The 41,291-nt window shown below is 44.9% G+C and carries 36 protein-coding genes, 1 pseudogene and 1 riboswitch (1 of these 38 only partly in view); of the genes and pseudogenes, 35 read left to right on the top strand and 2 right to left on the bottom strand.

The window, feature by feature from the left end; genetic code table 11:
- Window positions 1–141: 141 nt before the first annotated feature.
- The 24 genes and pseudogenes from GPK60_RS15175 (at window position 142) to GPK60_RS15060 (ending at window position 24,148) form a co-directional block, all read left to right on the top strand.
- The gene (locus GPK60_RS15175; protein ID WP_173896502.1) at window positions 142–1,506 is read left to right on the top strand and encodes a DUF512 domain-containing protein; all 1,365 of its coding nucleotides are present in this window, start codon (window positions 142–144) and stop codon (window positions 1,504–1,506) included.
- Window positions 1,499–2,827, top strand: coding sequence for a ribosome biogenesis GTPase Der (gene der, locus GPK60_RS15170; RefSeq protein WP_147631688.1), 1,329 nt, complete (start codon window positions 1,499–1,501; stop codon window positions 2,825–2,827). Before GPK60_RS15175 ends, der begins: the two co-directional genes overlap by 8 nt.
- 3 nt (window positions 2,828–2,830) lie before the next feature.
- A complete protein-coding gene (plsY, locus tag GPK60_RS15165; RefSeq protein WP_173865766.1) occupies window positions 2,831–3,481 on the top strand; it encodes a glycerol-3-phosphate 1-O-acyltransferase PlsY in 651 nt (216 codons plus the stop codon).
- A gap of 36 nt (window positions 3,482–3,517) precedes the next feature.
- Window positions 3,518–4,528 (top strand): NAD(P)H-dependent glycerol-3-phosphate dehydrogenase, encoded by a 1,011-nt coding sequence (locus tag GPK60_RS15160; protein WP_215661000.1) that lies wholly within the window; start codon window positions 3,518–3,520, stop codon window positions 4,526–4,528.
- Window positions 4,529–4,668: 140 nt separating this feature from the next.
- Window positions 4,669–5,730, top strand: coding sequence for an ABC transporter substrate-binding protein (locus tag GPK60_RS15155; protein ID WP_022119443.1), 1,062 nt, complete (start codon window positions 4,669–4,671; stop codon window positions 5,728–5,730).
- A gap of 185 nt (window positions 5,731–5,915) precedes the next feature.
- On the top strand, window positions 5,916–6,839 hold the full coding sequence (locus GPK60_RS15150) for an ABC transporter permease (RefSeq protein ID WP_215660995.1): 924 nt from the start codon (window positions 5,916–5,918) through the stop codon (window positions 6,837–6,839).
- On the top strand, window positions 6,832–7,626 hold the full coding sequence (locus GPK60_RS15145; RefSeq protein ID WP_022119441.1) for an ABC transporter ATP-binding protein: 795 nt from the start codon (window positions 6,832–6,834) through the stop codon (window positions 7,624–7,626). The genes GPK60_RS15150 and GPK60_RS15145 overlap by 8 nt, the downstream gene beginning before the upstream one ends.
- 95 nt (window positions 7,627–7,721) lie before the next feature.
- Window positions 7,722–8,111, top strand: a complete 390-nt coding sequence (locus tag GPK60_RS15140; protein ID WP_215660992.1) for a hypothetical protein — start codon at window positions 7,722–7,724, stop codon at window positions 8,109–8,111.
- 152 nt (window positions 8,112–8,263) lie between these two features.
- On the top strand, window positions 8,264–8,581 hold the full coding sequence (locus tag GPK60_RS15135; protein ID WP_173896500.1) for a cobalt transporter: 318 nt from the start codon (window positions 8,264–8,266) through the stop codon (window positions 8,579–8,581).
- A gap of 14 nt (window positions 8,582–8,595) precedes the next feature.
- Window positions 8,596–8,787, top strand: a complete 192-nt coding sequence (locus tag GPK60_RS15130; protein WP_022119438.1) for a CooT family nickel-binding protein — start codon at window positions 8,596–8,598, stop codon at window positions 8,785–8,787.
- Between the two features lie 41 nt (window positions 8,788–8,828).
- Window positions 8,829–9,761, top strand: a complete 933-nt coding sequence (locus GPK60_RS15125) for a methylenetetrahydrofolate reductase (protein ID WP_147631693.1) — start codon at window positions 8,829–8,831, stop codon at window positions 9,759–9,761.
- Window positions 9,762–9,788: 27 nt separating this feature from the next.
- A complete protein-coding gene (locus tag GPK60_RS15120) occupies window positions 9,789–10,559 on the top strand; it encodes an AAA family ATPase (RefSeq protein ID WP_147631694.1) in 771 nt (256 codons plus the stop codon).
- 118 nt (window positions 10,560–10,677) lie between these two features.
- Entirely contained in the window at window positions 10,678–12,570 is a 1,893-nt protein-coding gene (gene cooS, locus GPK60_RS15115) for an anaerobic carbon-monoxide dehydrogenase catalytic subunit (RefSeq protein ID WP_215660989.1), read from the top strand.
- A 68-nt stretch (window positions 12,571–12,638) separates the two neighbouring features.
- Window positions 12,639–13,421, top strand: a complete 783-nt coding sequence (locus GPK60_RS15110; RefSeq protein WP_173865772.1) for a carbon monoxide dehydrogenase accessory protein CooC — start codon at window positions 12,639–12,641, stop codon at window positions 13,419–13,421.
- Between the two features lies 1 nt (window position 13,422).
- Window positions 13,423–15,546, top strand: a complete 2,124-nt coding sequence (acsB, locus tag GPK60_RS15105; protein ID WP_215660986.1) for an acetyl-CoA decarbonylase/synthase complex subunit alpha/beta — start codon at window positions 13,423–13,425, stop codon at window positions 15,544–15,546.
- A 346-nt stretch (window positions 15,547–15,892) separates the two neighbouring features.
- Window positions 15,893–16,834, top strand: coding sequence for an acetyl-CoA decarbonylase/synthase complex subunit delta (gene acsD, locus GPK60_RS15100; protein ID WP_173865774.1), 942 nt, complete (start codon window positions 15,893–15,895; stop codon window positions 16,832–16,834).
- A 27-nt stretch (window positions 16,835–16,861) separates the two neighbouring features.
- The gene (gene acsC / locus GPK60_RS15095; RefSeq protein ID WP_215660983.1) at window positions 16,862–18,205 is read left to right on the top strand and encodes an acetyl-CoA decarbonylase/synthase complex subunit gamma; all 1,344 of its coding nucleotides are present in this window, start codon (window positions 16,862–16,864) and stop codon (window positions 18,203–18,205) included.
- A gap of 32 nt (window positions 18,206–18,237) precedes the next feature.
- The gene (gene acsE, locus GPK60_RS15090) at window positions 18,238–19,023 is read left to right on the top strand and encodes a carbon monoxide dehydrogenase/acetyl-CoA synthase methytransferase subunit (RefSeq protein WP_022119429.1); all 786 of its coding nucleotides are present in this window, start codon (window positions 18,238–18,240) and stop codon (window positions 19,021–19,023) included.
- A 3-nt stretch (window positions 19,024–19,026) separates the two neighbouring features.
- Window positions 19,027–20,949 (top strand): corrinoid activation/regeneration protein AcsV, encoded by a 1,923-nt coding sequence (acsV, locus tag GPK60_RS15085; protein WP_022119428.1) that lies wholly within the window; start codon window positions 19,027–19,029, stop codon window positions 20,947–20,949.
- Between the two features lie 34 nt (window positions 20,950–20,983).
- A pseudogene (locus tag GPK60_RS15080) lies at window positions 20,984–21,613 on the top strand (DUF3786 domain-containing protein); the annotation flags it as partial.
- A 45-nt stretch (window positions 21,614–21,658) separates the two neighbouring features.
- Window positions 21,659–22,288, top strand: a complete 630-nt coding sequence (locus tag GPK60_RS15075) for a cyclodeaminase/cyclohydrolase family protein (RefSeq protein ID WP_147631816.1) — start codon at window positions 21,659–21,661, stop codon at window positions 22,286–22,288.
- 16 nt (window positions 22,289–22,304) lie between these two features.
- Window positions 22,305–23,162 carry a bifunctional 5,10-methylenetetrahydrofolate dehydrogenase/5,10-methenyltetrahydrofolate cyclohydrolase gene (locus GPK60_RS15070; RefSeq protein ID WP_022119426.1) on the top strand — a complete coding sequence of 286 codons (858 nt, stop codon included), beginning with the start codon at window positions 22,305–22,307 and terminating at the stop codon, window positions 23,160–23,162.
- 5 nt (window positions 23,163–23,167) lie between these two features.
- A complete protein-coding gene (locus tag GPK60_RS15065) occupies window positions 23,168–23,701 on the top strand; it encodes a nitroreductase family protein (RefSeq protein WP_022119425.1) in 534 nt (177 codons plus the stop codon).
- Between the two features lie 114 nt (window positions 23,702–23,815).
- Window positions 23,816–24,148, top strand: a complete 333-nt coding sequence (locus GPK60_RS15060) for a cupin domain-containing protein (RefSeq protein WP_173865809.1) — start codon at window positions 23,816–23,818, stop codon at window positions 24,146–24,148.
- Window positions 24,149–24,344: 196 nt separating this feature from the next.
- Here the strand turns inward: GPK60_RS15060 and GPK60_RS15055 are convergent, their stop codons facing one another.
- The gene (locus GPK60_RS15055) at window positions 24,345–24,947 is read right to left on the bottom strand and encodes a hypothetical protein (RefSeq protein WP_022119423.1); all 603 of its coding nucleotides are present in this window, start codon (window positions 24,945–24,947) and stop codon (window positions 24,345–24,347) included.
- Between the two features lie 414 nt (window positions 24,948–25,361).
- A riboswitch (cobalamin riboswitch) is annotated at window positions 25,362–25,550 on the top strand.
- A gap of 368 nt (window positions 25,551–25,918) precedes the next feature.
- Window positions 25,919–27,424 (bottom strand): 4Fe-4S dicluster domain-containing protein, encoded by a 1,506-nt coding sequence (locus GPK60_RS15050; RefSeq protein WP_215660980.1) that lies wholly within the window; start codon window positions 27,422–27,424, stop codon window positions 25,919–25,921.
- 514 nt (window positions 27,425–27,938) lie between these two features.
- Here GPK60_RS15050 and GPK60_RS15045 point away from each other — a divergent pair.
- The 11 genes from GPK60_RS15045 to GPK60_RS14995 all read left to right on the top strand — a co-directional run.
- Window positions 27,939–28,415, top strand: coding sequence for an NAD(P)H-dependent oxidoreductase subunit E (locus GPK60_RS15045; protein WP_022119224.1), 477 nt, complete (start codon window positions 27,939–27,941; stop codon window positions 28,413–28,415).
- Window positions 28,415–30,295 (top strand): NADH-ubiquinone oxidoreductase-F iron-sulfur binding region domain-containing protein, encoded by a 1,881-nt coding sequence (locus tag GPK60_RS15040; RefSeq protein WP_215660977.1) that lies wholly within the window; start codon window positions 28,415–28,417, stop codon window positions 30,293–30,295. The genes GPK60_RS15045 and GPK60_RS15040 overlap by 1 nt, the downstream gene beginning before the upstream one ends.
- Before the next feature lie 11 nt (window positions 30,296–30,306).
- Window positions 30,307–31,995 carry a [FeFe] hydrogenase, group A gene (locus tag GPK60_RS15035; RefSeq protein WP_173896413.1) on the top strand — a complete coding sequence of 563 codons (1,689 nt, stop codon included), beginning with the start codon at window positions 30,307–30,309 and terminating at the stop codon, window positions 31,993–31,995.
- A gap of 51 nt (window positions 31,996–32,046) precedes the next feature.
- Window positions 32,047–33,516 carry a stage IV sporulation protein A gene (gene spoIVA / locus GPK60_RS15030; protein WP_173865778.1) on the top strand — a complete coding sequence of 490 codons (1,470 nt, stop codon included), beginning with the start codon at window positions 32,047–32,049 and terminating at the stop codon, window positions 33,514–33,516.
- Window positions 33,517–33,922: 406 nt separating this feature from the next.
- Complete coding sequence (locus GPK60_RS15025; RefSeq protein WP_173865779.1) at window positions 33,923–35,353, top strand: helix-turn-helix domain-containing protein; 1,431 nt, start codon at window positions 33,923–33,925, stop codon at window positions 35,351–35,353.
- Between the two features lie 167 nt (window positions 35,354–35,520).
- Window positions 35,521–36,801, top strand: coding sequence for an AAA family ATPase (locus GPK60_RS15020; RefSeq protein ID WP_173865780.1), 1,281 nt, complete (start codon window positions 35,521–35,523; stop codon window positions 36,799–36,801).
- Window positions 36,802–36,812: 11 nt separating this feature from the next.
- Entirely contained in the window at window positions 36,813–37,481 is a 669-nt protein-coding gene (locus tag GPK60_RS15015) for a hypothetical protein (protein ID WP_022119217.1), read from the top strand.
- 188 nt (window positions 37,482–37,669) lie between these two features.
- Window positions 37,670–39,097: a hypothetical protein gene (locus GPK60_RS15010; protein ID WP_215660974.1), complete on the top strand. Its 1,428-nt coding sequence runs from the start codon at window positions 37,670–37,672 to the stop codon at window positions 39,095–39,097.
- Between the two features lie 251 nt (window positions 39,098–39,348).
- Window positions 39,349–40,398, top strand: a complete 1,050-nt coding sequence (gene cobT, locus GPK60_RS15005) for a nicotinate-nucleotide--dimethylbenzimidazole phosphoribosyltransferase (protein ID WP_215660972.1) — start codon at window positions 39,349–39,351, stop codon at window positions 40,396–40,398.
- Window positions 40,399–40,411: 13 nt separating this feature from the next.
- Window positions 40,412–40,924, top strand: coding sequence for a bifunctional adenosylcobinamide kinase/adenosylcobinamide-phosphate guanylyltransferase (locus tag GPK60_RS15000; protein WP_022119214.1), 513 nt, complete (start codon window positions 40,412–40,414; stop codon window positions 40,922–40,924).
- Window positions 40,925–41,018: 94 nt separating this feature from the next.
- On the top strand, window positions 41,019–41,291 hold the start of the coding sequence (locus GPK60_RS14995; protein ID WP_252191422.1) for an adenosylcobinamide-GDP ribazoletransferase. It continues 456 nt past the right edge of the window; 273 of the gene's 729 nt are visible here — the first part of the coding sequence; it begins with the start codon at window positions 41,019–41,021; its stop codon lies off the right edge, out of view.

Genomic DNA, 41,291 nt, shown 5'->3' with positions numbered 1-41,291 from the left:
GCAAGCAGTATTGGTGTCATGGACGCACCCTGAAAAAAGACGGTATCCCGCCAGATTTCAGATGCTCTGGTAACTCAGTTGCCGAGTAGTTCACAAAGTGCAGAAAAGATATTTCTGACAGAGAGAGAAAAGGAAAAAAGTATGAGAAAAAAAGGCAAACATATCGTATCAAAAGTACTGCCGGGAAGCATTGCAGAAGAACTGGAAATTGAACCGGGAGACGAACTGGTTTCTGTAAGCGGGAAAGAGATCGAAGATATTCTGGATTATCATTATCTGATGAATGATGAATATGTAGAGCTTCTGATACGCAAATCGAACGGGGAAGAATGGGAGCTTGAGATAGAAAAAGAATATGAAGATGATATCGGGATTGAGTTTGAAAATGGTCTGATGGATAACTATCGTTCTTGCCATAACAAATGTATTTTCTGCTTTATTGATCAGATGCCAAAAGGTATGCGTGATACACTTTATTTTAAAGATGATGATTCCAGGCTTTCTTTTTTGCAGGGAAATTATGTCACACTGACAAACATGTCGGATCATGACATTGATCGCATTGTATATTATCATATGGAACCAATGAATATTTCGTTTCAGACGATGAACCCGGATCTTCGATGCAAAATGCTGCACAATCGATTTGCCGGGGAGGCTCTGAAAAAAGTGGACCGTTTCTATGAGGCAGGGATTCATATGAACGGCCAGATCGTTCTGTGCAAAGGCGTCAATGATGGAGCAGAGCTGGATTTCAGCATACGTGAGCTGACAAAATACCTTCCGTACCTGCAAAGTGTTTCTGTCGTTCCGGTTGGGCTGTCAAAGTATCGGGACGGGCTTTTTCCGCTGGAACCTTTTGATAAAGAAGATGCAAAGAAAGTGCTGGATCTGATCCATGGATGGCAGGAAAAGGTCTGTCAGGAATACGGCATCCATTTTATCCATGCATCGGATGAATGGTATATTTTGGCCGAACAGCCGTTTCCACCGGCCGAACAGTATGATGGCTATCTTCAGCTGGAGAATGGCGTCGGAATGATGCGGCTGCTCCTTGATGAAGTAAAAGAAGAGATGGAAAACCGGACAGGCGATGACCGGAAACATACCGTTTCCCTTGCAACCGGACTGCTGGCGGCACCTGTCATACAGCAGATCGCAGACCAGCTCTGCGAAAAATATCCGAACGTGACCATCCACATCTATCCGATCGTCAACGAATTTTTCGGTGAAAAGATCACGGTCTCCGGACTTCTGACTGGACAGGATCTGAAAAAACAGCTTACCGGCAAAGAACTTGGAAAGCAGCTGCTGCTTCCGTGCAATATTCTCCGTACCGGATACGATGTTTTTCTGGATGATGTGACGGTGGGGGAACTGGAAAAATCTTTACAAGTGAACATTAATATTGTAAAATCAAGCGGTCGGGCACTGATCGAGGCCCTTTTATTGGAAACAGAGACAATCGAACATTCCTATACAGATGAGGTGAATAAATATGAGTAAACCAATCGTAGCTATTGTGGGGCGGCCAAACGTAGGAAAATCCACACTCTTTAATATTCTTGCCGGAGAAAATATTTCTATCGTCAAGGATACACCGGGCGTGACACGTGACCGTATTTATGCGGACGTAGAGTGGCTTGGCAAAAATTTTACCATGATCGATACCGGCGGTATCGAGCCGGACAGCAGCGATATCATTCTGTCACAGATGCGTGAACAGGCACAGATCGCGATCGATACCGCAGATGTGATCATTTTTATGACGGATGTAAGGCAGGGACTCGTAGATGCAGATGCACGTGTCGCAGATATGCTCCGCCGTGCGAAAAAGCCGGTGATCCTCGTCGTGAACAAAGTTGACAGTTTCCAGAAATTTATGGCAGATACTTATGAGTTTTACAATCTCGGTATCGGCGATCCGATCCCGATCTCGGCATCTTCCAAACTGGGGATCGGCGATATGCTTGATGAAGTGATCCGCCATTTCCCGGAACATGATACCGAGGAGGAAGAAGATGACAGACCGCGTATCGCCGTTGTCGGCAAGCCAAATGTCGGCAAGTCTTCAATCATAAACAGACTGCTGGGGGAGAATCGCTGTATCGTATCCGATATTGCCGGAACGACACGTGATGCGATCGATACGGCTGTTACCTGGAACGGCAAAGAATATGTCTTTATCGACACTGCAGGACTGCGAAGGAAAAGCAAGATCAAAGAAGAACTGGAACGCTACAGCATCATCCGCACGGTCACAGCTGTGGAACGTGCCGATGTTGTTGTTATGGTGATCGATGCCGTAGAGGGGATTACAGAACAGGATGCCAAGATTGCAGGTATTGCCCATGACAGAGGCAAGGGCATTGTGATCGTAGTCAATAAATGGGATGCAATCGAGAAAAATGATAAAACAATTTATAAATATACGAACGAAGTAAGAAATACACTTTCTTATATGCCATATGCGGAAATTATGTTTGTCTCCGCACTGACCGGACAGAGACTGGTAAAACTGTTTGACATGGTCGATACGATCATTGAAAATCAGACCATGCGTGTACAGACCGGTGTGCTCAACGAGATCATGACAGAGGCAGTGGCCATGCAGCAGCCGCCTTCAGATAAAGGCAAACGTCTGCGTCTGTATTACATTACACAGGTAGCGGTAAAACCACCTACATTCGTGATTTTTGTCAATGACAAAGAACTGATGCATTTTTCTTATACAAGATATCTGGAAAACAAGATCAGGGAAGCATTCGGGTTCCGCGGAACTCCGCTGAAATTTATTATCAGAGAACGTGGAGAAAAGGAGAAATAAAATATGATACGTCTGTTATGCCTTGCAATCGGATATCTGTTCGGATTGTTCCAGACAAGCTATATTTTAGGAAGAGTACATGGGATCGATATCCGGGAATACGGAAGCCACAATGCCGGTACGACCAATATGCTGCGTACCATGGGACTCAAAGCAGGTCTTCTGACTTTTGCCGGGGATTGTGGCAAGTGTATTCTGGCCGTGGTGCTGGTGAGAGTCGTATTTGGAAAAACACATGCGGATATTCTGCCATTGCTTGAGTTTTATGCGGCGGCAGGGACGATCCTGGGACATAATTATCCGTTTTATCTTGGATTTCGTGGCGGCAAAGGGATTGCAGCCACAGCCGGTCTTGTCCTGTCAGTGAACTGGATCATGGCGATCTGCGGCATCATCACTTTTTTTACTACTTTTTTTGTGACACACTATGTTTCTCTTGGCTCACTCCTTGTCTACGTCGGAATTGTGATCGAAGTGATCGTACTTGGACAGAACGGCTTTTTCCATATGACACAGCCGCACCTGTATGAACTGTATGCAGTTGCTATTTTTCTTGCTGTGCTGGCATTCTGGAAACATCGTGAAAATATCAAGAGACTGTTATCCGGAACAGAGCGTAAAACATATCTTTCATCAAAAAATAAAAAGAAATAAAAAGAAAAGCAAAATAAAAACAGAGGGGGTTTTCTTATGGCAAAAATTGGTATTATCGGAGCCGGAACATGGGGGACAGCACTTGCAGTGCTGCTGAACAACAATGGTCATGAAGTGACGATCTGGTCTATTATCCCGGAAGAAGTAGAAATGCTCCGCGCAAAAAGACAGCATGAGAAAAAACTGCCGGGTGTTATTTTGGCACCGAATATTGATGTCACCGGTGATCTTGAAGGTGCCATGACAGACAAAGATATTCTGGTCTTGGCGGTTCCTTCCCCATTCACAAGAAGCACGGCGCACAGTATGCGTGCTTTCTGCAAAGAAGGACAGAAGATCGTGGATGTGGCAAAAGGGGTCGAAGAAAAGACATTGATGACATTGTCTCAGATCATTGAAGAAGAGATTCCGCAGGCAGACGTGGCAGTGCTTTCCGGCCCGAGCCATGCAGAAGAAGTCGGAAAATGTATTCCGACAACCTGCGTTGTGGGGGCTCACAGCAGAGAAACGGCAGAATATCTGCAGAATATTTTCATGAGCAAGGTCTTCCGTGTATACACAACACCGGATATGCTTGGTATGGAACTGGGCGGTGCATTGAAAAATGTGATCGCACTGGCTGCCGGTATGGCAGACGGACTGGGATACGGTGACAACACGAAAGCGGCACTGATTACCAGAGGAATTGCTGAGATCGCACGCCTGGGGATCAAGATGGGCGGTATACCGGAAACCTTTTACGGACTGACCGGTATCGGTGACCTGATCGTGACCTGTGCAAGCGTCCACAGCCGCAACCGCAAAGCCGGATATCTGATCGGACAGGGCAAAAGCATGCAGGAAGCAATGGATGAAGTCGGCATGATCGTAGAAGGGGTTTATTCTGCAAAAGCAGCGATCCGCCTTGCACAGAAATATCAGGTAGAACTTCCAATCATCGAGCAGGTAAACAAGATCCTGTTTGAGGACAAAAAGGCGGCTGATGCCTTAAATGATCTGATGCTGCGTGACCCGAAGACAGAATCGGATGCCGGAGCCTGGAAGTAAAAGAAAAACATTGACGAAGAGCTCTCCTGGGTGTAGAGTATTATTCATAAGCAAACACTTTATCAGGTGAAAGCGTGAAAGCATAAAAGCGTTAAACCGGTAAAATGTTAAAAAATGAACAGAAACAGGAGAGGAAAAATATGAAAAAAACACTGGCATTTTTATTATCACTGGGATTGACTGTCTCCATGCTCGCAGGATGCGGAAGCAAGACAAACGAGACAACTGCGGCAACCGATGCACAGACAGAATCTGCTGCCGGTACAGAAAAGAGTACAGCAGACGATGACGCAGCAGCAACTACGACATCCGACAAAACATATAAGATCGGCGTTCTTCAGTATGTGCAGCACGATGCACTGGATGCTTCCAACGAAGGATTTTTCGCAGCACTGGATGACCTGGGGATAAAATATGACGCCGATCAGCAGAATGCTGCAGGTGAGGCTTCTTCCTGTCAGACAATTTCTGAGACTCTTGTAAATGACGGAGATGATCTGATCTTTACAATCGCAACACCGGCAGCACAGTCCGTAGCAGGTGCTACCTCAGATATTCCGATCCTGCTGACAGCCGTAACAGATCCGGCAGAATCCGGTCTGGTAGAGTCAAACGATGCACCGGGCGGAAATGTAACTGGTACTTCTGATATGACTCCGGTAAAGGAGCAGATCGATCTTCTGAAAAAACTGATCCCGGATGCAAAGACAGTCGGAGTCCTGTATTGTTCGGCAGAATCGAATTCTGTACTGCAGGCAGATATGGCAAAAGAAGCATGCAAGGCGGCAGGACTGGAAGCAGCAGATTATACCGTCTCAAGCTCAAATGAAATCCAGACGGTTGTAGAATCTATGATCGGAAAAGTAGATGTTATTTATGCACCGACTGATAACATGATTGCAGCGGGTATGGCAACCGTGGCAATGATCGCAAACGAAAATAAAATCCCGATTATCTGCGGCGAAGAAGGCATGGTAAAAGAGGGTGGACTGGCAACTTATGGAATTAATTACTATGAGCTTGGTTATAAAACAGGTGAGATGGCCGCAAAAATCCTGACAGAAGGTGCTGATCCGGCTTCTATGCCGATTGAATATCTTTCCACAGAAGAATGTTCCCTGCTGATCAACAAAGAGACTGCGGATACACTTGGCATTGATGTCTCTTCTTATGATGCAGATTCACTTTATACTGCAGAATAAGATGGTGAGGATTGTGGGAGTGCGACGCACGGAATAATCCGCAGGCATCATAGTTGGGGACTTTTGATCCCAACATCATAAGATAGGATTCTTACAAAAGCATCTCAGATTCAGACAAATAAATAACAATAAAAAAGACAAGGGAGGCAAAGGCTTCCCTTATCTTGGTGAATATGGAGGACAGTATGAGTGGTGTAGCACTTGCAATGCTTGGAGCAGTGTCTCAGGGTGTGCTCTGGGGCCTGATGGTTCTTGGCGTTTATATAACTTATAAAATATTGGATATTGCCGATCTGACCGTGGACGGCAGTTTTGCACTTGGCGGATGTGTCTGTGCGGCGATGATCGCAAACAAAGGCATGAATCCGATTCTGGCAATTCTTATCGCACTGCTTGCAGGACTTGCAGCCGGTGCAGTGACTGGATTTTTACATACCGTATTTGATATACCGGCCATCCTTTCCGGTATCTTGACACAGATTGCACTGTGGTCGATCAACCTGCGTATTATGGGCGGAAAATCCAATGTTCCGCTTCTGAAAGCACAGACTATTTTTTCAGAAGTTGTAAAAGCTACCGGACTGACACAGTCTCAGGTTTCTCTGATCGTCGGACTGATCATAGCGGCACTGATGATCGTTTTCCTCTACTGGCTGTTCGGAACGGAGATCGGTGCGGCACTGCGTGCGACCGGCAACAATGAAGCAATGATCCGTGCTCTCGGTGTTGATGCCAGAAAAACAAAAATGATCGCACTGATGCTCAGTAACGGTCTGGTGGCCGTATCTGGGGCACTGGTATGTCAGAGTCAGAAGTTCGGTGACATCAATATGGGAACCGGTGCCATCGTAATCGGTCTGGCTTCCATCGTGATCGGTGAAGTACTTCTTGGAAGACTGCGTTCTTTCGGAAGCCGTCTGATATCCGCAGTTGTCGGATCTGTGGTATATTTCCTGATCCGTGCGATCGTACTCCAGCTTGGTATGGATGCAAACGATATGAAACTCCTTTCTGCCGTGATCGTTGCACTTGCACTTTGCGTTCCGGTTGCCATCAACAAATGGAAGATCAGAAGTGCCTATAAGGAAGGAGGAAGTGACAATGCTTGAACTTCATAACGTAAAAAAGACCTTTAATAAAGGAACGATCAACGAGAAAAAAGCCCTGCAGGGGCTGGAGCTGACACTTCAGTCCGAAGATTTTGTGACGATCATCGGCGGAAACGGTGCCGGAAAATCAACGATGCTGAATATGATCGCAGGCGTTTATCCGATCGATGAAGGAAAGATCATTCTGGATGGAACCGATATTTCAAGAAAACCGGAATATGCCAGGGCAAAATATCTGGGAAGAGTATTTCAGGACCCGATGAAAGGTACTGCAGCCGGCATGGAGATCCAGGAAAATCTGGCACTTGCATACCGCCGCGGTAAAAAGCGTGGATTGAAATGGGCAATCGGAAAAGATGAGCAGGTATTTTATAAAGAACAGTTAAAAGCCCTGGATCTTGGGCTGGAAGACCGTATGACAAGCAAAGTCGGTCTGCTTTCTGGCGGTCAGCGTCAGGCACTGACACTTCTGATGGCTTCTCTTCAGAAACCGCAGCTGCTTCTGCTGGATGAGCATACCGCAGCACTGGATCCGAAAACGGCTGCAAAAGTACTGGCACTTACCGAAAAGATCATTGCGGAGCATCATCTGACAGCCATGATGGTAACACATAACATGAAAGATGCGATCCGTCTTGGAAACCGTCTGATCATGATGCATGAAGGCCGGATTATTTATGATGTGGCCGGAGAAGAAAAGAAAAACCTTCAGGTCAGCGATCTGCTTGCCAAGTTTGAACAGGCAAGCGGCGGAGAATTTGCAAATGACAGAATGATGCTTGCGTAAGAAAAACGCAAAAAGCTTGCTGATTTCACGATAATGTCTTATCATGGAATCAACAGGCTTTTTCTTTTTGCCTGAGTGGAAATGGAGGGATGCAGATGCAGTGCAAACGTTGTAAAACTTTTTTCAAATATGATAAATACGATGGGATCTGTCCGCAGTGTGCTTATTTCAACAGACCGCCCGGAATGGAAGAAGTAGATCTTTTTGAAGATGATAAACGGTTTCAGACGGAAAACTATGTGCTTCCGCAGATGGAAGGAATCCACATGGAACTGCATAAAAAATACGACAGTGATAAAAAGCCGCATAAAAAGAAAAAAACGGCAAAAAATAATGCCGGACACTTTTCAGATTATCTGGAAATAAAATCAAAGAAAAATATGGAAACAAAAAAAGATGCTGCAAACAGCAGGGTGCGTATCATTGTTTGCCTGATCGTGGCGATTATAGCTATATTATTTCAAATTTTTGAGAATATGATGTAAATTTTAGAAGAGGATATACTTTCGTCGATATCCCTGATATTATTAAAAAAAATACATCATCTCTTGTTGAGAATTCATAAACGCTGTGTTATAATGTTGTCAATATAAGGGTATTTGCGTAATTTTGCAGGTACAGAAAGGAGTAGATATCAGTGCATATCATAAAAGATGAGAATGGCAATGTTTGCCCTCATGGTCATGAGCACGGACATGCACATACACACGACGGTGTATGCCAGGAAGGCTGCAGCGGCTGTGAGTCACATGATCCGAAAAAAGAAAACATTGCACTTTTAACATATATGCTGCAGCACAATGAACATCATGCAGCAGAACTGGATCAGATGGCAGACAAATTGCGGAAAGCCGGAATGGATACAGCGGCGGAACAGATACGGAAAGCGGTTGATGAATTCCAGAAAGGCAACCTGTATCTGAGTGTAGCACTTGCCACTGTAAAAGAAAATTAACAGGAGGCGGAATTATGTGTCTTGCAGCAGTATACAAAGCTCAGGATCCGGAGACAAAACTGTTTGAATTTGTAAGCAGGATCGATGTTGACGGAGAGACAATCACCCTTACGGATGTAATGGGCGAGCAGAAAGTTCTGGAAGGTACTATCGTAATGGTAGACCTTGCAAACAGCATTGTGAAGATCAACTGCACGGAATCTTAGCAGTTATCAAATAAATTAAAATAAAATGGAGGTATGTTACTATGAAATTATCGGAAAAGATGAAAGAGAAACAGCTTCTCTCTTTTGAATTATTCCCACCAAAAACAGAGAAAGGTATGGCAAATCTGCCAGGAACGATCGAACATCTGATGGAGTTCAAACCGGAATACATTTCCTGTACTTACGGAGCTGGCGGCGGAAACGTTGGAGCAAACCGTGAAGTATGTCAGATGATCAAGAAAGCAGGTTCCATCCCTGTAACACATTTCACCGTAATCAAAAATACAAAAGAAGGTATCAGAGAACAGCTGGATCAGTACCTGGAAGAAGGGGTTGACCATATGCTGGCACTGCGCGGCGACTTCCCGATGGGTGAGACAAGCACCATGGGAGATTTCGATTACGCTACCGACCTGGTGAAATTTGTCCGTGACCAGTACGGCGATAAATTCGAAATCGCAGTAGCAGGTTCACCGGAAGGCCACATTTCCTGCAGAAGCCTGGAAGCAGATATCGCTGTTCTGAAACAGAAACAGGACAATGGTGCAGACTACATCATGACACAGCTCTGCTGGGATATGGAACAGTTCAAATACTGGCTGGATGCAATCCGAAAAGCAGGTGTTACCATGCCGGTAGACGTAGGAGTTATGCCAATTCTGGATCAGGCAGCTACGATCAATATGGCACTGTCACGTAACGGCTGTGTAATGGATCGTGAACTTTCCAGACTGATCTCCAGACACTGGCTGTTCCCAAATCCATTTGCAGCAAAAGATGCAGAGGGCAAACCTTTTGATTTATTCTATGATAAGAAAATCGCAGAATTCAAAGAAGAAGGTATCGAATACACGATCAGACAGATCGATACATACCGTGCACTGGGCGTTGAGGGCATCCATCTGTATGCTTTGAACAAATGGAAAGATGTTTCTGAAATCATCAATCGTTCCGGTCTGCGTACACTGGTATAAAGAGACAGGCAACAGGAGGAAATATTTATGGCACAGGTAATAGCCGTTGCAGGAAAAGGCGGCGTGGGAAAGACAACGCTGTGCGGGCTTTTGATACAGTATCTTTGTGAGAAGGGGAAAACACCGGTTCTTGCAGTAGATGCAGATGCCAATTCCAACTTAAACGAAGTACTTGGCGTTGAAGTGGAGATGACACTCGGTGAAGTTCGTGAGCAGATTGAAAATGCAGCGAACAGTGCAAAAAGTCCGATCCCGCCAAGTATGTCAAAAGCAGACTATGCAGAGATCATGATGAATCGCTGCCTGGTCGAAGAAGATGACTATGATATGCTCGTCATGGGCAGGACACAGGGCAAGGGATGCTACTGTTTTGTAAATGGTCTGCTTCAGGCACAGGTACAGAAACTGACACCGAACTACAAATACATGGTCGTAGACAATGAAGCAGGAATGGAGCATATCAGCCGTGGCATTTTGCCAAAAGTTGATACGATCATTCTTGTGAGCGACTGCTCCAGACGAGGTGTTCAGGCAGTTGGACGTATTGCCGGACTGGTGAAAGAGTGCGGACTTAATCCAAAACAGATCGGACTGATCGTAAACCGTGCACCGGAAGGCAAACTGAACGACGGAACAAAAGAAGAGATTGAGAAACAGGGTCTTACACTTTTTGGTGTCGTTCCGCAGGATCAGGAAGTCTATGAGTATGACTGTGACGGAAAGCCAATGACAGAGCTTCCGAAAAACGCAGCGGTAAAAACTGCACTGTATAAAATACTGGACTCTATCAGCTTATAAAACACAGCCCCTTGCGGGAAGCCGTGAGGGGATTTATTTCAAAACCCCATATCCCATGGGGGCGGATAGGATATGAGAAAACCTGTGGGATAGGAACCCATAAACAAGGAGGTAGATGATGGGAAACTTTAAATTGACAACCGTTGAAGAATTCGAAGCGGCTACAGAGAAACTTCTGGAAACAGGAAAAAAAGTAGGAGCAGATGCATGGCAGTACCGTGCAGCAAAACAGACCCCACACTGTAAATTTGGTGAGCAGGGTGTCTGCTGCCGTATCTGTGCAATGGGACCTTGCCGTATCACACCGAAGGCACCAAGAGGTATCTGCGGATGCGACGTACACGGTATCGTAGGACGTAACTACCTGAAATTTACAGCAGGCGGAGCGGCAACGCATTCTGATCACGGCCGTGAGATCTGCCACACACTGTACTGTGCAAAACCAGAAGGACCTTACAAGGTAAAAGATCCTGAGAAGCTGCTCCGTATCGCAAAAGAATGGGGTGTTGAGACAGAAGGAAAAGATATTTACGATCTGGCACATGAAATGGCATATCTTGGATTGAGCGAATACGGCAAAGTATTCGGCACACAGAACTTCTTAAAGAGAGCTCCTCAGCATACACAGGAGATCTGGGAGAGAGAAGAAATCGCACCAAGAGCAATCGACCGCGAAGTATCATGTTCTTTACATATGAGCCACATGGGATGTTCTTCCCTTCCTGAGGCACTGATCCGTCAGTCCTTAAGAGCCGGTCTGTCTGATGGCTGGGGAGGTTCCATGGCAGGTACGGAGTTCTCAGACGTTCTGTTCGGAACACCGAAACCGATCGAAACCGAAGCAAACCTTGGTGTTATGGTTGCTGAAAACGTAAATATTGTTGTTCATGGACATGATCCTTCACTGTCTGAGATGATCTGTGAATATGCAGATGATCCGGAAATGATCGCTTACGCAAAAGAAATGGGAGCAAAGGGGATCACCGTATCCGGTGTGTGCTGTACTTCAAACGAAGTTGCAATGCGTCGTGGTATTCCGATGGCAGGTAACTTCCTGCAGCAGGAAAACGTAGTATTGACCGGTGCATGTGAAGCAATCGTTGTAGACGTTCAGTGTATCTTCCCGGCACTTGGCCCTCTGAGTAAATGTTTCCATACTAAGTTTGTGACCACTTCTCCGATCGCACAGATGCCGGATGCTGAGTACATTCGTTTCAATGCAGAGACAGCAGGAGAAAATGCAAAAGCGATCGTTAAGATGGCGATCGAAAACTTCAAGAACAGAAAACCGGAACTGGTACATATTCCGGATATGAAACAGAAAGCAACCGTTGGATATTCTGTAGAAGCAATCGTAAAAACTCTGGATGGCGTTGCAAACTCTCAGGTTGATGAGATGGGAACAACAAAACCGCTTCTGGAGTGTATCACATCCGGTGTTATCCGCGGTGCAGTTGCCATGGTTGGATGTAACAACCCGAAAGTAAGACCGGATACAGCCCATATCGAGCTGATGAAGAAAATGATCGCAAACGATATCATTATCATTGCTTCCGGATGTTCTGCACAGGCTGCTGCAAAAGCAGGTCTGATGGACAAAGAAGCAAAAGAACTCTGCGGAGCAGGTCTGAAGAGAGTATGTGAACTGGCGGATATCCCACCGGTACTGCATATGGGATCCTGTGTAGATATTTCCCGTATGATGATCCTGGCAGCAGAGCTGGCAAAAGATTCCGGACTGAACATTTCTCAGCTTCCGGTTGTCGGATGTGCACCGGAATGGATGTCCGAAAAAGCAGTATCCATCGGTAACTATGTAGTAGCTACCGGTATCGATACGTTCCTGGGCGTTGATCCGTATGTATCCGGTTCTGACCAGATCGCACAGCTGCTGACAGAAGGCGTACGTGACTGGGTAGAAGCCGCATACACCGTAGAGAAAGATATCGACAAACTGGGCGATGCTATGATCGCAAGAATCGAAGAGAAGAGAACTGCACTGGGAATCTAATCTTTATGAAAACAAACGCAGGGCGGTTTTATCCGCCCTGCAAAGAAAAATAGAAGGCGGATAGTGATATGAAAATTGCAGTTACCGGAAAAGGCGGTGTCGGAAAAACAACATTTGCAGCCACACTTGCCAGATTGTATGCACAGGAAGGCAAGCATGTTCTTGCTGCAGACGTAGATCCGGATGCAAATCTTGGACTGGCACTTGGATTTTCAGAAGAAGATCTGGATTCAATCGTGCCGATCACCAGGATGCGAAAGCTGATTCAGGAACGTACAGGTGCGAATGATCAGAATCAGTTTTACAAGCTGAATCCGAAAGTGGATGATATACCAGATGCTTATTCAAAAACCTGTAATGGCGTAAAACTTCTGGTTCTTGGTACCGTTGAAACAGCAGGAAGTGGCTGTGTGTGTCCGGAGCATGTGATGTTGAAGCGCATCATCAATCATCTGGTGTTAAGGAGCAACGATGTTGTAATTCTTGATATGGAGGCTGGGCTTGAGCATCTTGGCCGTGGAACGACAGAAGGCATGGACCAGTTCATTGTTGTGATCGAACCAGGGGCAAGAAGTATCCAGACTTATAAAAATGTAAAGAGACTTGCAGCGGAACTTGGAGTTCGCCAGGTACGCGTGGTTGCCAACAAAGTAAGGAACGAGGATGATGAAGCATTTATCCGTTCCAAAATACCACAGGAAGATTTGCTTGGATTTATTCATTACAATTCAGAAATAATCGATGCAGACCGTCAGGGAAGATCACCGTTTGATGTAAGCCCGAACGCAAAAGCAGAGATTTCAATAATAAAAAGCAGGATAGACGCAGATCTGTCCAAAGGAGGTAAATAAAGTGACATTATTTGATGTTGTATTCAGTGGAAATGATACCGTATATGGCCTGACAGAGGGTGCAATCGATGCTGCGATCGAAAAACATGGTGCAGATAAAGCGATTGCTTTCCCGGATACGGCTTACAGCCTGCCATGTTATTATGCAGTAACCGGTACAAAGGTTGCTACACTGGGACAGTTAAAAGAAGCTCTGGGCGTTGTAAAAACCCTGATGACAAGAGAGCAGAAATTAAATGATGCATTTATGTCCGGTATTGCAACCGCTCTGTGTGCAGAATTTATCGAGGTACTGAAATATATTGACGGAGCTGCACCATACGAAGCTCCGTGCTACGGACATCTGGCAGATGCAGTGATCCGTGAACTTGGTGTACCGCTGGTAACAGGTGATATCCCGGGTGTTGCAGTTATCCTTGGTGCTGCACCGACTGCACAGGAAGGCGTTGACCTGGTAAAGAGCTATCAGTCACAGGGTATCCTGGTTACACTGGTTGGCGGTATCATTGATCAGTGTGAAGAACTTGGCTACAAAACAGGTGCAAACGTACGTGTGATCCCTCTGGGCAAAGATGTTACAAGTGTAATACATGTTGTATCCGTTGCAGTAAGAGCAGCTCTGATCTTCGGTAACATTCAGCCGGGTGATGCAGCAGGCCTGATGAAATACACCATGGAACGTGTACCGGCATTTGTAAATGCATTTGCACCGCTTGATCCGGTTATCGTTGCATGTGGAGCAGGTGCGATCGCACTTGGTTTCCCAGTAATCACAAACGAAGATACTTTCAAAGTTCCAAAGAGCCTGATCGTTCAGCCGGACGTTTCCAAATTCAACGCAACTTCTCTGGAAGCAAGAGATATCAAGATCAAGATCACAAACATTGACATTCCGGTTGCATTCGCATCTGCATTTGAAGGTGAGATCATCCGCCGCGGCGATATGCAGGTTGAGTTCGATGGCTCCCGTGTAGACTGCTGTGAGCTGGTTATGACAAAGGATGCATCTGAGATCGAAGATCACAAGATCACACTGATAGGACCGGACATCGACGAAATGCCGGTAGGAAGCAAACAGAGCATCTGTTATGTAGTAGAAGTAGCAGGAAAGAGTATGCAGTCCGACTTTGAGCCGGTATTCGAGCGTAAATTCCACTCATACCTGAACTGTGTAGAAGGTATGATGCATACCGGTCAGCGTGATATGATCCGTATCCGTGTAAGCAAAGAGACATTTGAAGCAGGCTTCCGTGCAAAACATATCGGTGAAGTTCTGTATGCAAAAGTAAAGAGCGAATTCGCAGCCGTTGTAGATAAATGTCAGGTAACAATCTACACAGACCCTGCAGAATGTACCAGAGTCCGTCATGAAGTAGCTATGTCGCTGTTTGACAAACGTGATGAGCGTCTGAACACACTGACAGACGAAGGCGTTGATGTATATTACAGCTGTATCATGTGCCAGGCATTTTCCCCATCCCACGTATGCGTGGTTACACCGGAAAGACTGGGACTTTGCGGAGCTGTTTCATGGCTGGATGCAAAAGCAACCAACGAGCTGGATCCTCAGGGACCATGTCAGGTTATCACAAAAGAAAGACCGATCGATGAACGTATCGGTGAATACGAAGACGTAAACGAAGCAGTTCAGAAATTATCCCAGGGTGCGCTGGAAGACGTATCCCTGTACTCTATCATTGAAAAACCGATGACATCCTGTGGATGCTTCGAGTGTATCTGTGGTATCGAGCCGCTGTCAAACGGTGTCTGCATCGCAAACCGTGAATATGCAGGCATGACTCCGATCGGTATGACATTCTCAGAACTGGCTTCCATGACAGGTGGTGGTGTACAGACTCCTGGATTTATGGGACATGGAAAACATTTCATTGCTTCCAAAAAATTCATGAAAGCAGAAGGCGGAGTAGCACGTATCGTATGGATGCCAAAAGAACTGAAAGAACAGGTAGCAGAAAGACTGAACGCAACAGCAAAAGAGCTGTACGGCATCGATAACTTCTGTGATATGATTGCAGATGAGACTATCGCAGAAGATCCGGAAACACTGCTGGCCTACCTCGAAGAAAAAGGACATCCGGCTCTGACCATGGAACCGATGATGTAATGATGCAAGGGAGAAAAGATCATGGATTTCATGCTTGCATGGAAATCCATGAGTTTGGATCCCGCAAAAATATGAGAAAGTAGCCCGACAGGGCGGATTTCGAATATTTTCAGATTGTGAGAGCATGAAATGCAAAGCAATCTGGAGCATCATGCTTGAAACGGCGATTAACGACAGAATCATCTTAAAAAAGTAACAAATATCGGCTTTCTGGCTTTATGCGGATCGTCCGGAAAGCCGAATTTTATAATTTATTGTTAAATAATTGATTTTTACAGGCTGCTGTTGTAAAATAGAAGTAATGTTTTTATAACAGTCTAAAAAGCATGAAGGAGGATTTTTAGAAATGCCATTTACAGCAAAATCAGGAAAATTCAATGCCAGCATCAACACTGTTGAGTTTGGTACTGGCGATAAAGCAGTGAAAATCGGAGGCGAGAATGTATTCCCGCTGTATTCTTTTGATGCTGCAATCGAAAATGCACCGAAGGTAGGTATCGAGATCACAGATTTCGGTATGGAACATGAGCCGGAGTGCATCAAAAAATATTATGAAGGTTGTGCTACTCTGGCAGATATGGCCAGAAAAGCAGCTTCTATGGAAGGTGTAGACTTTTTAAGTTTCCGTATGGAAGGCGGAGATCCAAACGGAGCAAACAAATCTACAGAAGAACTGATCGGTGAACTGAAAGAAATCGCAGATGCAGTTGATCTTCCACTTGTAGTATGCGGATGTAAAAATGTTGAGAAAGATGCAGAACTGTTCTCAAAAGCGGCAGAAGCCCTGAACGGTAAAAATGCAGTCATCCTCTCAGCAAAAGAAGAAAATTACAAGACAGTAGGTGCAGCAGCAGGCCTGGCTTACAAACAGATAGTAGGTGCTGAATCAGCTGTTGATATCAACCTGGCTAAACAGCTTAACGTACTGATCTCTCAGCTTGGTGTTGACAGCAAGAGTGTCGTTATGAACGTAGGTAGTGCAGCAGTTGGATACGGTTTTGAGTATGTTATCTCTACTATGGATCGTGTAAAAGCGGCAGCTCTGCAGCAGGGCGATGCAAATCTGCAGATGCCGATCATTACTCCGGTAGCATCTGAGGCTTGGGGTGTAAAAGAAGCTATGGCTTCTGAAACAGATGCTCCTGAATGGGGCTCACAGGAAGAACGTGGAATCGATATGGAAGTAGAAACTGCAATGGCAGTTATCGCTGCCGGTTCCAATGCGGTAATCCTGAAACATCCGGAATCCATCAAGATCATTTCTGGTCTGATGAAAGAATTAGTCTAAGAGTTGCGTTAAGGAGGAGATGTAATTATGGCACTTAAAGGTCTTGATATTTTTAAATTATCACCAAAGAAAAACTGTAAAGAATGTGGATGCCCGACATGTATGGCATTCTCTATGAAGGTTGCACAGGGTGCAGTTGATATCGCTGCTTGTCCGTATTTCGCACCGGAAGCACTGGCTAAACTTTCAGCAGCTACCGAGCCGCCAATGAAAACGATCAAAGTTGGTGCAGGCGATGCAGAGCTGTCTTTGGGCGGCGAAACCGTTCTGTTCCGTCATGAAAAAACATTCGTAAGCAGAACAAGATATGCAATGTCTCTTTGCACATGCATGGATGATGAGACAGTTGCACAGAAACTTGAGGACATTAAAAAAGTTGATTATGAACGTATCGGCGAGCGTATGTTCGTTGAGATGGTATATGTAAATTACAGTGCAGATGGCAAACAGGATTATGTTGAGCTGGTGAAAAAAGCAGCAGAGACAGGACGTATCCTGATCCTTGACTGTAAGGATGCAGAAATTGCAAAAGCAGCACTGGAAGTATGCAAAGATGGAAAACCGATCCTGAATGGTGCAGATGCTTCCAACTACGAAGCAATGAACGCTGTTGCCACAGCAGCAGGTGTTGTACTTGGCGTAAGCGGAGCAGATCTGTCTGAAATCCACGATACAGTAGAAAAGCTGGAAGGTCTTGGAAACAAGAATCTGGTGATCGATGTAACCGGAGCAGAGGTAAAAGAGACATTCAAAAATGCAGTTCAGATCCGTAAGGCAGCAATCAAAGACGGTGACAGAACATTCGGATATCCTTCTATTGTAAATCTGCACAAAATTGCAGCAGGTGATCTTCACAAACAGGCAGCACTGCTGTCCCTGTTCACAATGAAATATGGTTCCGTAATCGTTGCAGAACATATCGGTTATGCAGAAGCTCTGCCTCTGTATGGTCTGCGTCAGAACCTGTTCACCGATCCTCAGAAGCCAATGAAAGTGGAACCGGGCGTCTATCCTCTGAACGGAGCAGATGAAAACTCTGTATGCCTGACAACCGTAGACTTCGCACTGACTTACTTCCTGGTTTCCGGAGAGCTGGAACGTTCCGGTGTACCGGTAAACCTGATTATCAATGATGCTGGCGGTCTTTCCGTACTGACATCATGGGCTGCTGGTAAATTCTCTTCTTCTTCTATCGCCAAGTTCTTCCAGGAACAGGATATCGAAGGAAAGATTAAGAGCAGAAAACTGATCATCCCTGGTAAAGTAGCTGTCCTGAAGGGCGAGCTGGAAGCAAAAATGCCGGGCTGGGAGATCATCATTGCTCCAAACGAAGCAGTTCAGCTTGTTAAGTTCATGAAAGACTTTGCATAAACTAAATATACAAGCAAAAGGAGAACAAAATAATGGGAAAATTCGTTACAATCGGAGAAAGACTTTCAACAACAGCTCCAGCAGTAAATAAAGCGTTTCTGGAAAGAGATCCGGAACCGATCTTAAAAAGAGCAAAACAGCAGCTGGATGCAGGAGCTACATATCTGGATGTAAACATCGGACCGGCAGAAGGATATGGCCCGGATCTGATGAAATGGGCAGTTGAATTGCTGCAGGGTGAATTTGACAACGTACCTCTGGCACTGGATACATCCAATAAAGCAGCCATCGAAGCCGGTATCGCTGTATACAACCGTTCTAAAGGAAAACCGATCGTAAACTCTGCAGATGCTGCAGGAAGAATCGAAAACATCGACCTTGCAGCTGCAAACGATGCGATCGTTATTGCACTGTGTAACGGCGAAGGTATTGCAAAAGACAACGATGAGCGTATGGGTTACTGCCAGATGCTTCTGGAAAGAGGTCTGGAACATGGTATGGAAGCAGAAGATCTGTGGTTCGATCCGCTCTTCCTGGTAGTAAAAGGTATGCAGGACAAACAGATGCAGGTTCTGGAATGTATCAAAATGTTCTCTGATATGGGACTGAATTCTACAGGTGGTCTGTCCAATAACTCCAACGGTATGCCAAAAGCAATCCGTCCGATCATGGATTCCGCCCTGGTTGCAATGGCTATGATGCAGGGTCTGACTTCTGCAATCGTTAACCCGAACGACCTGCGTCTGATGGAAACCATCAAATCCTGTGATGTATTCAAAGGCAATACTCTGTATGCTGACTCCTATCTGGAGATCTAATAAATGTATAAGGTTACTTTTAAGTTTGAAAACAGCGAAGATGTCACAGTCTTCGCTGCTTTCGGTGAGAGCCTTCTTGAGGTAGCGAGAAAAACAAATGTAGCTATCGATGCACCTTGTTCAGGAAATGCATCTTGCGGAAAATGCAGAGTAAAACTCGTAGAGGGAGAATTGGATTCCAAACAGACGAGACACATCAGTGATGAAGAATATGCACAGGGATGGCGTCTGGCATGCTGCAGCAAAATAAATGCGGATGTTGCTGTAATGGTGCCAGATATTGCTTCTGCATATCGCAGCCGTATGAAAGTTGCGGATCTGTCATCACCGGATGAAGTAAAAATCTTTGATAATATTAAGCAATCTATTACAGAAGCAGGTATCGAACTCAAAAATAATCTTGAAAGCATTCATGTTAAAATGGATGTACCAACTCTGGATGACACTATGCCGGATAACGAACGTCTGACAAGAGCCATCCGTGAAATTACCGGAATGCAGCGTGTGAAGCTTCCATATTCTGTGATCCATAAAATGGCACAGGTACTGCGTGAACACAATTTTGATGTAAACGTTGTGATCCGGAAAACAGAAAAAGACATTTTTGTCTATGACATCTGCGGTGCGGACGAAACACCGGTTATTGCAGGACTTGCAATCGATATTGGTACCACAACCGTATCTGCGATCATCATAGATATGACAGATGGAAAGATCCTTGCAAAAGGATCAAGCGGTAACGGTCAGATTCGCTACGGTGCGGATGTTATCAACCGTATTATCGAATCCCGCAAACCGGGCGGTCAGGACAAACTTCAGAAAGCGATCATTGAAGAGACAATCAATCCATTGGTACAGACGATGTGCCGTCAGGCAAAGATCAACCCGATGAACATTTACCGTATGTCGGTTGCAGCGAACACCACGATGAACCATCTTCTGATTGGAGTTAATGCGGATCCGGTTCGCATGGAACCGTACATTCCGACCTTCTTTAAGACCAATTCGATTTTTGCAGGAGATATTGGCATCAAAGTAAATCCGGATGCACATATCATTCTTGCACCGAATATCGGCAGTTATGTCGGCGGAGATATCACAGCCGGAGCATTTGTAACGATGCTGTGGAATCAGGAGCCATTCTCTCTGTTTATCGACCTTGGTACCAACGGTGAGATTGTATTTGGCAATTCAGACTTTATGTTCAGCTGTGCATGTTCTGCAGGACCAGCCTTTGAGGGCGGAGATATCAGCTGCGGTATGCGAGCGACCGACGGTGCGATCGAGGCATGTACGATAGATGCAGAAACGATGGAGCCGAAGCTGACGATCGTTGGCAATGAAGGCACAAAACCGGTTGGTATCTGCGGTTCCGGTATCATTGATATTATCAGTGAGCTGTTCCGCTGCAAGATCATCAATCCAAAAGGAAAATTTGTCAGAGAAGGCCGCCGCGTGAAACGCGATGCAGACGGAATGGGCAGCTATGTGCTGGCATTTGAAGGCGAAGAAGCAGGATCGAGCAAAGATGTAGAAATCACAGAAGTGGATATCGACAGCTTTATCCGTGCGAAAGGAGCTATTTTCTCTGCAATCCGCACCATGCTTTCTTACTGTGACTTTGATATCTCTATGATCGAGAATGTCTATGTTGCAGGTGGTATCGGAAGCGGTATCAACATGGCAAATGCGATCAATATCGGAATGTTCCCGGATATTCCGGTTGAAATGTATCATTATGTAGGAAATACATCACTGGCAGGTGCGTATGCGATGCTCTGTTCTACCGAATCTGAGCGAAAAGTATATGATCTTGCCGCTAATATGACATATATTGAACTCAGTACGATTCCGCAGTATATGGATGAATTTGTAGGGGCATGTTTCCTGCCGCATACAGATGCATCCCTGTTTCCGAATCGGTAAAATTCAAGTCGAACGTATGTGAGACGGAAGATAAATGCGGCATCAAAAGGAGAATTTTATGCAGGTAAGATACGAAAAAGATAATAAAGAAAGAATTCCTTTTGAACATTATCTGGAGGAATTTGCAGCAATCGATCCAAAAGAGGCCGCAGCCAGGGTGGGAGTACCCTGGCATGAAGAGACACAGGAATTTGAAGTGCGAATGATGCAGAAAGCATTTCTTGTAAAATGGCCGGAATGTACCATTCGAAAGGCAAATCCATTTGATGAAGGATATGGAGCCATGGAGAATGGCGTTCCGCCAAAGATCATGGTAATCCGATTTTTAACAAGGGGTGTGTACTCAGAAGGCACCGGAAAGTTTCTGACTTATCGGGAAGTGCCGCATGGAGAAGTTTATTACCGTCAGTTTAACGGAAGATGTATGATGCGGCTTGCTTTTTCTTATGGAAATAAATTGCAGGAATTTAAAAACAAAATGGAAGCACTGGGGGCAGTAAATTGCGGACACGGTGATGCCGGATACGAGTTTGAATTTATCAACGGGCATCGCGTACAGTTTTTGCTGTGGGCAGGAGATGAGGAATTTCCACCATCCTCCCAGATTCTGTTTTCAGACAATTTCCCGCTGTCCTTTGAAGCAGAAGACCTGGCAGTTGTCGGGGATATTGCGATCGGGACATTAAAGAAAATGAAGGAGGATTTTACAATGGGATTTTCAACGGTACCATGTAATGAATTTGTAGAAGTTCTGGCTTCCAAAGCACCGGTTCCGGGCGGTGGCGGTGCATCTGCACTGGTTGGTGCAATCGGCACAGCTCTTGGAAATATGGTCGGAAGCCTGACAGTCGGAAAGAAAAAATATGCGGATGTAGAAGAAGAAATGCAGGAGTTAAAAGCAAAATGCGATGTTCTTCAGAAAGAACTGCTGACTCTGGTAGAGAAAGACGCGGAAGTATTTGAGCCGCTCTCCAAGGCGTATGGCATGCCAAGAGAGACAGAAGAAGAGAAGGCGGAGAAAGCACGCGTTATGGAGATTGTGCTGAAAGATGCCTGCTCCGTACCGATGGAGATCATGGAGAAATGCTGTGAAGCGATTGAACTGATCAAAGAATTTGCGGCAAAAGGTTCAGCCCTTGCGATCAGTGATGCAGGTGTAGGTGCCGTATTCTGTAAAGCAGCACTGGAAGGAGCTTCCCTGAATGTGTATATCAACACAAAATCCATGAAAAACAGAGAATATGCAGAAGAACTGAACGCAAAAGCAGATGCTATGCTGGCAAAATACCCGCCGATGGCAGATGAGATCTTTGCAAGTGTTCTTGGAAGACTGAAATAGGCGGAGGATAAGCATTATGGCAAAACAGTTATTAGGAAAAGAAGTTGTTGCAGCTTTAAACGAGCGTATTATCGCAAAAGCAGAAGCATTAAAAGCAAACGGTGTTACACCGACACTTGGAATTGTACGTGTAGGCGAAAATGAAAGCGACCTTTCTTATGAAAGAGGAGCAACAAAACGCTGCGAAAAACTGGGTGTGGAATATAAAAAATATCTGCTGCCGGCAGATGCGACACAGGAGCAGGTTCTGGCAGTGATCGATGAAGTAAACAAAGATGACAGTATTCATGGTGTTCTGTTATTCCGTCCGCTTCCAAAACATTTAAATCAGGACGAGATCGAACAGGCATTAGATCCGGCAAAAGACGTTGACTGTATGACCAACGGTTCCATGGCTGGTGTGTTTACAGGCAAAGATCTGGGATATCCTCCTTGTACACCGCAGGCCTGCATGGAGATCCTGGATCATTACGGAATCGACTGCACAGGTAAAAAAGCAGTTGTAGTAGGCCGTTCTCTGGTAGTAGGGAAGCCGGCAGCTATGATGCTGATCAAAAAAAATGCAACCGTTACCGTATGCCATACCAGAACCGTTGATATGCCGTCAGTTGTAAAAGAGGCAGATATCGTGATCGTTGCAGCAGGTCGTGCAGGCGTGGTAGATGACAGCTATGTAAGAGCCGGACAGGTGATCATCGATGTCGGCATCAATGTCAATGCAGAAGGCAAACTCTGCGGTGACGTAGCTTACGATAAAGTAGAGCCGATCGTAGATGCGATCACACCGGTACCGGGCGGTGTCGGAAGTGTTACCACATCTGTTCTGATCGGACATGTAGTGGATGCAGCAGAGAAAGCAGCTGCAAGGAGGTAAGACAAATGGAACTTCGGGAAGTCATGCAGAAACGAAAAAGTATCCGTCAGTATCTGACGACTCCGGTAGAAGAAGAAAAAGTAAAAGCTATGATCGAGGCAGCAATCCTTGCACCGACCTGGAAAAATGCTCAGGAGATCCGTTATTATGTGGCGGTTTCCGAAGAAAAAAGACAGGCAGTACTGGATGCCCTGGGTGAAGGCAATCGCAAAAAAACGCAGAACGCTCCGGTTTTCCTGATATCTGCCGTTATTTTAAACCGTGCCGGTTTTCAGAAAGACGGCACTGCAGATAACGAGCTTGGAAACGGCTGGGGCTATTACGACTGCGGTCTGCACGATATGAATCTTCTGCTGGAGGCGGCAAATCAGGGCTTATCTACGCTGGTTATGGGACTACGTGATGCAGATAAATTGCGTGAAGCATTTGACATCCCAAAAGAAGAGTCCATTGTCAGTGTGATCAGTGTGGGATACAGCGATGCAGATCCGGACAGACCGACAAGAAAATCAGTAGAAGAGATTGCAAAATTCTTTTAACCGATCGGGTTGTTGGTCAGATGCCAGCAGAAGATAATGGTTCGGTTATAAGTGTATGTCTGAATCGCTATTATAAAATCAATTTTATCATTTTTAAAAGGAGTTGGCGTAATGATGACAACAAAGAGAGAAGTAGTTGAAAAAATGTGTGGTGGAAAAGGACACGTAATCATTGACCGTATCCTCGGTGAAAAAGAACTCAACGGAAAATGCGGATTATATGCAAAAGTAACGATTGAACCGGGATGTTCTCTTGGCTATCATGAACATCACAATGAGAGCGAAACTTATTTCATCTTAGCAGGTCAGGGTGATTATGATGATAATGGAACCGTACGCCCGGTTAAGGCAGGAGATGTGACTTACACACCGGATAACCACGGTCATGCACTGACCAATACCGGAGATACCGATCTGGTATTTATGGCACTGATCATTCTTGATTAAAAAATAAAGGCGAATGTAGATAAGATTTATTATGCGATTCTTGTCCGCTTCGCTGAAATGTAAAAATTAAAAAACAGACAGTGATTTCGGGTTCGATTTCGCTGTCTGTTTTTTTGTTATAGAAACGGAGAAAATACAGCATACGACGTACATCAGAAACATTCTTGAATGGAAAAATTCCGATCTGCTGATAAATTCAGGAAAGTGTGGCATTTTCGTTATATTTCTCAAATTCTTTTTCCATATCGACGAGTGTATCTGCATAGCTTAACAGTTCCGCAACACGCTGCTCTCGGTTGTCGTATTCTTTTTTATAAGAAATACGATGCTCCATGGCAGCCCAGAAATCCATGGAAATCGTGCGGAGCTGGATCTCGACCGGATAATATTCACTGGCATCCAGACAGAAAACATTTACGCCGAGAATGATATGATGACTTCGATAGCCATTCGGTTTGGGATTGGTGATATAGTCACGTTCCCGGATAAAGATCAGATCAGACTGTTTTTTCAGCATATCGATCAGATTTTTAATATCACCGACGAAATAACAGACAATGCGGATGCCGGCGATGTCCTGCAGAAGATCCTTTGCATTTTCAAGAGTCGGTTCTTCCCCCTTGCGGATCAGTTTTTCTTCGATGCTCTGCTTGCTCTTGATGCGGTACTGCATCGTATGTATCGGATTTTCAGCAGAAGCCTTGTAAATATTGTGGTTTAAGATCTCCAGCCTGGTCAGAAGCAGTTTCATTGCATCATCGTATGGACGGATCAGATCATAATATTCAGTGTCAGTCATGGAAAACTCCTTTAAAATATCAAAAATTTCGTAACTGTTTCTTTACTTCACAGTTGCGATGTTAAAATCATTTCATGGCAGAATTTGATAAAATCCCAAATATAAAGATGTTAAGGTCAAAAGATGCCATACGAATTGTTACGTACTTCGTACTCTCACAATTCTATTCAACATTCGCATATCGTGAAGCTGACGCTCCACTTTTATGCTCATATTGGGTGGGTCATTAAGCCATAAAACCACTCCTGTGTAAGCACATCGTGGTTTCAGGCTTTTGACCCTGGCATCATATAAATACAATATAACAGAAAATTATGGACTTCCTGTGACAAAAGTATAAAGCAATGAGAAAAATAATAAATAAAAATGAGTCTTGACAAAAAGATAACAAAGAGGCTATAATAATAACGTGAATTACATATTGCTGTAGCAAGTGCCGATGAGAATCGGGTGAAAGGGAATCAGGTGCAAAACCTGAACGGTCCGGCCACTGTAAGCAAGGAGCACTGTCTTGAAAAACCATTGCATACCCATTTTTGTGAGAAGGTAAGACAGCGTGAAGATAGGCGAGTCAGGAAACCTGCTTGATACATGAGATGAGCTTCCGTGTAGAGCTAAAACATCCAATCCGAAGTCAGAGACGTTCTGGTTTCGTATGATGTCTGCTAAGGGTAAGCAGATGTTTATTATTTTATGAAAAAATAGCGATTGAATCCATCTCGAGCAATCCTGAACATATTGGGGGTAATTCACAGCATACCTCCTTCTGTGGCAGGAATCCGCACCTGCCATAAGATAAAAGAACCGGTTTCCTAACTCCGCAATAGGAAACCGGTTCTTATTATCTCAGTCGGAGATTAAACTCCGACTAAGATAAACGCTCCGCGGGGATGCACAGCGATTCTGTCAGGTAAATGTCAGCAAAGCTGACCAGAATCATGTGCCAATTCTCACATTCGTTCGACTTGAATTTACTTTAATTCAATTTCTGCCAGTTCTTTTGGAGGGAGCTGTTTGCTGGAAACGGATTTAAACCATTTCACTTTTGCAGCAGCTTTGTTCAGAGGAAGGTTGGTTCCGGCACCGGCAATACAACCGCCAGGACATCCCATTCCTTCGATCAGACATCCGTTCATTTTTCCGGCCTTTGCAAGAGCCAGTGTCTTTTTACATTCTGCAAGTCCTTCAGCATGGATAATTTTTGGTGTGACATCCGGATAATAAGCCTTCAGACATTCTTCAATCGCACCGGCAACACCGCCCGCTACGGCATAACCACGTCCGGCAGCAGTGGCATCGTGCATGGAATGGGCATTTTCCTGTTCTCCCATATCAATTCCCTTTGCGTCAAACATGCCGACAAGTTCCTCAAACGTGATAACAAAATCAACATCACTTCGCACCGAACGGCGGCTGGCCTCCAGTTTTTTGGCTGCACACGGGCCGATAAATACCACTTTCGCATCCGGATGCTCCTGCTTGATGCTTCTTGCAGTGGCAACCATCGGCGTCAGTTCCTGTGAAATATTGTCGATCATGGTCGGAAAATATTTTTTCGCAAGCATGGACCAGGAAGGGCAGCAGGAAGTCAGAAGAAACGGCAGTTCTCCGGTGGATACTTTTTCGGCGTAATGTCTGGCTTCTGAGACAGCACCGATGTCAGCACCGAGAGCGACTTCATAAACTTTGGAAAATCCAAGGGTTTCGAGGGCGGCATAGACATCTTTTGGCTCCATACTGCCGAACTGACCGACAAACGCAGGGGCGATTTCGGCGATGATTTCATTACCTTCTTTTAAAGCTCGTGCAAGCTGATAAACCTGGGATTTGTCGCTGATCGCTCCAAAAGGACAGCTGACCATACACATACCGCAGGATACACATTTTTCGTTGTCAATCTTTGCCCGGCCGAATTCATCACTGCCGATTGCTTTTACGCCGCAGGCACGGGAACATGGACGTTCCTTTTTGGAAATGGCATCATACGGGCAGACCGACTTACATTTTCCGCAGTGCACACATTTTTCCTGATCAATATAAGAATGTCCGTTTACCATGGAAATGGCATGTTTCGGGCAGACTTCCGCACACGGGTGGGCAAGGCAGCCTTTGCACATATCGCTTACTTCATATTTATTATCCTCGCAGGAAGCACAGGCGGAAGGGACAACCTGCATCAGAGGCGGCTCATAATATTTTTCGGAAATATTGCTGGCCTCGATGCCATCAGTCAGGTGGACCGGTTTGTTTGTCGGACGCAGACACATTCCCATGGCAAGGCGGACGCGTTCCGTGGCAATCGCACGGGCACGGTAAATACTGTCACGGTACTGCGGACCATCTTCCGTTACGATTTTATAGGGAATTGCTTCAATATCGTGGATCAGTGATTCGTCATCGGATTCAAAGCCGATTCTGGAAACCTCAGCAAAAATCTGACGGCGGATTTTTCTTACTTGTGTTTCAATACCTCTCATGTCTTATAAACTCCTTTATTTCAGTCGAGAAGATTCCCACTTCTGCAAGTGGTGAGTAATAACAAGTCTTTCTCAGTGGGAGTACAATCTCCGACTGAGATAAACGCTCCGCGAGGATGTGCAGTGATTCTGAGAAGAATATGTCAGCTTTCGCTGACCAGAATCACGCACCAAGTCTCACGTGCGTTCGACTTGAATTCAAGTTCCGGGTCGAAGAAGCAGAAGTCTCCTTCGGTCAGGATGAATTTATGGTGGCATGCATACTTCCTTCTCAAAGCACTATAACATATTGATAAAATATTATCAAGGCAAGTCCATGCTCAAAAAACGGAACATCCATATTGTATGTGAAAAATTTAACACAAATATCGCAGTTATCTGACATAACTATGGAAAAGTATTTTGTTTGTTAAATTTTTAATTAATGGAAAAGGCATTGTATATAATAAATAAATAAGATATAATTAACACACAAAATTTGTCAATAAATACAAGAGAGTAGGAGGTATGATTTATGCTGGATCAGTCATATTACCAGAAAGCGGACGAGATCATTGCTTTTTATGGTAAGAAACCATCATCCCTGATTCCTGTGATGCAGGATATCCAGGGGGTATATCGTTATCTGCCGGGAGAATTACTGACGTACATTGCAAAAGAGATTGGAGTAAAAGAGGCAAAGGCTTACAGTGTTGCGACTTTTTACGAGAATTTCTCTTTTGAACAGAAGGGAAAATATGTGATCAAGGTCTGCGACGGAACAGCCTGTCATGTAAGAAAATCAGCGGCAATCCTCGATGCATTTATGAAAGAACTGGGACTTTCCGATAAGAAGCATACAACGGATGATATGCTTTTTACGGTAGAGACCGTATCCTGTCTCGGTGCGTGCGGACTGGCACCGACCTGTACGGTGAACGATGAAGTCCACCCGAATATGACACCGGAGAAAGTAGTGGGATTGATTACAGAATTGCGAGGTGAGTGCTGATGATCCATAACAGAGACGAGTTAAAAGAATGTCGCCAGAAGGCAAAAGCAGATATGGAGACGGCAGCCTGTCGTATTCTGGTCTGTTCCGGCACCGGCTGTATCGCAACCGGTTCTGAAAAAATATACAATCGCTTTTTAAAACTTGCAAATATAACACCGGGCGTGAGCGTAATCTTTACACCGCACGATGAAGACACACACATTGGGCTGAAAAAGACCGGATGTCAGGGCTTCTGTGAACTTGGCCCACTTGTGCGTATCACGAAAAACGATGAGACCGTTCAGTATGTAAAAGTTCAACTGGACGACTGCCAGGAATTGTTTGAACGTGCTGTGCTCGGTGATGAGGTAGTGGAGCGTTTATTATACCGTAAAGAGAAAAAAGTTTACCGTCATCCGAAAGAGATTCCGTTTATCGCAAAACAGACCAGGATCGTTCTGGAGAACTGCGGACGTTTTGATGCAGAATCCATTGACGAGTACATGGCATCCGGCGGTTTCTCTGCCCTGGAAAAAGCGATGTTTGAGATGACAAGTGAAGAAGTGATCGAAGAGATCGATAAATCCGGGCTGCGGGGAAGAGGCGGCGGCGGTTTTCCGACCGGACGCAAATGGAAACAGGTGGCACACCAGAAAGAAAAAGTACGTTATGTCGTATGTAATGGTGATGAAGGTGATCCGGGTGCTTTTATGGATGGTTCCGTTATGGAAGGTGATCCGTACAAACTGCTGGAAGGCATGATGATCGCCGGATATGCAGTCGGGGCTGCCAATGGTTATATCTATGTGCGTGCAGAATATCCGATGTCCGTTTCCAGACTCCGCCACGCGATCGCAGAGATGGAAAACCGGAATCTGTTAGGTGACAACATTTTAGGAACGGATTTCTGTTTCCATATGCATATCAACCGCGGAGCAGGTGCATTTGTATGTGGAGAGGGAAGTGCACTGACGGCATCCATCGAAGGAAAACGAGGTATGCCGCGTGTCAAACCGCCAAGAACGGTAGAAAAAGGACTGTGGGAGAAACCGACCGTCCTCAACAACGTAGAAACGTTTGCCAACGTACCGAAGATCATTCTGCAGGGAGCCGACTGGTATCGTTCGATCGGAACAGCCGGAAGCCCTGGAACCAAAACATTCTCCCTGACCGGTGCGATTGAAAATACCGGTCTGATTGAAGTGCCGATGGGAAGTACACTGCGGGAAATTATTTATGATATCGGCGGCGGACTTAAGGAAGGATCTCAGTTTAAAGCCGTACAGATCGGCGGACCGTCGGGCGGCTGTCTGACGGAGAAGCATCTGGATGAACCGCTTGATTTTGACTCCGTAAAGAAATTTGATGCAATCGTAGGATCTGGCGGAATGGTTGTCATGGATCAGCACACCTGTATGGTAGAAGTTGCCCGGTTTTTTATGAGTTTTACGCAGAGAGAATCCTGCGGAAAATGTGTTCCGTGCCGGGAAGGTACGAAGCGTATGCTGGAGATCCTGGAAAAGATCGTAGAAGGCAGAGGCGAAGAGGAAGATCTCGACCGTCTGGAGGAGCTTGCGGCAATGATCCGCAGCATGGCACTTTGCGGACTCGGAAAGAGTGCACCGCTTCCGGTCATCAGTACTCTTAAATTATTCCGAAACGAATATCTGGAACATATCAACGAGCATAAATGTGCCGCAAAAGTCTGTCAGGCTATGCGTAAATATGTGATCAATCCGGAGTTCTGTAAGGGCTGCAGCAAGTGTGCGAAGAACTGTCCAGTTGGTGCGATCAGCGGAAAAGTAAAACATCCGTTCCATATTGACCCGAATATCTGTATCAAGTGTGGTGCATGTAAAGAAAACTGTGCATTTAATGCCATTTACATAGAAGAGTAGGAGGGCAGATTATGGGATTTATGATAATTGACGGTAGAAAAGTAGAATTTACCGATGAAAAAAATATTCTGACGGTCATAAGAAAAGCAGGCATTGACGTACCGACACTGTGTTACCATTCAGAACTTTCTACTTTTGGTGCGTGCAGACTCTGTACGGTAGAAGACGACAGAGGAAGGACATTTGCGTCCTGTTCCGAAGAGCCGAGAGATGGCATGGTGATCTATACAAACTCAGAAAAAGTAAGAAAATACCGCAAGCTGATCGTAGAGCTTTTGCTGGCTGCACATTGCAGAGACTGTACGACCTGTATCAAGAGCGGCGAGTGTGTACTTCAGGAACTGGCACACCGCCTCGGCGTGAAAAAAGTACGTTTCCAGAATACAAGAGAAGAAAGACCGCTTGACTTTTCTTCTCCTGCGATCGTGCGTGATCCGAATAAATGCATCCTTTGCGGAAACTGTGTGCGTGTCTGTGACGAGATCCAGGGGATCGGTGCGATCGATTTTGCTTACCGCGGAACCGATGCGATGGTCATGCCGGCATTTGACCGGCAGATCGCAGAGACAGACTGTGTAAACTGCGGACAGTGCCGTGTGTTCTGCCCGACCGGTGCGATTACAATCCGTACTAACATTGGAGAAGTATGGAAGGCACTGGCAGACAAAGATACCAGAGTCGTGGCTCAGATCGCCCCGGCAGTGCGTGTGGCAGCCGGTGATGCATTTGGACTTCCGAAAGGTGAAAATGCGATGGGCAAGATTGTGGCAGCTCTGCACCGCATGGGATTTGATGAAGTCTTTGACACCAGTTATTCAGCGGATCTGACGATCATGGAAGAATCTGCAGAATTCCTGAAACGCCTGGAAAAAGGGGAAAACCTGCCGCTGCTCACCTCCTGCTGTCCGGCTTGGGTCAAATTTGTGCAGGATCAGTTCCCGGATTATAAAGAAAACATTTCCACCTGCCGTTCTCCGCAGCAGATGTTCTCCGCGGTCATTAAAGAATATTACCGCAATCCGGAGCATGCAGAAGGCAAAAAGACTGTTGTTGTATCCATTATGCCGTGTACGGCAAAGAAGATGGAGGCAGAACGTCCAAACAGTTATACCAAAGGTGAGAAGGATACGGATATTGTCATCACCACAACGGAGCTTACCAGGATGATCCGTACTGCCGGTATTGCACTCGATAAGATCGAAGTAGAATCCTGCGATATGCCGTTTGGTATTGCATCCGGTGCCGGTGTGATCTTCGGTGTGACCGGAGGTGTAACGGAGGCCGTGATCCGCAGACTCGTTCCGGGACATGGAAATGCCGTGATGGATTCCATCGCAGAAGCCGGTATGCGAGGCGAAGAAGGCATCAAAGAATTTTCCATCACTTATGAAGGCAAAGAACTGAATATCTGCGTAGCCAGCGGACTTGCCAATGCCAGAAAAGTCATGGAACAGGTACAAAGCGGTGAGAAACAATATCATCTGATTGAGATCATGGCGTGCAGACGCGGCTGTATCATGGGTGGCGGTCAGCCAATCCCGGCAGGTCCGAGACATAAAGAAGCAAGAGCAAAAGGCCTATACCGTGCAGACGGAAATATGGCGATCAAGAAATGTACCGAAAATCCGCTGATGGATGTTTTCTACAACGGAGAAGATTTCAAAGGAAAAGCACACGAGCTGTTACATAATCCGTTCTAAAAGCGAGACCCCCTCACATATGCTGTATCAGTATAGTGAGGGGGTTAAATTATGGATACGTTTCATCTGTATCAGGATATACAGGCACGGACGAAGGGCGAGATCTACATAGGCGTGGTCGGCCCGGTGCGAACAGGAAAATCCACGTTTGTCCGTCGCTTTATGGAGCAGCTTGTTCTGCCGCATATGAAAAAAGAAAACAGTCAGGTATCAAAAGATGAACTCCCGGTGAGTGGCGGCGGAAAGACGATCACGACCGTAGAACCGAAATTCGTTCCGGCGAAAGCAGCAGAAGTAGAACTGGATGAAGGGATTACAGCAAAAATCCGCCTGATCGACTGCGTGGGATTTGTGATCGACGGAGCTTTTGGACTCGATGAAAACAATCAGGTGCGGATGGTAAAAACGCCGTGGTTAAAAGAGGCAATCCCGTTTCCGCAGGCAGCGGAGATCGGCACCGGAAAGGTAATCCGTGACCACTCAACTGTCGGGATTCTGGTGACAACCGACGGAACGATTGGAGATTTTCCGAGGGAAGCTTATAAAAGTGCCGAGGAAAAGACGGTTCTGGAGCTGAAAAAAACAGGCAAGCCATTTGTGATCGTTTTAAATTCTCAGAAACCGTATTCGCAGGAGACGAAAGCACTGGCAGAAGAATTGTCAAAAACGTATGAAACTGCTGTGATCCCGGTCAACTGTGAGCAGATGAAAGAAGAAGACATCCGCAGGATCCTGACGGAGCTTCTCTATGCATTTCCACTGACCCGTATTGAATTTTTTGTGCCGCGATGGATTGAGACACTGGATGTGGAACATCCGGTAAAAAAGGCAATCCTGGAGTCGATTCGTGAAATTTTTGCAAACGTCGGCAGTCTGCGGGATGTGACGGCAGAGTCACTGGCACCATCCTGCGAATACATCGATAAAAGCAAACTGGAACAGATTTCCCTCTCTGACGGCAGCGTACAGGTGCGTCTCGAGGTGCCGGAAAAATATTATTATCAGATGCTCAGCGAGATGGCAGGCGTGCAGATCGACGGAGAATATCAACTGATCTCCATGATCCGGGAATTATCTGAGAAACGCAGAGAATATGAGAGTGTGCAGGAGGCATTAAATGCAGTACATGGCACAGGCTACGGCGTGATCACACCGCAGAGAGAAGAAATCCGTCTCGAAGCACCCGCCCTCACAAAACAGGGAAATCGCTACGGTGTCAAAATAAAAGCCAGCAGTCCGTCTGTTCATCTGATCCGGGCAGATATCGAAACCGAGATCGCACCGATCGTCGGCAGTGAACAGCAGGCAAAAGACCTGATTGCTTATATCGAAGAAAACGCAAAAGGAGAAAATGGCATCTGGGATACCAATATTTTCGGAAAATCCGTCAGCCAGCTGGTAGAAGACGGCATCCGCACCAAACTTTCCATGATCGGCGAAGAAAGCCAGGGCAAATTGCAGGATACCATGAAAAAGATTGTCAATGAATCGAGCGGAAGGATGATCTGTATTATCATATGATGCCAGGATTGTGGGAGTGCATAGCACGAAACAATCCGTAGGCATCAAAGTCGGGGGCTTTTGACCCAGACATCATATTCAACTGTAAAATGCAGCTTATGTACAACATAGGCTGCATTTTTTCTGCACAAAATCAGAAAGTGTTCGAAAATCAAAGAAAATCAGACCACAGCGTCTGACACATCTTGATGAAGGAAAAGAAAACTTATAAAATAAAAAAGAAATAAGATTTATAAAAACAAAGGAGTTTTTATGAAAGACCAGAAATAGGGTGTAGTGTGAGTTGTAACAAGAGCGGATGGGAAAATCATTCGCTCTTGCTTTTTTTCTTTTCAGGTGTTGCAGTTTGCATAAGAAAAAGTTATACTATAGTTTCAAGATTAAAACAAACGATAAGGATGAGAACATGAATGAATTTGCAAAGCTGCTGTCAGCATTCGTAAAAGAAAAAGGTGTAAAAATACAGCCCTTTGCCAGGTATTGTGGTTATGACCGGGCGAATATGTACAAAATTCTCAAAGGTCAGAGAAATCTTCCGGGAAGAGAGATTGTGGAGAAGGCAGCAAAATATATGCACTTGCTTCCATCAGAGGAAGAAAAACTCTGGGAAGCGTATGAAATATCTGCACAGGGATCCGATAATTATTACAGACGCAAGGAAGTCCAGAAATTTTTTACTGAGCCAATTCTCAGTAGTAATGTTAATATAACTGCCCTGACGGAGGGAGAACCGGCAAAATTCTGCGTACTCAACAATGAGAGTATTCCTCTTCGGGGAGGATATGAAATAGATGCTGCTTTGTTTCGGCTGATTGGAGAAGAAAGTCGGAACAAAGACGGACATTTGCGGCTTATGATCCAGCCGGAAAGTAATTCCCTGAGCAGTATCCTGTCCGTGCATGGAAACTATGCCTGCAATACTCGTATTGACCATATTGTATGTCTGAGCAGCAATCCTGAAAACGTATATAGGAAAAAGAATTATAATCTGGATTGCCTGCGGTGTGTGCTGCCACTCTACAATTATAATTATGATTATAATACCTGGTATTATTACAGTAAGATTCCGGTGCAGGAGAAAAAATTTGGTCTTTTTCCGTATATGGTTTTGTCATCGAAGTATGCCTGTGTTTTAACAGCTGATATGCAAAAAGGATATATAACGGCAAAACCGGAAATATTGAGGATTTTTGAGGAGATTTTTGAAGAATGTCTCGAAGAGTCGAAACCGATGATTCGGCGTATTACAGATCTTGATGAACAGTTTGAAGTTACCGGTAAAATTTTGAAAAATAAAGATCAGGTACAGAGCTTTCAGATGACACCATGCCTGACTCCGGTGCTGACAGAGCAAATTTATGAAAAATATCTGAAAAAAGAGCTTCCGGGAAGGGAAAAGCTAATCCAGACGCTTTGCACTTATGGTGAAGAAATTAAACGCTCAGATATTCAGTATGTTACGTCACTGGAAGGGATAAAGCGTTTTCTGAAAACCGGAATAATCAGTGAATGGCCGCCGGAATTGTATGATCCACTTGAAATGGATGACCGTATCCAGTTAATAAAAGATTTGATTTTTTCGGACAATGGAATAAATATCCGTATTTTAAAGAAGACGGTGGGAAATTTTGATGCAGAAATCTACCTGTGCGTCAGCAGAGAATATGGTATTTTGAAATTTATTGTTCCGGAAAAACAGATGCAGCTTCATCTTATGCTGGAAGAAACAGGATTGCTTTTTTCCTTTTTTGATTTCTGTGAAAATTTATCGACGGAACAAATATTTAGCAGTTCGGAAGAGATAGAAAGTTTTTTAAAAGATTTGCTCACTAAGTGAAATTATGGTTTGTTCAGCAGTGAAACGCTTGTTGCGTTTTTCTATGTGCAAATCTCAATTTTTGTGTTATCATGAGCATAAAATGAAAAATATATAGCATAATATAATATGATAAATAATATTATATACGCCTTACTGAAATTGCAGAAGGACAGGAGGACAAAAATATGTTTCTAGAATCAATGATTCTCCATAATTTCAGGTGCTTTTCTGATATAGAAATAAAATTTAATAACCAACTTACGGTGGTCGTTGGAAATAATGGGGCAGGAAAATCAACGATTCTGGAGGCTGCCACAATTGCAGCGGGTACTTTGACGGCAGCGATGGATGGACTCACAAATTATGGGATCAAGAAGAATGATGCTCATTATAAATATTATGATCTGGGAAGTACCATTGATGTTCAGCCGCAATTTCCGGTTGAGATTACAGCATCAGGTAAAATGGATGGAAAGGATATAACGTGGAGCCGAAGTCTTAAATCTGCAAAAGGCAGAGGAGGGCTGGCATCTGCAAAGGAGCTTACATCCATTGCAGAAGAGTATCAGGAGAGAATGAGAAACGGGGATCGAGAGCTGAAATTACCTGTTATTTCGTATTATGGGACAGGACGGCTCTGGGCACAGCATCGTGAGAAAAAGAATGATACTTTTGAAAAAAATAACAGAAGCAATGGATATATAGACAGCCTTGACGGTGCAGCAAATGATAAGCTGATGATGAAATGGTTTGAAAAAATGACTTATCAGCAGCTTCAGAGACAAGAAAAAATTCCGGAATTTGTTGCAGTTAAAATGGCACTGGAACAGATCTTTGCTTCGGTTACAGGATATTCAGATGTAAAAGTACAGTTCAATCTGGATACGGGTGAAATAGATATTCTTTATTTTGATGGGACAGAACATGTGAGGATGCCCGTTTCTCAGCTGAGTGATGGATACAAGTGTACGATAAGTCTGATTGCAGATATTGCATATCGAATGGCTATTCTTAATCCACAGTTACTGAATAAAGTATTAGTGGAAACAGAAGGGATCATTTTGATAGATGAAGTGGACCTGCATTTACATCCAAAGTGGCAGAAGCGAATTTTGAAAGATCTGATGGATATATTTCCTAAAGTTCAGTTTATCGTCAGTACACATGCACCGGAAGTGATTAATTCTGTGAAAAAAGGATCTGTTGTGATTCTCAGAAATAATGAAGTTATCAATGCAACTGATGAAACATATGGTAAAGATGCAAATACCATTTTAAGAGAAGTGATGGAAGTTTCTTCAAGACCGGATATCATTCGATTTTTATTTGAAAAATTTTATGAATTACTGGATAGCGGCGAATGGAAGATGGCAGAGGAGATTATTGGGCAATTGGAAAAAGAAATAGGAAATAACGATCCGGAAATCAATGCGTGTCGTGTGCGTCTTGAGTTGGAACAGATGTGAGGTAAAATGCCATGATCAGGATAAAAAAGGGCAGAGAACCCGGAAAGTTACTCTGGTATCGTCAACAGGATGGAGCATCTTATGAACAGATGGATAAAGAAGTAAGAGAGGAACTAATAGATCAATTGCTGCGAGAACAGGGGCATCTTTGTGCATATTGTATGTCCAAAATTCCGGAAAGCAGAAATCTCCCAAGCGGTGTACCTGCGGTTACGATAGAACATTGGCTGCCAAGAAATCCAGATGATAAGCTGGATATTGGACAAGGTTTGGACTATAAAAATATGTTTGCAGTCTGTTCCGGAAATAGAGGATGCGGGTGCGAAGAAAAACTGACCTGCGATGCCAGAAAAGGAAACGATGCAATAAAAGTAAATCCTTGTGATGAAAGTACACTGCGTGGAATTACATACAAATCAAACGGAATCATACAGTCCTCTGATCCGGTGATTGATGAAGATTTGAATCAGAGACTGAATTTGAATGGAGCAAATTCATCATTTCAGGAAAACAGAAAACAAGTGCTGGAAAGTCTGATTTTTGATGTGAAAAAAAGATGTGGAAATGGTGATATATCTTTGTATTGCAAACGAAGGTTAGAAAAGATTCAGGCGATGGATGATCAGAAGATTCCGTATGTCGGGATTTTGATCTGGTGGCTTGAAAAACATATAAAATGAAAGTAAGGCAGAAGTTTCTTTCATGATTTTTATTTTCCCCACAGGTACAGGTTGTATTTTCTCGGGAATACATTTGACAAATACAGGAATTTCGTCTATAATGGCGATGAAATGTAACAGATTTGTAACAAATAGTTTGATATTTAGTTACAGATCAGTTTTGACAAGTGTGGGGGAAAGGATAAATAATGAAGAGAAAAAGAAGAATCATACTGGCAGTATTCGCAGTGATGTTTGCGATGCTTTGTATGCCGCAGAGGGCGGAGGCTGCAAGAAAGGCAGTCTGGAAGGATGTTGGTGGTGTCTGGTATGCTTACAAAGGCAGCAAACTGGTGAGGAACAAGTGGGTTGGCGATTACTATGCCGGTTCGGACGGTTCCCTTGTGAAAAACCAGTGGATTGGCGAATATTTTGTGGGTGAAGACGGAAAATGGATTGAGAATTTTAAAGGCGGCTGGTATAAAATTAATAAAAAATATTATTATTATACCCCGGAAGGTGAAAAGCAGCTTGGCTGGATTCAGCTCGGAAAACGGAAGTATTATCTGGATCCGAAGAAAAATGGTGCGAGAGCGACCGGCTGGAGAAGGATCGAGGGATATCGCTATTATTTCAGCAAAAAGAAAGGTTATATGCTGACCGGCTGGAGATATATCAACAAGCAGTATTACTTTTTTCAGAAAAATACAGGAATCTGTCTTCAGGGCTGGTTTCACTGGATCGGTAAAACCTACTATACCGGTGAAAAATATTACCGTGTGACCGGATGGCAGGTGATTGACGGCAAACGTTATTATTTTGCAAAAGACGGAGGTTTGCAGAGCGGTTGGCTTGATTCGAAAGGAAAGAAATATTATCTGGATCCGGACAATGGTTCTGCTGCTACAGTTGGTCTGCTTTCTGTTGACCGTGTTACATATTATTTCAATGCCAAAGGTGTCATGCAGAAAAACAAGGCAGTCACGATTGACGGCGTTGTCTATAACATTGACCTGAACGGAAGATGTACGGCTAACATCGAGGACAAGGATGACGATATCACCGACAAAATGCTGTTCTTTACGACGTTTGAGTCAGGAACGGCAGCCTATGCACAGGTTGGCGGCGATAACGGCAATGCCTGCGGAAAATATCAGTTTGATTACCGTTATTCACTGCTTCCGTTTGTGAAATATTGCTATGAGAGCAATCCGACATTCTTTGCAGAGTTTAAAAAGTATGCGGCATACACCGACAGTCAGAAGTCATTACTGAAGGGAAACACAAAGTTCTATGCGGCATGGAGAACGATCTACAACAAATCGCCGAAAGGCTTTGCTTCTTATCAGGATGCCTACGCAAAGCGTGAGTATTATGATGTGACGGCAAGATATTTGCAGACAAAGTTCAACATCAATATGGATGCAAGACCGGATATTGTAAAAGGAGCAGTATTTAGCTATTCCATCCAGCACGGTCAATGGACTGCAGCAGGAGCAGTCAAAGCAGCCGGTATTAAAAACAGTACGACGGACGAGCAGTTCTTACAGAAACTGTATGCATATCGTAAAAAAACGTATCCGGCGTATACCACGCGTTACAACGAAGAACTTTCCCTTGCATTATCTTTATTGTAAAAAAGACAGCGGTCAGACGAAAAGAACATATTTTCGAACTGACTGCTGTTTTTTGTTGCGAAGCCGTTTTTTTCCTGTTATAATGAATTGGATATCGGTGACACTCGTTTTGTGCCGACCGGAATGAAGTGTAGAATGTGCAGTGATTCTGGTCAGCTTTCGCTGATCAGAATCACGCACCAAGTCTCACGTGCGTTCGACTTGAAACAAAGTAAAACAATTTACAGGAAATAGAAGAATAGAGGACGATCATGATTCTGGAAGAGACATTAGAGAAAATCAAGAAACCATCACAGGAAGCGATGGAGCGGTGCAGGCAGCACTGGGATTCGATCGCAAAGCCGCTGCACAGTCTTGGCAAACTGGAGGATGCTCTGGTGCGGATTGCCGGGATGACCGGAAATGAAAGGATCCATCTGGATAAAAAGGCACTGGTTGTGATGTGTGCAGATAACGGTGTGGTAGAAGAGGGAGTCACGCAGTCCGGGCAGGAAGTGACAGCGATTGTTTCAGAAAATATGCTGTCTGGCAAGGCAACTTCCAGCATTATGTGCCGATCGACCGGAGCGGATATCTTCCCGGTCGATATCGGGATCGCAAGAGACACTTCTCTTCGAAATGAAAAAGTGGCGTATGGCACGAAAAATATGGCAAAAGGTCCGGCGATGACCAGGCAGGAAGCAGTGCAGGCGATCGAGACTGGCATCCGCATTGTTCGGGAATTAAAGGAAAAAGGTTATCAGATCCTTGCAACCGGAGAGATGGGGATTGGAAATACCACCACCAGCAGTGCTATGGCAGCCGTTTTTCTGGGGATTCCGGTTGAGGCGGTAACAGGAAGAGGTGCAGGGCTTTCTACTTCCGGGCTGACAAAGAAGATATCTGCGATCCATCAGGCAATCCAGGTAAATCAGCCGGATCCGGCGGACGGCATCGATGTGCTTGCAAAAGTCGGAGGATTTGACCTTGCCGGGATGGCAGGTCTGTTCCTCGGCGGTGCGGCAGAAGGGATTCCGGTTGTGATCGATGGGATTATTTCTGAAGCTGCAGCATTGGCAGCGTATGTAATCTGCCCGAACTGCGTAAATTATATGATTGCTTCTCATCTGTCAAAAGAACCGGCGGCACAGATGATTCTATCGAAACTGGGATTAGATGCCATGCTGGACTGTGAGATGCATCTTGGAGAGGGCACCGGAGCCCTGACACTGTTTCCAATCCTTGATCTTGCCTGTGTGGTTTATAACAGCATGAGTACCTTTGAAGAGGCAAGTATTGAGCAGTATGAGCACTTGGTCTGAGGAGGGGGATGCGATGTTTGTTACGGTGACAGGCGGCAGCGGCAGCGGGAAATCTGCCTTTGCGGAAGAACAGATCCTGAAATTTCCGGAGAAAAACAGGCTCTATATTGCGACGATGGTCTGTTTTGATGAAGAGAGCAGACAGCGTGTGAAACGCCACAGAAAAATGCGAAAAGAGAAGCATTTTGATACCCTGGAATGTCCGACGGATCTTGTCCATGTCAGGATTCCAAAGGACACGGCGGTGCTCCTGGAATGTATGTCCAATCTGGCGGCAAATGAAGTTTTTTCGCCGGAAGGGGCAAAAGAACACGCTTATGAGGCAATCTGTGATGGGATTTTACATCTGAAAGAGCAGGCGGCAGATGTCTGCGTTGTCACGAATGAGATTTTTTCAGATGGTATGGTCTATGATAAAGAGACGGAAAATTATCAGAGGCTGCTCGGAAGGATCAATGCATATCTGGCGGAAATTTCCGATGTCTGCTATGAAGTAGTCTACGGTATCCCGCTTCGGATAAAGTAAAAAAAATTTTGATATCACAGCTGCTGTTTCTGGCAGCAGGAAAGAAGAGAATGGCATGAAAAATATAGGAAGAAGTTTGTGCGTTGCTTTTTCGATGTATTCGAAGATCCCAATGCCGCAGGTGGAATGGACAAAAGAAAGTATGCAGTACTGTATCTGCTTTTTTCCGGCAGTCGGGGCTGTGATCGGAGCGGCAACGCTTCTGTGGAATATGCTTGTCGGAGCGAAGCTCTCTGGAAGTCTGCTTTTTACAGCAGTTCTGATCCTGATCCCGGTTCTGATCACCGGAGGGATCCATCTGGATGGTCTTCTGGATACAGCAGATGCACTCAGTTCTTATAAAACAAAAGAAGAAAAGCTTGAGATC

The sequence above is a fragment of the Ruminococcus sp. MCC718 genome, from assembly GCF_018783905.1.
Taxonomy (GTDB): domain Bacteria; phylum Bacillota; class Clostridia; order Lachnospirales; family Lachnospiraceae; genus Hominisplanchenecus; species Hominisplanchenecus faecis.
Note: the sequence above shows the minus strand (reverse complement) of the source record. Positions and strands in the feature narration are given on the sequence as shown.

Coding starts and splice junctions, on each gene's coding strand:
- GPK60_RS15175 (WP_173896502.1), top strand. CDS start 142: ATGAGAAAAAAAGGCAAACATATCGTATCAAAAGTACTGCCGGGAAGC.
- der (WP_147631688.1), top strand. CDS start 1,499: ATGAGTAAACCAATCGTAGCTATTGTGGGGCGGCCAAACGTAGGAAAA.
- plsY (WP_173865766.1), top strand. CDS start 2,831: ATGATACGTCTGTTATGCCTTGCAATCGGATATCTGTTCGGATTGTTC.
- GPK60_RS15160 (WP_215661000.1), top strand. CDS start 3,518: ATGGCAAAAATTGGTATTATCGGAGCCGGAACATGGGGGACAGCACTT.
- GPK60_RS15155 (WP_022119443.1), top strand. CDS start 4,669: ATGAAAAAAACACTGGCATTTTTATTATCACTGGGATTGACTGTCTCC.
- GPK60_RS15150 (WP_215660995.1), top strand. CDS start 5,916: ATGAGTGGTGTAGCACTTGCAATGCTTGGAGCAGTGTCTCAGGGTGTG.
- GPK60_RS15145 (WP_022119441.1), top strand. CDS start 6,832: ATGCTTGAACTTCATAACGTAAAAAAGACCTTTAATAAAGGAACGATC.
- GPK60_RS15140 (WP_215660992.1), top strand. CDS start 7,722: ATGCAGTGCAAACGTTGTAAAACTTTTTTCAAATATGATAAATACGAT.
- GPK60_RS15130 (WP_022119438.1), top strand. CDS start 8,596: ATGTGTCTTGCAGCAGTATACAAAGCTCAGGATCCGGAGACAAAACTG.
- GPK60_RS15125 (WP_147631693.1), top strand. CDS start 8,829: ATGAAATTATCGGAAAAGATGAAAGAGAAACAGCTTCTCTCTTTTGAA.
- GPK60_RS15120 (WP_147631694.1), top strand. CDS start 9,789: ATGGCACAGGTAATAGCCGTTGCAGGAAAAGGCGGCGTGGGAAAGACA.
- cooS (WP_215660989.1), top strand. CDS start 10,678: ATGGGAAACTTTAAATTGACAACCGTTGAAGAATTCGAAGCGGCTACA.
- GPK60_RS15110 (WP_173865772.1), top strand. CDS start 12,639: ATGAAAATTGCAGTTACCGGAAAAGGCGGTGTCGGAAAAACAACATTT.
- acsD (WP_173865774.1), top strand. CDS start 15,893: ATGCCATTTACAGCAAAATCAGGAAAATTCAATGCCAGCATCAACACT.
- acsC (WP_215660983.1), top strand. CDS start 16,862: ATGGCACTTAAAGGTCTTGATATTTTTAAATTATCACCAAAGAAAAAC.
- acsE (WP_022119429.1), top strand. CDS start 18,238: ATGGGAAAATTCGTTACAATCGGAGAAAGACTTTCAACAACAGCTCCA.
- acsV (WP_022119428.1), top strand. CDS start 19,027: ATGTATAAGGTTACTTTTAAGTTTGAAAACAGCGAAGATGTCACAGTC.
- GPK60_RS15075 (WP_147631816.1), top strand. CDS start 21,659: ATGGGATTTTCAACGGTACCATGTAATGAATTTGTAGAAGTTCTGGCT.
- GPK60_RS15070 (WP_022119426.1), top strand. CDS start 22,305: ATGGCAAAACAGTTATTAGGAAAAGAAGTTGTTGCAGCTTTAAACGAG.
- GPK60_RS15065 (WP_022119425.1), top strand. CDS start 23,168: ATGGAACTTCGGGAAGTCATGCAGAAACGAAAAAGTATCCGTCAGTAT.
- GPK60_RS15060 (WP_173865809.1), top strand. CDS start 23,816: ATGACAACAAAGAGAGAAGTAGTTGAAAAAATGTGTGGTGGAAAAGGA.
- GPK60_RS15055 (WP_022119423.1), bottom strand. CDS start 24,947: ATGACTGACACTGAATATTATGATCTGATCCGTCCATACGATGATGCA.
- GPK60_RS15050 (WP_215660980.1), bottom strand. CDS start 27,424: ATGAGAGGTATTGAAACACAAGTAAGAAAAATCCGCCGTCAGATTTTT.
- GPK60_RS15045 (WP_022119224.1), top strand. CDS start 27,939: ATGCTGGATCAGTCATATTACCAGAAAGCGGACGAGATCATTGCTTTT.
- GPK60_RS15040 (WP_215660977.1), top strand. CDS start 28,415: ATGATCCATAACAGAGACGAGTTAAAAGAATGTCGCCAGAAGGCAAAA.
- GPK60_RS15035 (WP_173896413.1), top strand. CDS start 30,307: ATGGGATTTATGATAATTGACGGTAGAAAAGTAGAATTTACCGATGAA.
- spoIVA (WP_173865778.1), top strand. CDS start 32,047: ATGGATACGTTTCATCTGTATCAGGATATACAGGCACGGACGAAGGGC.
- GPK60_RS15025 (WP_173865779.1), top strand. CDS start 33,923: ATGAATGAATTTGCAAAGCTGCTGTCAGCATTCGTAAAAGAAAAAGGT.
- GPK60_RS15020 (WP_173865780.1), top strand. CDS start 35,521: ATGTTTCTAGAATCAATGATTCTCCATAATTTCAGGTGCTTTTCTGAT.
- GPK60_RS15015 (WP_022119217.1), top strand. CDS start 36,813: ATGATCAGGATAAAAAAGGGCAGAGAACCCGGAAAGTTACTCTGGTAT.
- GPK60_RS15010 (WP_215660974.1), top strand. CDS start 37,670: ATGAAGAGAAAAAGAAGAATCATACTGGCAGTATTCGCAGTGATGTTT.
- cobT (WP_215660972.1), top strand. CDS start 39,349: ATGATTCTGGAAGAGACATTAGAGAAAATCAAGAAACCATCACAGGAA.
- GPK60_RS15000 (WP_022119214.1), top strand. CDS start 40,412: ATGTTTGTTACGGTGACAGGCGGCAGCGGCAGCGGGAAATCTGCCTTT.